General features: G+C 68.9%; 52 protein-coding genes and 1 pseudogene (1 of these 53 cut by a window edge). 31 read left to right on the plus strand and 22 right to left on the minus strand.

From position 1 onward, the window contains the following. The 3 genes from hglS to htpG form a co-directional block, all read left to right on the plus strand. Positions 1–412, plus strand: partial view of a 2-oxoadipate dioxygenase/decarboxylase gene (gene hglS / locus AWB94_RS08015; RefSeq protein ID WP_062659770.1) — the 3' portion only. 797 nt of this gene lie to the left of the window's left edge; the window shows 412 of its 1,209 coding nt (coding positions 798–1,209); its start codon lies off the left edge, out of view; it ends in the stop codon at positions 410–412. Then, positions 409–1,938: an L-piperidine-6-carboxylate dehydrogenase gene (amaB, locus tag AWB94_RS08020; protein WP_062659771.1), complete on the plus strand. Its 1,530-nt coding sequence runs from the start codon at positions 409–411 to the stop codon at positions 1,936–1,938. The genes hglS and amaB overlap by 4 nt, the downstream gene beginning before the upstream one ends. Before the next feature lie 62 nt (positions 1,939–2,000). Next, on the plus strand, positions 2,001–3,941 hold the full coding sequence (gene htpG, locus AWB94_RS08025) for a molecular chaperone HtpG (protein ID WP_062659772.1): 1,941 nt from the start codon (positions 2,001–2,003) through the stop codon (positions 3,939–3,941). A 62-nt stretch (positions 3,942–4,003) separates the two neighbouring features. Here the strand turns inward: htpG and AWB94_RS08030 are convergent, their stop codons facing one another. Next, positions 4,004–5,335: an HNH endonuclease signature motif containing protein gene (locus AWB94_RS08030; protein ID WP_062659773.1), complete on the minus strand. Its 1,332-nt coding sequence runs from the start codon at positions 5,333–5,335 to the stop codon at positions 4,004–4,006. A 269-nt stretch (positions 5,336–5,604) separates the two neighbouring features. Here AWB94_RS08030 and AWB94_RS08035 point away from each other — a divergent pair, with 269 nt between their 5' ends. Genes AWB94_RS08035 through nei2 form a run of 5 tightly spaced genes read left to right on the plus strand, consistent with a single transcriptional unit; the run spans position 5,605 to position 12,962 of the window. Further along, positions 5,605–6,402 (plus strand): SDR family oxidoreductase, encoded by a 798-nt coding sequence (locus tag AWB94_RS08035; protein ID WP_062659774.1) that lies wholly within the window; start codon positions 5,605–5,607, stop codon positions 6,400–6,402. Between the two features lie 55 nt (positions 6,403–6,457). After that, entirely contained in the window at positions 6,458–7,108 is a 651-nt protein-coding gene (locus AWB94_RS08040) for a TetR/AcrR family transcriptional regulator (RefSeq protein WP_062659775.1), read from the plus strand. A 57-nt stretch (positions 7,109–7,165) separates the two neighbouring features. Next, positions 7,166–11,659, plus strand: coding sequence for an ATP-dependent helicase (locus tag AWB94_RS08045; protein WP_062659776.1), 4,494 nt, complete (start codon positions 7,166–7,168; stop codon positions 11,657–11,659). A 57-nt stretch (positions 11,660–11,716) separates the two neighbouring features. Then, positions 11,717–12,199, plus strand: coding sequence for a DUF2834 domain-containing protein (locus tag AWB94_RS08050; RefSeq protein ID WP_062659777.1), 483 nt, complete (start codon positions 11,717–11,719; stop codon positions 12,197–12,199). Between the two features lie 7 nt (positions 12,200–12,206). After that, positions 12,207–12,962 carry an endonuclease VIII Nei2 gene (gene nei2 / locus AWB94_RS08055; protein ID WP_062659778.1) on the plus strand — a complete coding sequence of 252 codons (756 nt, stop codon included), beginning with the start codon at positions 12,207–12,209 and terminating at the stop codon, positions 12,960–12,962. Here the strand turns inward: nei2 and AWB94_RS08060 are convergent, their stop codons facing one another. Both AWB94_RS08060 and AWB94_RS08065 read right to left on the minus strand, forming a co-directional pair. Beyond that, a complete protein-coding gene (locus tag AWB94_RS08060; RefSeq protein WP_062659960.1) occupies positions 12,963–14,015 on the minus strand; it encodes a fatty acid desaturase family protein in 1,053 nt (350 codons plus the stop codon). An 89-nt stretch (positions 14,016–14,104) separates the two neighbouring features. Continuing rightward, positions 14,105–15,172, minus strand: coding sequence for a ferredoxin reductase (locus AWB94_RS08065; protein ID WP_062659779.1), 1,068 nt, complete (start codon positions 15,170–15,172; stop codon positions 14,105–14,107). Between the two features lie 156 nt (positions 15,173–15,328). Here AWB94_RS08065 and AWB94_RS08070 point away from each other — a divergent pair, with 156 nt between their 5' ends. After that, positions 15,329–16,012 (plus strand): TetR family transcriptional regulator, encoded by a 684-nt coding sequence (locus tag AWB94_RS08070; protein WP_084395511.1) that lies wholly within the window; start codon positions 15,329–15,331, stop codon positions 16,010–16,012. Positions 16,013–16,033: 21 nt separating this feature from the next. Here the strand turns inward: AWB94_RS08070 and AWB94_RS08075 are convergent, their stop codons facing one another. Next, positions 16,034–16,804, minus strand: a complete 771-nt coding sequence (locus tag AWB94_RS08075) for an SDR family NAD(P)-dependent oxidoreductase (RefSeq protein ID WP_062659780.1) — start codon at positions 16,802–16,804, stop codon at positions 16,034–16,036. A gap of 273 nt (positions 16,805–17,077) precedes the next feature. Between AWB94_RS08075 and AWB94_RS08080 the strand changes: the two genes are divergently transcribed. After that, the gene (locus AWB94_RS08080) at positions 17,078–17,845 is read left to right on the plus strand and encodes an FkbM family methyltransferase (RefSeq protein ID WP_131805444.1); all 768 of its coding nucleotides are present in this window, start codon (positions 17,078–17,080) and stop codon (positions 17,843–17,845) included. Between the two features lie 48 nt (positions 17,846–17,893). Here AWB94_RS08080 and AWB94_RS08085 read toward each other — a convergent pair whose 3' ends face one another. The 3 genes from AWB94_RS08085 to AWB94_RS08095 form a co-directional block, all read right to left on the minus strand. Further along, positions 17,894–18,748, minus strand: coding sequence for a pseudouridine synthase (locus AWB94_RS08085; protein ID WP_062659782.1), 855 nt, complete (start codon positions 18,746–18,748; stop codon positions 17,894–17,896). Next, positions 18,745–20,496 (minus strand): glycerol-3-phosphate dehydrogenase/oxidase, encoded by a 1,752-nt coding sequence (locus tag AWB94_RS08090; RefSeq protein WP_062659783.1) that lies wholly within the window; start codon positions 20,494–20,496, stop codon positions 18,745–18,747. The genes AWB94_RS08085 and AWB94_RS08090 overlap by 4 nt, the downstream gene beginning before the upstream one ends. 73 nt (positions 20,497–20,569) lie before the next feature. Continuing rightward, the gene (locus AWB94_RS08095) at positions 20,570–21,985 is read right to left on the minus strand and encodes an NAD(P)H-quinone dehydrogenase (RefSeq protein ID WP_062659962.1); all 1,416 of its coding nucleotides are present in this window, start codon (positions 21,983–21,985) and stop codon (positions 20,570–20,572) included. Between the two features lie 130 nt (positions 21,986–22,115). Here AWB94_RS08095 and AWB94_RS08100 point away from each other — a divergent pair, with 130 nt between their 5' ends. Beyond that, positions 22,116–22,589 (plus strand): gamma-glutamylcyclotransferase family protein, encoded by a 474-nt coding sequence (locus AWB94_RS08100; protein WP_062659784.1) that lies wholly within the window; start codon positions 22,116–22,118, stop codon positions 22,587–22,589. A 25-nt stretch (positions 22,590–22,614) separates the two neighbouring features. Here AWB94_RS08100 and AWB94_RS08105 read toward each other — a convergent pair whose 3' ends face one another. Together AWB94_RS08105 and AWB94_RS08110 are read right to left on the minus strand one after the other, a co-directional pair. Further along, a complete protein-coding gene (locus AWB94_RS08105) occupies positions 22,615–23,781 on the minus strand; it encodes an amidohydrolase (protein ID WP_062659785.1) in 1,167 nt (388 codons plus the stop codon). Continuing rightward, entirely contained in the window at positions 23,778–24,971 is a 1,194-nt protein-coding gene (locus AWB94_RS08110) for a M20 family metallopeptidase (RefSeq protein ID WP_062659786.1), read from the minus strand. The genes AWB94_RS08105 and AWB94_RS08110 overlap by 4 nt, the downstream gene beginning before the upstream one ends. Positions 24,972–24,989: 18 nt before the next feature. Here AWB94_RS08110 and AWB94_RS08115 point away from each other — a divergent pair, with 18 nt between their 5' ends. Continuing rightward, a complete protein-coding gene (locus tag AWB94_RS08115) occupies positions 24,990–25,784 on the plus strand; it encodes a purine-nucleoside phosphorylase (protein ID WP_062659787.1) in 795 nt (264 codons plus the stop codon). 19 nt (positions 25,785–25,803) lie between these two features. Here the strand turns inward: AWB94_RS08115 and AWB94_RS08120 are convergent, their stop codons facing one another. After that, a complete protein-coding gene (locus tag AWB94_RS08120; RefSeq protein ID WP_062659788.1) occupies positions 25,804–26,898 on the minus strand; it encodes an AbrB family protein in 1,095 nt (364 codons plus the stop codon). An 80-nt stretch (positions 26,899–26,978) separates the two neighbouring features. Here AWB94_RS08120 and AWB94_RS08125 point away from each other — a divergent pair, with 80 nt between their 5' ends. Beyond that, complete coding sequence (locus AWB94_RS08125) at positions 26,979–27,437, plus strand: MarR family winged helix-turn-helix transcriptional regulator (protein ID WP_062659789.1); 459 nt, start codon at positions 26,979–26,981, stop codon at positions 27,435–27,437. Beyond that, positions 27,434–28,960 carry a phospho-sugar mutase gene (locus AWB94_RS08130; RefSeq protein WP_062659790.1) on the plus strand — a complete coding sequence of 509 codons (1,527 nt, stop codon included), beginning with the start codon at positions 27,434–27,436 and terminating at the stop codon, positions 28,958–28,960. Before AWB94_RS08125 ends, AWB94_RS08130 begins: the two co-directional genes overlap by 4 nt. Positions 28,961–28,964: 4 nt before the next feature. Here AWB94_RS08130 and upp read toward each other — a convergent pair whose 3' ends face one another. Next, positions 28,965–29,588 carry a uracil phosphoribosyltransferase gene (gene upp, locus AWB94_RS08135; RefSeq protein ID WP_062659791.1) on the minus strand — a complete coding sequence of 208 codons (624 nt, stop codon included), beginning with the start codon at positions 29,586–29,588 and terminating at the stop codon, positions 28,965–28,967. Between the two features lie 109 nt (positions 29,589–29,697). Between upp and AWB94_RS08140 the strand changes: the two genes are divergently transcribed. The 5 genes from AWB94_RS08140 to AWB94_RS08160 are packed head-to-tail and all read left to right on the plus strand — an operon-like array spanning position 29,698 to position 34,169. Then, positions 29,698–29,997: a hypothetical protein gene (locus tag AWB94_RS08140; RefSeq protein ID WP_062659792.1), complete on the plus strand. Its 300-nt coding sequence runs from the start codon at positions 29,698–29,700 to the stop codon at positions 29,995–29,997. Between the two features lie 2 nt (positions 29,998–29,999). Further along, positions 30,000–31,082, plus strand: coding sequence for a C40 family peptidase (locus AWB94_RS08145; RefSeq protein ID WP_062659793.1), 1,083 nt, complete (start codon positions 30,000–30,002; stop codon positions 31,080–31,082). Between the two features lie 51 nt (positions 31,083–31,133). Next, positions 31,134–32,408, plus strand: coding sequence for a protein export chaperone SatS (gene satS / locus AWB94_RS08150; RefSeq protein WP_062659794.1), 1,275 nt, complete (start codon positions 31,134–31,136; stop codon positions 32,406–32,408). Between the two features lie 40 nt (positions 32,409–32,448). Further along, on the plus strand, positions 32,449–33,291 hold the full coding sequence (locus AWB94_RS08155) for an alpha/beta fold hydrolase (protein ID WP_062659795.1): 843 nt from the start codon (positions 32,449–32,451) through the stop codon (positions 33,289–33,291). Then, positions 33,288–34,169, plus strand: a complete 882-nt coding sequence (locus tag AWB94_RS08160; protein WP_062659796.1) for an alpha/beta fold hydrolase — start codon at positions 33,288–33,290, stop codon at positions 34,167–34,169. Before AWB94_RS08155 ends, AWB94_RS08160 begins: the two co-directional genes overlap by 4 nt. Here AWB94_RS08160 and AWB94_RS08165 read toward each other — a convergent pair. The 3 genes from AWB94_RS08165 to AWB94_RS08175 form a co-directional block, all read right to left on the minus strand. Continuing rightward, complete coding sequence (locus AWB94_RS08165) at positions 34,138–35,226, minus strand: adenosine deaminase (RefSeq protein WP_062659797.1); 1,089 nt, start codon at positions 35,224–35,226, stop codon at positions 34,138–34,140. The two genes, AWB94_RS08160 and AWB94_RS08165, sit on opposite strands and share 32 nt — an antisense overlap. Before the next feature lie 67 nt (positions 35,227–35,293). Next, positions 35,294–36,595, minus strand: a complete 1,302-nt coding sequence (locus tag AWB94_RS08170) for a thymidine phosphorylase (RefSeq protein ID WP_084395513.1) — start codon at positions 36,593–36,595, stop codon at positions 35,294–35,296. Continuing rightward, a complete protein-coding gene (locus tag AWB94_RS08175) occupies positions 36,592–36,990 on the minus strand; it encodes a cytidine deaminase (RefSeq protein ID WP_062659798.1) in 399 nt (132 codons plus the stop codon). Before AWB94_RS08175 ends, AWB94_RS08170 begins: the two co-directional genes overlap by 4 nt. Positions 36,991–37,208: 218 nt before the next feature. Between AWB94_RS08175 and sdhC the strand changes: the two genes are divergently transcribed. From sdhC to AWB94_RS08195, 4 genes are read left to right on the plus strand one after another with little or no spacing between them, the layout of a single operon-like run. Next, positions 37,209–37,637, plus strand: a complete 429-nt coding sequence (gene sdhC / locus AWB94_RS08180) for a succinate dehydrogenase, cytochrome b556 subunit (RefSeq protein WP_082132523.1) — start codon at positions 37,209–37,211, stop codon at positions 37,635–37,637. Next, positions 37,634–38,110: a succinate dehydrogenase hydrophobic membrane anchor subunit gene (locus tag AWB94_RS08185; protein WP_062659799.1), complete on the plus strand. Its 477-nt coding sequence runs from the start codon at positions 37,634–37,636 to the stop codon at positions 38,108–38,110. Before sdhC ends, AWB94_RS08185 begins: the two co-directional genes overlap by 4 nt. A 16-nt stretch (positions 38,111–38,126) precedes the next feature. Then, positions 38,127–39,881 (plus strand): succinate dehydrogenase flavoprotein subunit, encoded by a 1,755-nt coding sequence (sdhA, locus tag AWB94_RS08190; RefSeq protein ID WP_062659800.1) that lies wholly within the window; start codon positions 38,127–38,129, stop codon positions 39,879–39,881. A gap of 31 nt (positions 39,882–39,912) precedes the next feature. Beyond that, positions 39,913–40,698 (plus strand): succinate dehydrogenase iron-sulfur subunit, encoded by a 786-nt coding sequence (locus tag AWB94_RS08195; protein WP_062659801.1) that lies wholly within the window; start codon positions 39,913–39,915, stop codon positions 40,696–40,698. A gap of 83 nt (positions 40,699–40,781) precedes the next feature. On the opposite strand, the gene AWB94_RS08200 is transcribed toward AWB94_RS08195, so the two are convergent. Together AWB94_RS08200 and AWB94_RS08205 are read right to left on the minus strand one after the other, a co-directional pair. After that, positions 40,782–42,116: an NAD-dependent succinate-semialdehyde dehydrogenase gene (locus tag AWB94_RS08200; protein WP_062659802.1), complete on the minus strand. Its 1,335-nt coding sequence runs from the start codon at positions 42,114–42,116 to the stop codon at positions 40,782–40,784. Positions 42,117–42,229: 113 nt separating this feature from the next. Then, positions 42,230–43,378: a Zn-dependent alcohol dehydrogenase gene (locus AWB94_RS08205; protein WP_109762627.1), complete on the minus strand. Its 1,149-nt coding sequence runs from the start codon at positions 43,376–43,378 to the stop codon at positions 42,230–42,232. Positions 43,379–43,504: 126 nt separating this feature from the next. On the opposite strand from AWB94_RS08205, the gene AWB94_RS08210 reads away from it, so the two are divergent. Together AWB94_RS08210 and AWB94_RS08215 are read left to right on the plus strand one after the other, a co-directional pair. Further along, the gene (locus tag AWB94_RS08210; protein WP_234811660.1) at positions 43,505–44,116 is read left to right on the plus strand and encodes a helix-turn-helix domain-containing protein; all 612 of its coding nucleotides are present in this window, start codon (positions 43,505–43,507) and stop codon (positions 44,114–44,116) included. A 24-nt stretch (positions 44,117–44,140) separates the two neighbouring features. After that, a pseudogene (locus tag AWB94_RS08215) lies at positions 44,141–44,755 on the plus strand (carboxymuconolactone decarboxylase family protein); the annotation flags it as partial. Here the strand turns inward: AWB94_RS08215 and sigJ are convergent. After that, positions 44,721–45,665: an RNA polymerase sigma factor SigJ gene (gene sigJ, locus AWB94_RS08220; protein ID WP_062659804.1), complete on the minus strand. Its 945-nt coding sequence runs from the start codon at positions 45,663–45,665 to the stop codon at positions 44,721–44,723. The pseudogene AWB94_RS08215 and the gene sigJ overlap by 35 nt on opposite strands. Before the next feature lie 130 nt (positions 45,666–45,795). Here sigJ and AWB94_RS08225 point away from each other — a divergent pair, with 130 nt between their 5' ends. Beyond that, complete coding sequence (locus AWB94_RS08225; protein WP_062659805.1) at positions 45,796–47,523, plus strand: APC family permease; 1,728 nt, start codon at positions 45,796–45,798, stop codon at positions 47,521–47,523. Between the two features lie 109 nt (positions 47,524–47,632). Then, entirely contained in the window at positions 47,633–49,039 is a 1,407-nt protein-coding gene (locus AWB94_RS08230) for an Ig-like domain-containing protein (protein WP_131805445.1), read from the plus strand. Here AWB94_RS08230 and AWB94_RS08235 read toward each other — a convergent pair. Then, complete coding sequence (locus AWB94_RS08235; protein ID WP_234811661.1) at positions 49,026–50,519, minus strand: gamma-aminobutyraldehyde dehydrogenase; 1,494 nt, start codon at positions 50,517–50,519, stop codon at positions 49,026–49,028. The genes AWB94_RS08230 and AWB94_RS08235 overlap by 14 nt on opposite strands. A 115-nt stretch (positions 50,520–50,634) precedes the next feature. On the opposite strand from AWB94_RS08235, the gene AWB94_RS08240 reads away from it, so the two are divergent. Both AWB94_RS08240 and AWB94_RS08245 read left to right on the plus strand, forming a co-directional pair. Beyond that, on the plus strand, positions 50,635–51,156 hold the full coding sequence (locus AWB94_RS08240) for an Lrp/AsnC family transcriptional regulator (protein ID WP_062659808.1): 522 nt from the start codon (positions 50,635–50,637) through the stop codon (positions 51,154–51,156). After that, a complete protein-coding gene (locus tag AWB94_RS08245) occupies positions 51,153–52,538 on the plus strand; it encodes an aspartate aminotransferase family protein (protein WP_062659809.1) in 1,386 nt (461 codons plus the stop codon). The genes AWB94_RS08240 and AWB94_RS08245 overlap by 4 nt, the downstream gene beginning before the upstream one ends. A gap of 158 nt (positions 52,539–52,696) precedes the next feature. Here the strand turns inward: AWB94_RS08245 and AWB94_RS08250 are convergent, their stop codons facing one another. Both AWB94_RS08250 and AWB94_RS08255 read right to left on the minus strand, forming a co-directional pair. Further along, entirely contained in the window at positions 52,697–53,350 is a 654-nt protein-coding gene (locus tag AWB94_RS08250; RefSeq protein WP_234811662.1) for a response regulator, read from the minus strand. Beyond that, on the minus strand, positions 53,320–54,522 hold the full coding sequence (locus AWB94_RS08255) for a sensor histidine kinase (protein WP_062659811.1): 1,203 nt from the start codon (positions 54,520–54,522) through the stop codon (positions 53,320–53,322). The genes AWB94_RS08250 and AWB94_RS08255 overlap by 31 nt, the downstream gene beginning before the upstream one ends. Here AWB94_RS08255 and AWB94_RS08260 point away from each other — a divergent pair. Both AWB94_RS08260 and AWB94_RS08265 read left to right on the plus strand, forming a co-directional pair. Beyond that, on the plus strand, positions 54,517–55,143 hold the full coding sequence (locus AWB94_RS08260; RefSeq protein ID WP_062659812.1) for a VC0807 family protein: 627 nt from the start codon (positions 54,517–54,519) through the stop codon (positions 55,141–55,143). The two genes, AWB94_RS08255 and AWB94_RS08260, sit on opposite strands and share 6 nt — an antisense overlap. Further along, the gene (locus tag AWB94_RS08265) at positions 55,143–55,598 is read left to right on the plus strand and encodes a hypothetical protein (protein ID WP_062659813.1); all 456 of its coding nucleotides are present in this window, start codon (positions 55,143–55,145) and stop codon (positions 55,596–55,598) included. The genes AWB94_RS08260 and AWB94_RS08265 overlap by 1 nt, the downstream gene beginning before the upstream one ends. Before the next feature lie 5 nt (positions 55,599–55,603). Here AWB94_RS08265 and AWB94_RS08270 read toward each other — a convergent pair whose 3' ends face one another. Together AWB94_RS08270 and AWB94_RS08275 are read right to left on the minus strand one after the other, a co-directional pair. Then, on the minus strand, positions 55,604–56,281 hold the full coding sequence (locus AWB94_RS08270; protein WP_062659814.1) for a TetR/AcrR family transcriptional regulator: 678 nt from the start codon (positions 56,279–56,281) through the stop codon (positions 55,604–55,606). Beyond that, entirely contained in the window at positions 56,278–57,189 is a 912-nt protein-coding gene (locus tag AWB94_RS08275; protein ID WP_062659815.1) for a fumarylacetoacetate hydrolase family protein, read from the minus strand. Before AWB94_RS08275 ends, AWB94_RS08270 begins: the two co-directional genes overlap by 4 nt. Positions 57,190–57,218: the final 29 nt, after the last annotated feature.

Below are 57,218 nucleotides of genomic sequence, written 5' to 3' on the forward strand. Positions count from 1 at the left end.
GGCCGAGCCGCGCCGGTTCCGCGGTGCCGACGGTGCCGAATTCGACGGCGCGCTGCGGGTGCGCTTCGGCGAGGTCGAGGCGCGCGGAGTGGCGCTCACCCCGCTCGGGCGGCAGCGATACGACGCGGCCATGGCCGACCCGGCGCGCTGGAGCGACTACTTCCCCGGCACCGACGCCGAGATGGCCGCCGCCGGTCTCGCCTACTACGTCGGCGGAGACCCGGCCAAACCCGTTGTCTACGAGGACTTCCTGCCCGCATCGGCGGCGGGCATCTTCCGGTCCAACCTGGATCGCGACGCCAGTGTCGTCGAAACATCCGACACGTCCCACTACAGCCTCGACTGGCTGGCCGGCGCGATCGGCCACCACATCCACGATCCTTACGATCTCTACCAGAAGGCGGCATCATGACCACCATGCAATCCACCCTGCCCACCGCCGGGGAGCTGCGTGACCGGGTACGCCTGGCACTGCAGGCCATCGGCGCCGACCTCACCGAAGCACCGGCCGGCCTGCCTGCCAGCACCCCCATCACCGGCGACGTGTTGTTCACCGTCGCCGAGACCTCGGTCGCCGACGCCGGAGCCGCCATCGCCGAAGCCGCCGAGGCCTTCACCGCCTGGCGCACCACCCCGGCCCCGGTGCGCGGTCAGGTGGTGGCGCGGCTCGGCGAACTGCTCGTCGAGCACAAGGCCGATCTGGCCACCCTGGTCACCGTCGAGGCCGGCAAGATCACCTCCGAGGCCCTCGGCGAGGTGCAGGAGATGATCGACATCTGCCAGTTCGCGGTCGGGTTGTCCCGGCAGCTGTACGGCAAGACCATCGCCTCCGAACGCCCCGGGCACCGGCTGATGGAGACCTGGCATCCGCTCGGGGTGGTCGGCGTGATCACCGCCTTCAACTTTCCGGTGGCGGTGTGGGCGTGGAACACCGCCGTCGCGCTGGTGTGCGGTGACACGGTGGTGTGGAAACCGTCCGAACTCACCCCGCTGACGGCGCTGGCATGTCAGGCGCTGGTCGAGCGCGCCGCGGTCGAGGTCGGCGCACCGCGGCAGATCTGCCGATTGATCCAGGGCGGCAGGGAGATCGGTGAGCTGCTGGTCGACGATCCGCGGGTCGCGCTGGTGAGCGCCACCGGTTCGGTGCGGATGGGTCGCGAGGTCGGCCCCCGGGTCGCGCAGCGGTTCGGCAAGGTGCTGCTGGAGCTCGGTGGCAACAACGCCGCGATCGTCACCCCGTCGGCCGATCTCGATCTGGCGTTGCGCGGCATCGTGTTCTCCGCTGCGGGCACCGCCGGGCAGCGCTGCACCACCCTGCGCCGGGTCATCGCGCACCGGTCGATCGCCGACGAGTTGATCGACCGGATCACCGCGGCCTACCGCAGCCTTCCGGTGGGTAACCCGGCCGCCGACGGCACCCTGGTCGGCCCGCTGGTGCACGAGCGCGCCTACCGCGACATGGTGGGTGCGCTGGAACAGGCCCGCGCCGACGGTGGCGAGGTGATCGGCGGAGAGCGCGTCGATCTCGGGGAGAGCTCGTACTACGCGCGACCGGCGGTGGTGCGGATGCCCGCCCAGACCGCGGTGGTGCACGACGAGACCTTCGCCCCCATCCTCTACGTGTTGACCTACGACACCCTCGACGAGGCGATCGAACTCAACAACGCGGTGCCGCAGGGCCTTTCCTCGGCGATCTTCACCACCGACATCCGCGAGGCGGAACGGTTCATGGCGGCCGACGGCTCGGACTGCGGGATCGCCAACGTCAACATCGGCACCTCGGGCGCCGAGATCGGCGGCGCGTTCGGCGGCGAGAAGCAGACCGGGGGCGGTCGCGAGTCGGGTTCGGATTCGTGGAAGGCCTATATGCGCCGGGCCACCAACACCGTCAACTACTCATCCGAGCTGCCGCTCGCCCAGGGGGTCCAGTTCGGCTGAGCTCCGCTGGGCCGAACCCCCGGGTCATTGCGCCCCGGACCACCAGACATAAAATCCGCGGTGTGAGCGAGCAGGTCGAACACAGGGAATTCCAGGCCGAGGCACGTCAGCTTCTGCAACTGATGGTGCACTCCATCTACTCCAACAAGGACTCGTTCCTGCGGGAGTTGATCTCCAACGCCTCCGACGCGCTGGACAAGCTGCGACTGGCGGCCTACCAGGACAAGGATCTGGACGTCGACACGTCGGATCTGCACATCGACATCGAGGTCGGGACGAGCGAAGCGACCGCAGAGGGCGCGGATCGCAGCGCGCGGACGCTGACCATCCGCGACAACGGTATCGGCATGTCCCGCGACGAGGTGGTCGACCTGATCGGCACGCTGGCCAAGTCCGGCACCGGTGAGCTGCGCCGCAAGCTGAGCGAGGCCCAGCAGGCCGGTGACGCGACCGACCTCATCGGTCAGTTCGGCATCGGGTTCTACTCGACGTTCATGGTGGCCGACTCCGTCGTCCTGCTGACCAGAAAAGCCGGCGAAACCACCGCCACCCGTTGGGAGTCCAGCGGCGACGGCACATACACCATCGCCGCCGTCGACGACGCCCCGCAGGGCACGTCGGTTACCTTGCATCTCAAGCCCGAGGACGCCGACGACGAGCTGCACGATTACACGGCGCCGTGGAAGATCCGACAGCTGGTCAAGAAGTACTCCGACTTCATCTCCTGGCCGATCCGGATGGAGGTCGAGAAGACGGTCCCCGCCACCGAGGACGGCGCCGAGCCGACCGTCACGGTCGAGACCGAGACGATCAACTCCCGCACCGCGTTGTGGGCCAAGCCCAAGAGCGAGGTCTCCGACGAGGAGTACCAAGAGTTCTACCGGCACATCGCACACGCCTGGGATGAGCCGCTCGAGGTCATCACGATGAAGGCCGAGGGCACCTTCGAATACCAAGCGCTACTGTTCATCCCCTCGCAGGCGCCGTTCGATCTGTTCAACCGCGACGGGCGCACCGGTGTGCAGCTCTATGTCAAACGCGTCTTCATCATGGGTGACTGCGACGAGCTGATGCCCGAATACCTGAGGTTCGTCAAGGGTGTCGTCGACGCGCAGGACATGTCGCTCAACGTATCCCGCGAGATCCTGCAGCAGGACCGCCAGATCAAGGTGATCCGGCGCAGCCTCACCAAGAAGGTGCTGGCGGCGATCAAGGACCTGCAGACCAACCGTCCCGACGATTACGCGACCTTCTGGACGCAGTTCGGCCGGGCCTTCAAGGAGGGTCTGCTCTCCGATACCGACAACCGCGACACTGTGCTGGCGTTGTCGTCGTTCGCCTCGACGTTCTCCGAGGATGTTCCGACCACCCTGGCCGACTACGTCGGGCGGATGAAGGAAGACCAGGAGCAGATCTTCTACGCGACCGGCGAATCGCGCCAACTGCTGGAGCACTCACCGCATCTGGAGGCGTTCAAGGCCAAGGGCTACGAGGTGCTGCTGCTCACCGACCCGGTCGACGAGGTATGGGTCGAAACGGTCCCCGAATTCGAGGGCAAGAAGCTGCAGTCGGTGGCCAAGGGCGAAGTCGATCTGGGCGCCAAGGACGGCTCGGATGCGGACTCGGAGCACCCGGACTTCGCGGATCTGCTGACGTGGCTGCAACAGACGCTCGACGAGCACGTCAAGGAGGTGCGACTGTCGACGCGGCTGACATCGTCGCCCGCCTGCCTGATCACCGACACCTTCGGCATCACGCCGCAGTTGGTGCGCATGTACCGTGCGTCCGGACAGGACGTGCCCGTCGGCAAGCGCATCTTGGAGCTCAACCCCGATCATCCACTGGTCACCGGAATGCGCCAGGCTCTCGCAGACTCCGCCGAGGGGCTCGGCGATGCCGCCGAGTTGCTCTACGGCACAGCGCTTCTCGCCGAGGGTGGCTCGCTCGACGATCCGGCCCGCTTCGCGAGTATCCTCGCCGACCGGCTGGCCAAGACCTTCTAGCCGTCCGCCGCGGGCGACCGCCGCGGGATCACTGTGGAGTTGTCAAGGTGCGTCCGACGCGGTTATGCGGCGGCCGGCAAGTGGGTCATGGTTCGCCGGGCGTGCGAGCGCAGATGCGGCGGTTCGGGACCCGCCGGATCACGGGGCGGGATGAACCAAGGGTGACGGTCCGCGCCCAGGTACACCTGCCAGTCGCTGTGGTGGATCACGGTGTGGTGCCGACGACAGAACAGCACGCCGTTGTCGAGGCTGGTGATCCCGCCGAGCACCCACGGCGTGATGTGGTGGGCGTCGCACCACGACACCGGCCTTCCGCAGCCGGGGAACGCGCAACCACCATCGCGAACGGCCAGCCCTTTGCGAAGCGCGGGAGTGAACAGCCGTTCACTGCGCCCCACGTCCAGCGGCACACCGGCGCCGTCGATGGTCACCGAGGTCCGGGTGCAGTCGCAGGAAATCAGCTCGGCGGTCACGGGGCTGACCGGGCCACCGAATCCGAGGTCGTCCACCCGATCACCCCGCGACGCCGCCGGTTGCGAGGGGGCGGAACGGATCAGGGTGACGTGCGGCAGTACGCCACCGGACATCGGGCGCGCCGAGTGCGACAGGTAGGTGCGCAGCAGCTGCCCGAATGCGTCGGCGCGCCGCCGATCCGCCGGGCGGGGATCCGGGGATCCGTCCGGCAGCGGCACCGGCCGGCACAGCGGATCCAGCGCGGCGCACAGTTCCTCGCCCGTGAGGATGTCGAGGTCGAGTGTGGCGCTCAATCGGCCGTCGTCGTTGTGCGCCAACGTCATCTCGTTGAGGTCGGCGTTCTCAGCGACCGGTACCGTGCCCTGCTCGGCGGGAAGCGCCGCGGCGCGATCGATGGCGATGGCACGGGCCTTCTTCGCCACGTCTGCGGGGGTGGCCTGAACCATCAGCTTCCGCACAACCCCCGCACGATCCTCCTCCGACAGCGGGGTCCGCTTGTCGATGTGGACGATCCCGCGCCCCACGGCGTCGGCGAACTCGATACCGATCCCGCCGAGGCGCTGGGCCGCGGTGAGGGCGGGCAGGGCGTGCGCTGCGCGGCCGACCCGTCCGGCGCGTTGTGCTGCTGCAGGGGCCATGCCGAGGGCGGTCAGCAGATCAGTCGCCGAACGCAGGTGCCGTCGCGCCGGGATTCCGAGCCGCTCGGCCGCTGCGGTAGCGGACGAGATGACATGGTCGAGCAGGTTCCGGGCGGCGACCGCTGCCGCCAACACCGTCAGTAGCGGTTCGTCATCAACCACCCGCCGGGGACGGTGCAATAGATGGAACAACGTGCGCTGAGCCTCGTCGTCCGGGGTGGGGGTCATCGCGAGATCGTTGATCAACGCATCCACAAAAGTGTCGACATCGGCAGCGTCCATGCCGGGAGCCTTTCGAATACCTATAGACAGGAATACATTTCAGGCATCAGCTAGGCACATTGGTTCGAACAGTCCTCGAGAAGGACCGTCGCACCCTCGGCGACCGTCAGTCGCGGCAAAGCCCGTGAGTGTCGACCACGGGCGACCATTTTTCGAACGTATGTTCCACCATACTCCTGTCGGGGATCGGGCGCAAGGGCGCTGCCGCACGCCTGTCCGGCTCAGAACCGGGTGCACCTGAACACCCGTTCGTACGGTAGACAGATCCCATGCGGATCGAGGGCAGCGTTGCCGTCATCACCGGAGCGGGCTCGGGTATCGGACGGGCGCTGGCCCAGGCGTTCGCCGGGGCCGGGGCATCGGTGGTGGCCGGCGATCTCGACGGTGAGGCCGCCACCGCGACCGCCGACGGGATCGGTGACCGGGCCGTCGGCCTGCATGCCGACGCCGCGTCGGTCGAGGGCATCGCCGCGCTGATCGACAGCGCGCGGGCGTCCTTCGGGCCCGTCGACATCTACGTCGCCAACGCCGGTGTGATCGGCGCGCCCGGACTGGGCGGCGAAACCGACTGGGACCGCATCCTGGCGGTGAACCTGCGCGCACACATCCGCGCTGCCGATGCTCTGGTCCCCGGGTGGTTACGGCGCGGCCGTGGGCATTTCGTCAGCATCGCCTCGGCCGCCGGGCTACTCACCCAGGTCGGTGCGGCCGGGTACGCCGTCACCAAACACGCCGCCGTCGGGTTCGCCGAATGGTTGGCCATCACCTACGGCGACAACGGGATCGGTGTCACCTGCGTATGCCCGATGGGCGTCGCCACGCCCCTGCTCGACGACATCACGGACTCGGCCGATGCGGCCACCCGGGTTGCCGGTGCCGCGGTCACCACCGCCGGTGAGGTGCTCACCGCCGAGCAGGTGGCCGCCGCGACGCTGTCCGGGGTGCGCGACGACCGGTTCCTGGTGCTGCCGCACCCGGCGGTGCTGGACATGTACCGGGGCAAGGGCACCGACTATGAGCGCTGGATCGCCGGAATGCGCCGGTATCAGCGCTCGCTGGGCGGGTGAGGCGCGGGCGCGCGTCACCCTGCGCTGTTGGACACGTGCCCATTACCATTCCCGCATGGGTGCCTCACGGCGACGCCTGTCCCCCGACGACCGGCGGACCGAGCTGCTGACTCTCGGCGCCGAGGTGTTCGGACAGCGGCCCTACGACGAGGTCCGCGTCGACGAGATCGCCGAACGGGCCGGGATCTCCCGCGCGCTGATGTACCACTACTTCCCGGACAAACGCGCCTTCTTCGCCGCGGTGGTCCGCAATGAAAGCGAGCGCCTGTTCGAGGCCACCAACAACGCGCCCGAACCCGGACAGAGCCTGTTCGACCAGCTGCGCGCCGGAGTGCTGGCCTACCTGCGTTACGACGAGGAGCATCCGCACGGCGCCTGGGCGGCGTACATGGGCATGGGCCGGTCCGACCCGGTGCTGCGCGGCATCGACGAACTGGACAACGACCGGCAGGCCGACCGCATCATCACCGCGATCACCGGCGCGGCCGGCGACGCACCCACCCCCGAACTGGCCCGCGATCTGCGCGTCACGGTCTACGGCTGGCTGGCGTTCACCTTCGAGTTCTGCCGCCAGCGCGTGCTCGACCCGACGCTGGGCGGCGAGTTCGTCGCCGACACGTGCGCGCACGCCCTGCTCGACGCCATCGGCCGGGTGCCCGGCATCCCCGCCGCGCTGGCCGCCGCCGTGGCACCGGCAGCCCGCTGACAAGCGAGTTCGCTGCGGAATCGCCGACTTGTCGGACCCACCCGGCACTATGAACGCATGGCCACACCCGATCCACTCGGCCGGTTCAGCGAGCTGACCCGGCAGTGGTTCACGGGCACCTTCCCCGCGCCCACCGCCGCGCAGGCGCAGGCCTGGGCGGCCATCGCCGACGGTCGGCACACGCTGGTCATCGCGCCCACCGGGTCGGGTAAGACGCTGGCGGCGTTCCTGTGGGCCATCGACGGCCTGGCCCGCGGTGTGCCCGGTCCCGGCACCAAGGTGCTCTACGTGTCTCCACTGAAGGCCCTGGCCGTCGACGTCGAGCGCAACCTGCGCACCCCGCTCACCGGGATCGCCCGGGTGGCCGAACGTCTCGGTGCGCCGGCCCCGGACATCACCGTCGGCGTGCGGTCCGGGGACACCACACCGCAGCAGCGTCGCGCGCTGATCACCACACCGCCCGACGTGCTGATCACCACCCCCGAGTCGCTGTTCTTGATGTTGACGTCGTCGGCCCGCGACACGTTGGCCACCGTGCACACCGTGATCGTCGACGAGGTGCACGCCGTTGCGGGCACCAAACGTGGTGCGCACCTGGCGCTTTCGCTGGAGCGGCTGGACGCGCTGCTGGATGCGCCCGCGCAGCGGATCGGATTGTCGGCGACGGTGCGCCCGGCCGAGGAGGTGGCGCGGTTCTTGGCCGGCGCCGGTCCGACCACCATCGTCGCCCCGCCCGCCGAGAAGACCTTCGACCTCAAGGTTCAGGTGCCCGTGCCGGACATGGCGAACCTGGCCGACAACTCGATCTGGCCGGATGTCGAGGAACGCATCGTCGACCTGATCGAAGCGCATCGATCGTCGATCGTGTTCGCGAACTCCCGGCGGCTGGCCGAACGGCTCACCTCACGGCTCAACGAGATTCATGCCGAGCGCACCGGCATCGAGCTGCCCGCGGCCCACAATCCGAAGGTGGGTGGCGGGGCACCCGCCCAACTGATGGCCAGCGGCCAGAGCCACGGCGCGCCCACCCTGCTGGCGCGCGCCCACCACGGCTCGGTGAGCAAGGAACAGCGTGCCGCGGTGGAGGACGACCTCAAGAGCGGACGCCTGCGGGCCGTCGTCGCCACCTCCAGCCTGGAGCTGGGTATCGACATGGGCGCGGTCGATCTGGTGATCCAGGTGTCGGCGCCGCCGTCGGTGGCCAGCGGGCTGCAGCGCATCGGCCGGGCCGGCCACCAGGTCGGCGAGATCTCGCAGGGCGTGCTGTTCCCCAACCATCGCACCGATCTGATCGACTGCGCGGTCACGGTGCGCCGCATGCAGGCCGGCGAGATCGAAACCATGGCGGTACCGGCCAATCCGCTCGACATCCTGGCCCAACACACGGTGGCCGCGGCCGCGCTGGAGCCGCTGGATGCCGACGCCTGGTTCGACACTGTCCGGCGCAGCGCGCCGTTCGCGACGCTGCCGCGCAGCGCGTTCGAGGCCACGCTGGACCTGCTGTCCGGGAAGTATCCGTCCACCGAATTCGCCGAGCTGCGTCCCCGCCTGGTGTACGACCGGGATCACGGCAGCCTCACCGCACGGCCAGGTGCGCAGCGGTTGGCCGTCACCTCCGGCGGGTCGATACCCGACCGCGGCATGTTCACCGTCTACCTGGCCACCGAAAAGCCTTCGCGGGTAGGCGAACTCGATGAGGAGATGGTCTACGAGTCGCGTCCCGGTGATGTGATCTCACTGGGCGCGACCAGTTGGCGGATCACCGAGATCACCCATGACCGGGTGATGGTGCTGCCCGCCCCCGGGCAGCCCGCCCGGCTGCCGTTCTGGCGCGGGGACAGCGTGGGCCGCCCCGCCGAACTGGGTGCCGCGGTGGGCAGGTTCACCGGCGAGCTGGCGGCCCTGGGACGCGAGGACTTCGAGGCGCGCTGCCGGGAAACGGGTTTCGACGATTTCGCCACCGACAACCTGTGGCAGCTGCTCGACGAGCAGCGCCAGGCCACCGGGGTGGTGCCCACCGACGCCACCCTGGTGGTGGAGCGCTTCCACGATGAGTTGGGCGACTGGCGGATCATCCTGCATTCCCCCTACGGGTTGCGGGTGCACGGCCCCCTGGCGCTGGCGGTGTCGCGGCGGCTGCACGAGCGGTACGGGATCGACGAGAAACCGACCGCCTCCGACGACGGCATCATCGTGCGACTCCCCGACACCGACGAAAAGCCGCCCGGGCCCGATATTTTCGTGTTCGACGCCGACGAGATCGAGCCCATCGTCACCGCCGAGGTGGGCGGGTCGGCATTGTTCGCCTCCCGTTTCCGCGAGTGCGCGGCGCGGGCGCTGCTGCTGCCGCGGCGCCACCCCGGCAAGCGGTCACCGCTGTGGCATCAACGCCAGCGCGCCGCGCAGCTGCTCGATATCGCGCGCAAGTACCCGGACTTCCCCATCGTGCTGGAGACGGTGCGGGAATGCCTGCAGGACGTCTATGACGTGCCGGCGTTGACCGATCTGATGAGCCGGATCGCCCAGCGCCGGGTGCGGCTGGTGGACGTGGAGACCACCACGCCGTCCCCGTTCGCCGCGTCGGTGCTGTTCGGCTACGTGGGTGCCTTCATGTACGAGGGCGACAGCCCGCTGGCCGAGCGCCGGGCCGCGGCCCTGTCCCTGGACAGTGTGCTGCTGGCCGAACTGCTGGGCCGGGTGGAGCTGCGCGATCTGCTGGACCCCGAGGTCACCGCGGCCACCACCCGGCAGTTGCAGCACCTCGACCCCGAACGGCACGCCCGCGATGCCGAGGGCGTCGCCGACCTGTTGCGACTGCTCGGCCCGCTGACCGAGGACGAACTGAAAGCCCGGTGCGCGGCCGAGGACATCGGTGGCTGGCTGGAGGGGCTGCGCACCGCACGGCGGGCGCTGACAGTGTCGTTCGCCGGGGCAACCTGGTGGGCGTCGATCGAGGACATCGGCCTGTTGCGCGACGGTGTCGGGGTGGCGGTGCCGGTCGGGGTGCCGTTGACATTCCTGGAGAGCGCGGACGACCCGCTGGGTGAGCTGCTCGGCCGCTACGCCCGCACCCGAGGGCCATTCAGCACCGACGAGGCGGCCGCCCGGTTCGGTCTGGGGTTGCGGGTCACCGCCGACGTGCTGGGCCGGCTGGCCGCCGACGGCAAGCTGGTGCGTGGCGAGTTCAGCGACGCCCCGTCGGCGGCGGTCTCCACGACGCGCGAACAGTGGTGTGACGCAACGGTTCTGAAGATCCTGCGACGCCGCTCGCTGGCCGCGCTGCGGGCCGCGGTGGAACCGGTCAGCCCCGCGGCCTACGGCCGGTTCCTGCCCGCCTGGCAGCACATCGGGAGCCAGCACAACCGCGGCATCGACGGGTTGGCCGCGGTCATCGACCAGCTGGCCGGGGTGGCACTGCCCGCCTCGGCGGTCGAATCGCTTGTTCTGCCCCAACGGGTGGCCGACTACCAACCCGCCATGCTCGACGAGTTGCTGGCCTCCGGTGAGGTCACCTGGTCCGGCGCCGGGCAGATCGGCGCCGCGGACGGGTGGGTGGTGTTTCACCTCGCCGAGTCGGCGCCGCTGACACTGGCCGCTGCGGCCGAGATCGAGTTCACCGACGTGCATCGCGGCATCCTGGACACCCTGTCGGCCGGTGGCGCCTACTTCTTCCGGCAATTGGCCGAGCCCGGCAAGGACGGCACCTTCGCCGACGCACTGTGGGAGTTGATCTGGGCCGGCTGGGTCACCGGCGACACCTTCGCCCCGGTGCGCGCGGTGCTGCACGGGTCTCGTCGGGCTCCCGCGCACCGGCAACGCAAGAGCCCGCCCCGGCTGAGCCGCTATCGCGTGGCGCACCCCACGCCGCGCGCCGATCCGAAGGTGTCCGGCCGCTGGTCGGCACTACCGGCACCGGAGCTGGATTCCACCGTGCGCAGCCACTTCCAGGCCGAGTTGCTGCTCAACCGGCACGGTGTGCTGACCCGCGGGGCCACCGAGGGCTTCCCCGGCGGATTCGCGATGCTGTACAAGGTGCTCACCGCCTTCGAGGACGCGGGGCGTTGTCAGCGCGGCTATTTCATCGAGTCGCTGGGTGGCGCCCAGTTCGCCGCCGCCTCGACCGTGGACCGGTTGCGCAGCTATCTGGACGGGGTGGACCCGGAGCGACCGGAGTGGCACGCCGTCGTCCTGGCGGCGACGGACCCGGCCAATCCGTACGGCGCCGCGCTGCCCTGGCCGGCGGGCGGGGACTTTCGCCCGGGCCGCAAGGCCGGTGCGCTGGTGGTGCTGGTGGACGGCCGCTTGGCCTGGTTCCTGGAGCGGGGCGGGCGCTCGCTGCTGAGCTTCGGCGCCGAGCCGGGCGCGCACCAGGCGGCGGCCGATGCGCTGGCCGCGCTGGTGCACGAGCACCGCGTGCCGTCGTTGTTGGTGGAGCGGATCAACGGGGTGTCGGTGCTCGATCCGGTGGTCGACGAGGCACGCGAGGCTGCGCAACAGGCGCTGACCGAGGCCGGTTTCGCCAGGACACCGCGGGGACTGCGGCTGCGCTGAGTACCCAGTAATGTCAAATTTGACAAAACATGCGGCCGCCGGGTTCATACTGGCGGCATGGTCTCGCTCGTCGTCCACCTGATCCTCGGATTCGCCGTCATCGCCTGGATCGTCAGCTCCAACCGCGCCATCTTCACCCGGCCGGCCACCGGACCCCAGCTATCAGCCCTGGAGGCGACGTTCTACGTCGTCGGCATCGCCGCGACCGTCCTGGGTTACTACTTCAACGCCCGCTTCGTCGCCGAGTACGCCACCCCGTCGAGCAACCCGATCTGGGGTCCGGGCAGCTGGCAGCAGTTCATCGCGCTGGGCTACACCAACCCCGCGGCGAGCTCGGCCAGCCAGGACTACACCATCATCAACGTCATCTTGCTGCCGCTGTTCACCGTCGTCGACGGGTACCGGCGCGGGATCAGGCGGCCGTGGCTGTTCTTCGTCTCCAGCCTGTTCACCAGTTGCGCGTTCGCCTACGCCTTCTACTTCGCGGCCCTGGACCGTCAACACCGCCATCACAAGGCCCGCACCGAGGTTGCGGTGTAATGGGGGTATGCCCGAAGGTGACACCGTCTTCCACACCGCCGCCCAGCTGAGGCAGGCACTCGCCGGAAAGACGTTGACGCGCTGCGATATCCGGGTGCCGCGCTATGCCACGGTGGACCTGTCCGGCCGAGTGGTCGACGAGGTGCTCAGCCGGGGCAAGCACCTGTTCATCCGGGTCGGTGACGCCAGTATCCACTCGCACCTGAAGATGGAGGGCAGCTGGCGGATCGGTCCCGCCGGGGTGGCGCCGCATCGCATCCGCGCCGTCCTGGGCACCGCCGACACCCAGGCCAGCGGTATCGACCTGGGCATCCTGGAGGTCCTGGAGCGGACCCACGATCAGGAGGTGGTGGCCCATCTGGGCCCGGACCTGCTCGGCCCGGACTGGGATCCGCGGCTGGCCGCGGCCAATTTGGCCGCCGATCCCGGCAGGCCGCTGGCACAGGCCCTGCTGGACCAACGGGTGATGGCCGGGGTGGGCAACGTGTACGCCAACGAGCTGTGCTTCGTCTTCGGTCGCAGGCCCACCGCCCGGGTGGACAGCGTCGAGGACCCGCTGCGGTTGGTGCAGCGGGCCCGGGACATGTTGTGGCTCAACCGATCCCGATGGAACCGCTGCACCACCGGCGACACCCGGCGCGGGCGGCAGCTGTGGGTGTACGGCCGGGCGGGCGAACCGTGTCGCCGCTGCGGTACCACCATCGAGGTGGACGGCAGCGGCGACCGGATCAGCTACTGGTGCCCGAATTGCCAGGCGGCGTAATCACTTCCAGGGCAGGGCCAGCCGACAGATCTTCTTGACCACCGAGAAGAACTGGGTGTGCAGCGGTCCACCGTTGTACGGCAGGCCGTAGCGCCCACAGATCTCCTTCACCTCGCCGGAGATCTCGGCGTACCGGTGCGCGGGGATGTCCGGGAACAGGTGGTGTTCGATCTGGAAGGACAGGTTGCCACTGAAGATGTGGAACCACTTGCCACCAGTCAGGTTCGCCGAGCCCAGCAGCTGCCGGTAGTACCACTGGCCACGGGTCTCGTCGCGGGTCTCCTCCACGGTGAACTCGTGGGTGCCCTCGGGGAAGTGCCCGCAGAAGATGATGGTGTAGGACCACACGTTGCGCATCAGGTTGGCGGTCATATTGCCCGCGAACACAAAAGGCGCGAACGGGCCGGCCAACAGCGGGAAGGCGACATAGTCCTTGATGGTCTGCTTCTTGACCTTGGCCCACATCTCGGTGAGCATGTCCTTCTTGTCCCGCAGCTTGATCTCGCCGGCGCGGATCCGCTCGGTCTCCAGTTCGTGCAGCGCCACGCCGTACTGGAAGAACACCATCAGCAGGAACGCGTAGAGCGGATTGCCCAGGTAGTACGGATGCCACCGCTGATCTTCGCTCATCCGCAGCACGCCGTAGCCGATATCGCGGTCCAGGTCCACGATGTTGGTGTAGGTGTGGTGCATGTAGTTGTGCGAGTGCCGCCACTGATTGGACGGGCAGGCCGAATCCCATTCGAAGTTCTGACCGCGCAACGCCGGATCGCCCATCCAGTCGTACTGGCCGTGCATGACGTTGTGGCCGATCTCCATGTTGTCCAGGATCTTCGACAGGCCCAGCAGCGCCGTGCCGATCGGCCAGGCCGGCGGCAGGAACAGCAGGGCGCGCCCGCCGACCTCCAGGCTGCGCTGCCACTTGATGATCTTGCGGATGTAGGTGGCGTCGCGCTCACCGAGATCGGCCAGGGCGCGCTCGCGAATGGCGTCGAGTTCGGCACCGAAGGCCTCGAACTGTTCGGGGGTGAGGGTGTACTTCGCGGAGGTCACAGCGGCGGGCGCCGGGGCCGGCGTGGTCGAGCTGGCGGGTAATTCGAGTGTGGTCATGACATGCCTTTCACGTTGGAAGCCAACAGTTCTCAAAGGTCGATCGCCACGTCACCGACGGGAGCGGTGATGCAGATCCGGATGTCTTCGCAGGCGTCGGTGGACACCGCGCCGTTGAGCAGATTGCGCACCGCGCCTTGGGTTTTGGTCCTGGTGCAGCTGAAGCAGATGCCCATCCGGCAGCCGCTCTCGGGCTGCAGCCCGGCCGCCTCGGCCTGTTCCAGCAGCGTCTTCCCGCTGTCGACCACCTCGACGCCGCTGCCGGTGAAGGTGATCGTGCCGCCGCCGGCGGCGTCCGGGGCGGCGAACACGGGCGGCACGAAGCTCTCCGACCGCGCATCCGGGCGCAGCGTCTGCACCGCGTCGACCAGGGCAGGTGGGCCGCACACGAACACCGCGTCGGGGTCGGACATGGCGGCCGACAGGTGATGCGGGGCGAAGTACCCGTCCAGGTCGGCACCGCGATCGTCGCGGGTGTAGCCATGCAGCACCTTCACCCCGGGCAGGGTGTCGAGTTCGTCGCGGTAGCAGGCCTGGGCGGCCGACCGGGCGTAGTGCACGAAGGCGATCTGCCCGGTGAACCCTTCGGCGAGCAGCGTCCGCAGCATCGACATCACCGGGGTGATCCCGCTGCCGCCGGAGACGAACAGGATGCGCCGGGGCCGCACGGCAGGCATGAAGAAGTCGCCGCCGACGGAGTCCAGGCCGACGATCATCCCCGGCTTGGCGTTCTCGTAGAGATAGGTCGAGACAAGGCCGCCGTCGTGCAGACCGATGGTCAGCTCGACCAGTCGGCTGCCCTCGGCGCTGGCCGGCGAGTAGGGCCGGGTGCGCCGGCGGCCGTCGATCTCGACGGACAGGTTGATGTGCTGGCCGGCACGGAAACCGGCGAAGGCGGCGTTGGGTTCCAGCGTCAAGGTGACGCTGCGGGAGCTCTGGCGGCGGACGGCCACCACCTTGGCGCGCGCGCTGCCCTTGATCCAGACCGGATCGACGATCTCGGTGTAGCGATCGACGCCGTGTGGTCCGGTGAGCAGATCCAGCAGCGGCGACCGGAGCACCCGGTCCCGCAACCTGTGCGTCAATGTTTCGGTGAACATATGTACACTGTGAGTCGGTAAGAAGTGCACGGTCAAGGAAAACTAGCAGGTTGTGACGGGCATAACATAGTGAACAGTCGTACTCCGAATTCACAAACACTTGACACCGGAACACCGGCCGGAGCGCAGCCGTGTCCGGTTGTACGCTCGGTGGTTGTGGATAGTGAGGCTCCGAGGTCCCGCACTGGGCGGCCCGCACGCTCGAGTCGGTCGCGGTCGCGAGACACCCTGTCCCGAGAGGAACGCAAAGAGGTCACTCGTCGGGCGATCGTCTCGGCCGCACTGGAACTGCTCGAGGAGGGCAGTTTCACCGGACTGAGCCTGCGCGAGGTGACCCGCAAGGCGGGCATCGTGCCGGCGGCCTTCTATCGGCATTTCGATTCGATGGAATCACTGGGCCTGGTGCTGATCGACGAATCGTTCCGGTCGCTGCGCGACATGCTCCGCGGCGCGCGCGCCGGAAAACTCGATCCGAACCACGTCATCGATTCCTCCGCCGAGATCCTCATCGCGAGCATCAGCGAGCGCCGCGAGCACTGGCGTTTCATCACCCGCGAACGGGCCAGCGGCGTGGCCGTGCTGCGCTACGCCATTCGCACCGAAATCCGGCTTCTCACTTCCGAACTCGCCATCGACCTGGCCCGGTTCCCCGGCCTGAAGAATTGGAGCAGCGAGGATCTCAACATCCTGGCCAACCTGTTCGTCAACGCCATGATCTCGATCGCCGAGACCACCGAGGATGCCGCCGACGCCGCCGCACTGGAGGAGATCAAGCGCATCGCCGTCAAACAGATGCGGATGATCGCCGTCGGGGTGCGGGGTTGGCGCAGTGCAGACTGACGCCGGTGTGTCCGCGGCGCATCACCGCGGCGTGCCGCCCCCGTCGACGATCACCACCTGACCGGTGATGTAACTACCCGCCCCGGAGCACAACAGCAGTGCGGCCCCGACCATTTCGTCGGGCGACGCCAGGCGCTGCATCAAGGTCTTCGCCGCCATCGCGTCGATCGCCTCCGGCGGATTGTTGCGCATCATGTCAGTGTCGACCGGCCCGGGGGCGATCGCGTTGACCCGGATGCCCAGCGGTGCGAACTCCGCCGCCATCGAGCGGGTCACCGACATCAGGGCGGCCTTGGCCGAGGCATAGATGGACAGGGACGGCGCGAAGGTGAATGCGCCCACCGACACCACGTTCAGCACCGCCGCGGCAGGGCTGCGCTGCAGATGGGGCAGTGCGTGTTGGACCAGGAACACCGGGCCCTGCACATTGACCGCGTACGACTTGTCCCACGCCTGCACCGTCATCGACCCGACGGGCTGCGCCAAGGCATTGGCGGCGTTGTTGACCACCACGTCGATCCCGCCGAACTCGGCGACCGTGCGGTCCACCAGCACCGCCAGATCGTCGACGTTGCCCAGATGCGCCGGCACCCCGATGGCGGCCGCGCCCAGGCTCCGCAGCCCCTGCGCGGCGGCCGCACACGCGTCGGGCTTGCGGCTGGCCACCACCACTCGGGCCCCGGCCAGCGCGAAACCCTCGGCCAGCGCGAGGCCGATCCCCCGGGTGCCGCCGGTGACCACGACGGTGCGTCCGGACATGTCGAACAGCGTGTCGAACCGGGTGCGATCCATGCCGGCCAGTAGACCAGATCACGGCAGGTCATCGCCGTCGGATCGGACCAGATCCGGTGGTGCGGCAAATGTCTAGGTTTAGCGCGAGGCGGGTACTTGCGTGCATACTCAGCAATGAACATCGACAGCCACGATGGAGGCGGTCACACCGCTCGCTCGCGACCAACGACGGCCCGGGCAAGTATTTGACGAGCCCGACAGTTAATCTAGGCGCGCACGAGGGGAAATACGAGCCTTGCTGATTAGCGCGCCCCCGCGACGACGGAGGTGAAGATGCAGGTTGCTGGACGCAAGTTGGGGATAATTGCGAGTTCGTTGTTGCAACGCCGACATTATGTCGCCGCCCGCAACATGGTGCGGCTTTACGACCATCCGCTCCGGATGTTCGCCCGTTACCTCGCCGGGACCGGCGAGTATCCGTACACCGTCCGCGTTCGCACCCCGCAGTCCTGGCTGGCGCTGCGGCTGAATTCGGCGCACGACGTGCTCACGGTCAACGAGATCTTCTGCCGCGACGACTACCACGCCGACAACTCCGACGAGGTGATCGTCGATTTCGGATCGAATATCGGCATCTCCGCCGCGTACTTCCTCACCCGCACCCCGGCGGCCTATGCCTACCTTTTCGAGCCGCTACCGTCCAACGTGGCCAAGCTCAAGGACAATCTGCACCCCTTCGAGGGCCGGTACGAACTCCGTGAGGTCGCGGTCGGCGTGAGCGACGGTGAGGTGGAGTTCGGCTGGGAGGACAGCGGCCGGTACGGCGGGGTGAACGCACACCTGGACCACACCCTCACCGTGACATGCGTCAATTCGCAGACCGTGCTGAAGGAAATCATCGGCAAGCACGGGCACATCGACATTCTGAAGATCGATATCGAGGGACTCGAAGCGCAGGTCATCGACAACATCCCGCCGTCGTTGGCCCGCAATATCAACAAGCTTTATGTCGAGTACATCTTCGACCGTAATCCGCTGGCCGAGACGCACACGCTGCGTCACTACGGCGGCATTGCCCAATTCATTCGCAAGGCGAACTGAATCCCGTCCGATCGGCAATTCCGGTCGGTGCAGCGAACGATTTATCGGTCACGTTAATAATGTCCGGTGACTGACGAATTCGCGGAACACGCCGCTGAGGGGGTCCCGGAACGCCAGCCGCTGCGCCAGCAGCCGCAGTGGCCGGGAGAAGTCCCCCGGTGCGATATCGATCACATCGGGATAGAGCGGATCGTTGTCGATCGGGATGCCGATCGAGGCCAGGTGCACGCGCAATTGGTGCGTGCGGCCGGTCCGCGGGGACAGGCGGTAGCGCTCGTTGCCGAGGGCTTCGACATGGGTCTCGGCGTTGGGCTCCCCCGGCACCTCGAAAGCCTGTAACCGGCCGCGTTCTTTGACGATCCGGCTGCGCAGCACCGTGGGCAGTTCGACGGTCGGCGTGCCGGTGGCCCTGGCCAGATACGTCTTGTGCACCGACCCCGCGGCGAACATCGTCTGATACGCGCCACGAACCGCACGGCGCGCCGTGAACAACAGCACCCCGGCCGTCAGCCGGTCCAGCCGGTGCGCCGGGCTCAGCTCCGGCAGCTCCAACTCGCGGCGCAACCGCACCAAGGCGGTCTGGGCGACATGCCCGCCGCGCGGCATGGTGGCCAGGAAATGCGGCTTGTCGACCACCACGATGTCGTCGTCGCGGTACAGGACGGGCATCGCGAAGGGCACCGGCACCTCGTCGGGCAGCTCGCGGTACAGGAAGACATGGGCGCCGGCAGGCAGCACGGTGGATGCGTCGGCCACGGTGCCGTCGGCGCAGAACACCTCGCCGGCAAGCACCTTGGCGCCGCCACCGAAACGCCGCTGCAGCTCGTCGTGCAGATTGCCGCCCTGCACCCGCAGTCGGGACGGGCCGATACCGTCGTAACCCGGCCGACCCGGCACGCTCAATTCAGCGGTACCGGTTCCAGGATCTCGGCCCTGGCCTCCGGCGCGGCGGCCCGCAGCGCGTCGGCGGACGTGTCGTCGGGCTGGGTCTGGGATTGCACCTCGGCCTCCACCCGGGCCAGGTAGGTCCGCACCTCCCGGTCCACGTCCGCGGCACTCCAACCCAGAACGGGCGCAACGACTTCGGCGACCTCGGCCGCACAGTCCACCCCGCGATGCGGATACTCGATCGAGATGCGCATGCGGCGGGCCAGGATGTCCTCCAGATGCAGGGCACCCTCCGCGGCCGCCGCGTACACCGCCTCCACCTTGAGGTACACCGGGGCTGCGGTGATCGGCTCCAGCAGTTCGGGCTGCACCACCCCGTCTGGGGAGGCCATGGCCAGCACCTCGCCGATCAGCGACCCGTACCGGTCCAGCAGATGCCGCACCCGGTACGGGTGCAGGCCGTAGTGCCTGCCGACATGCTCGGTCTGGTTCACCAGTGCGAAGTAGCCGTCGGCCCCCATCAGCGGCACCTTCTCGGTGATCGACGGCGCCACCCGGGTCGGCACGAACTCGGCTGCGGCGTCGATCGCGTCGGCACCCATCACCCGGTAGGTGGTGTATTTGCCACCCGCGATGGCCACCAGTCCTGGCGAGGGCACCGCCACCGCGTGCTCGCGGGACAGCTTCGAGGTCTCCTCGCTCTCGCCCGCCAGCAGCGGCCGCAACCCGGCGTACACCCCGTCGATATCGTCGTGCGTCAACGGGGTGGCCAGCACCGTGTTGACGTGGCCGAGGATGTAGTCGATATCGGCCTTGGTCGCGGCCGGGTGCGCGAGATCGAGATTCCAGTCGGTGTCGGTGGTGCCGATGATCCAGTGCGTGCCCCACGGGATGACGAACAGCACCGACTTCTCGGTGCGCAGGATGATCGCCACCTCGCTGACGACGCGGTCCCGCGGCACCACGATGTGCACCCCCTTGGAGGCCCGCACCCGGAACCGGCCGCGCTCCTTGGCCAGTGCCTGGATCTCGTCGGTCCACACCCCGGTGGCGTTGACCACCACGTGGCCGCGCACCTCGGTCACCGCACCGTTCTCGGAGTCGCGCACCTTCACCCCGGTGACCCGGTCGCCCTCCCGCAGCAGCGCCACCACCTGCGTCGAGGTCCGCACCACCGCGCCGTAGTGGGCGGCCGTGCGCGCCACCGTCATGGTGTGCCGGGCGTCGTCGACGACGGTGTCGTAGTAGCGGATACCGCCGATGAGCGAACTCCGCTTGAGCCCCGGAGCCAGCCGCAACGCCCCGGCCTTGAGCAGATGCTTTTGTGGCGGAACGGATTTCGCGCCGCCCAGCTGGTCGTAGAGGAAGATGCCGGCGGCGACGTAGGGCCGCTCCCACAGCCGTTTGGTCAGCGGGAACAGGAACGGCAGCGGCTTGACCAGGTGGGGGGCCAGCGTCGTCAGCGACAGCTCGCGCTCGTGCAGCGCCTCGCGAACCAGGCCGAACTCCAGTTGCTCCAGGTAGCGCAGGCCACCGTGGAACATCTTGGAACTGCGGCTCGACGTTCCGGATGCGAAATCGCGGGCTTCGACCAGGGCGACCCGCAGTCCGCGCGTCGCGGCGTCCAGTGCCGCTCCGGAGCCGACCACACCGCCACCGATGACCACGACGTCGAACTGTTCACTGCCCAGCCGCTGCCAGGCCGTCGCACGCTGGTCGGGCCCGAGCTGAGCTTGACCATTGCCTGAGATCGGGTCAGTCACGATTCCGAGCCTACGTTGCCCCACCCGGCGATGCGCCGCGCCGCGGTGCCGAACTCGCCTTTAGTCCAGGTCGCTAGTCGAGATCGTCATGGGCCATCAGCCGGCGCGCCGCTTCCACGATGGACCCGGACAACGACGGGTACACCGACAGCGTCTGGGCCAGGTCACCCACCGAGATCCGGTTCTGCACCGCCAGGGCGATCGGCAGGATCAACTCCGACGCGATGGGCGCGACCACCACACCGCCGATGACCACGCCGGTGGCCGGCCGGCAGAAGATCTTGACGAAACCGAAGCGCAGCAACGACATCTTTGCGCGGGCGTTGGTCGTCAGCGGCAGCATCAGGGTTCTGGCGGGCACGGTGCCGTCGTCGATCTTGGTCTGCGGCACCCCGACCGCGGCGATCTCGGGCCGGGTGAAGGTGGCCGACGCGACGGTGCGCAACCGGATGGGGTTCACCCCCTCGCCGAGCGCGTGATACATCGCGATGCGGCCCTGCATGGCGGCCACCGAGGCCAGCGGCAGCAGACCTGTGCAGTCGCCGGCGGCGTAGATGCCCGGCGCCGTGGTGCGCGACACCCGGTCCACCGCCAGGTAGTTGCCGGGGCCGAGTTCGATACCGGCGTTCTCCAGACCGAGGCCGCCGGTGTTGGGCACCGAACCGACGGTCATCAGGGCGTGGCTGCCCTCGACGGTGCGGCCGTCGGCCAGTGTGACCTTGATCCCAGCATCGGTGCGGACCACCGAGTCGGCGCGGCCGTTCTTGACCAGCGACACCCCGCGCTCGGAGAACGCCTCCTCCAGCACCGCGGCGGCGTCGGAGTCCTCGTGCGGCAGGATCTGGTCGCGGCTGGCCACCACGGTGACCTTCACCCCGAGTTCGGTGTACGCGCTGCAGAATTCCGCGCCGGTGACCCCCGACCCGACGATCACCAGATGCTCGGGCAGCTCGGTCAGGTCGTAGAGCTGGCGCCAGTTCAGGATGCGCTCGCCGTCGGGGACCGCCCCCGGCAGCACCCGCGGGGTGGCGCCGGTGGCGATGAGCACCACATCGGCCTTGAGCACCCCGACCTTGCCGTCGGGCGTGGACACCTTGACGCGGTGATGAGCCATGCCGGGAACGCTGTCGACGAGTTCGCCGCGGCCCTTGACCACGGTCACGCCGGCATTCAGCAGGGTCGCACCGATATCGGCCGACTGCGAGCGGGCCAGGGTCTTGACCCGGTTGTGGATCTGCGCCAGCGAGATCTTGGCGTCCTCGATGGCGATGTCGAAGCCCAGACCGTTGGCGCGGCGCAACTCGGTGCGTACGCCGGTCGAGGCGATGAACGTCTTGGACGGCACGCAGTCGAACAACACGCAGGCGCCGCCGATACCGTCACTGTCGACGACGGTGACTTGAGCGACGTCGGCGCCGCGGGATGCGGCGACCAGGGCTGCTTCGTAGCCGGCGGGTCCGCCGCCGATGATCACGATCCGGGTGGGCACGTCCTTAACGTAGTGGGTGACTGCGGCCGAACCCACACGTGCCGATCCCCCGGGTCGCTTCGCTCTCCCCCACCGTGCCAATCCCCCGGGTCGCTTCGCTCCCGCCCGCCGGACCGCCTAAAGTTGGCCCGTGCCGCTCTACGCCGCTTACGGGTCGAACATGCATCCCGAGCAGATGCTGCAGCGCGCCCCGCATTCGCCGGTGGCCGGCACCGGCTGGCTACACGGGTGGCGCCTGACCTTCGGCGGCGCGGACATCGGCTGGGAGGGCGCGCTGGCGACCCTGGTCGAGGATCCCGACGAGAAGGTCTTCGTGGTGCTCTACGACATGACCAAGGAGGACGAGGCCAACCTCGACCGGTGGGAGGGTTCCGAGCTCGGCTTCCACAAGAAGATCCGCTGCCGGGTGGACCGGCTGTCCTCGGACACCACCACCGACCCTGTGCTGGCCTGGCTCTATGTGGTGGATGCCTGGGAGGGCGGCCTGCCGTCGGCCCGGTATCTCGGGGTGATGGCCGATGCCGCCGAGATCGCCGGCGCACCCCCGGAGTACGTCCACGACCTGCGCACCCGCCCCTCCGCCAACGTCGGCCCCGGCACCTAGCGCTTTCTTTGGCGAGCGGCAGAAGTCAGACGGCGGAGTGTTCGACGAGGTTGGACATCACCTGGACGCCGACGGCCAGGGCGCGCTCGTCCAGGTCGAAGGTGGGCTGGTGCAGATCCAGCTGGGGGCCGCGGCCGGACCACACGCCGAGCCGGGCCATGGCGCCGGGCACCTCCTCCAGATACCAGGAGAAGTCCTCACCGCCGCCGGACTGATGGGTGTCGGCCAGCGCGTCGGGACCCAACGCCTCGATGGCGTGGGTGAGGATGCGGGTGGAGGTCTCCTCGTTCACCACCGGCGGCACACCGCGGCGGTAGTTCACCGCATGCTCCACCGTCAGCGGCGCCAACAACGACGAGACCGTATCCCGGACAAGGGATTCCAGCGTCAGCCAGGTTTCCCTGCTGGCCGTGCGGATGGTGCCGGCCAACGTCCCGGTCTGTGGAATGGCGTTGGCGGCCACCCCGGCGTTGACGGCACCCCAGACCATCACCGTGCTCAGCCGGGGGTCGATCCGGCGCGACAGCACTCCGGGCACCCCGGTGATCAACGTGCCCAGCGCATACACCAGGTCTCCGGTCAGGTGCGGGCGCGAGGTGTGCCCGCCCGGCGAGTGCAGGGTGATCTCGATCGAGTCGGCCGCCGAGGTGATGGGCCCGGGCCGGGTGGCCACCTTGCCCACCTCCAGGCGCGGGTCACAGTGCAGTGCGAAGATCCGCGACACCCCGGACACCGCCCCGGCTGCCACCGCGTCGATCGCCCCGCCGGGCATCAATTCCTCGGCGGGCTGGAAGATCAACCGGACCCCGACCGGCAATTCCGGGGCCGACGCCAGCGCGAGCGCCGCGCCGAGCAGCACCGCGGTGTGCGCGTCGTGCCCGCAGGCGTGCGCCACGCCCGGCACCGTCGACGCGAACGGCAGCCCGGTGCGCTCGGCCATCGGCAGGGCGTCCATGTCGGCGCGCAGTGCCACCCGCGGCCCGTCGTCGGGACCGAAATCACACGTCAGCCCCGTGCCGCCGGGCAACACCTTCGGATTCAGCCCGGCGTCGGCCAGCAGGTTGGCGACGAACTCGGTGGTGGCGAATTCTTGCCTGCCCAGTTCGGGGTGGGTGTGGATATGCCGACGCCAGGCCACCAGATCGTCGTGATGGGCGGTCACCCAGGCCTCGGTGTGCGCGCGCAGGCTCATGAACGCGAATCCCTCCGTCGCCGGTCGTGCGCGGTTAGCACGCGGTCGCGCTCGGTTGCGTTCTGCGCCAACGCAACCACCGTGCGGGCCAACATGATTGCTCCTTCGACGACGGCCTTGTCGGCGGACGGGCCCGCCGCAGCGGTGGTGAACTCCGGCTGGTGAATCGATGCGCCCCCGGCGTCCACCCCGACCACCGGATGGATCCCGGGCATCACCTGGGTGACGTTGCCCATGTCGGTGCTGCCCAGGGGGAGTGCCGTCTCCAGCTCCTTGGCCACCGGCGTCCGCCCGAACCGCAGCATCTCGGCGCGGAACACCTCGGACAGGAACCCGTCGGGCGCCAGCGCGTCGTAGCTCGGGGCGGTTTCGGCGACGGTGTGCGTGCAGCCGGTCGCCACGGCCCCGGCCGTGAAACAGCCCGCCATCCGCTGCTCCAGTTCGCGCAGCGACTCCATGGTGGTGGCGCGCATGGTGTAGCGCAGTTCGGTGTGCGCCGGGATGATGTTGCTGGCTTGGCCGCCCTCGGTGACCAGGCCGTGCACCATCTGCCCGGGCGCCAGCTGCTGGCGCAGCAACCCGATGGCCACCTGCGTGACGGTCAGTGCGTCGGCGGCGTTGATGCCCAGGTGCGGTGCGACCGCGGCGTGCGATTCCCGCCCGGTGTACCCGACGGCGACCTCGGACAGGGCCAGCGAGCGCGCCGCGGCGATATCGACCGGACCGGGATGCAGCATCACCGTCGCGGCGATGTCGTCGAAGGTTCCGGCCTTGAGCAACAAGGCTTTTCCGCCGCCGGTCTCCTCGGCGGGGGTGCCCAGCAGCACCACGGTCAAGCCCAGCTCGTCGGCCACCTCGGCCAGCGCCAGCGCGGTGCCCACGGCGGAGGCGGCGATGATGTTGTGCCCGCAGGCATGGCCGATGCCCGGCAGCGCGTCGTACTCGGCGCAGATCCCGACCACCAGTGGGCCGCTGCCGTACTCGGCCCGGAACGCGGTCGGCAATCCGCCGGCCGCGGGAGTCACCGCGAACCCGCGCTCGGCCGCCAGCGCCTGCGACTTGGCGCAGCTGCGGTGTTCCTCGAACGCCAGCTCGGGCTCGGCGTGAATCGCGTGGGACAGCTCGATCAGATCCCCGCGATGCCGATTGACGGCATCCTCGACGCTCGACAACGCGGTGATCGTGGGCATCCTGGCAGTATCTCATTCGTGACTGATCCACAGCTGACGGCCGATACCGCCGCGCAGGCGATCCGGGACCGCACCGGTGTCGACGCCCACGATGTGGCCGTGGTGCTGGGCTCCGGCTGGGCGCCCGCCGTCGAGCAGCTCGGGACGCCGAGCGCCACCATCCCGATGGCCGAGCTGCCCGGTTTCACCCCGCCCACCGCGGCCGGACACGGCGGCCGGGTGCTGTCCATCCCGGTCGGTGCCCGCCATGCGCTGGTGCTGGTGGGCCGCATCCACGCCTACGAGGGCCACGATCTGCGTCATGTGGTGCATCCGGTGCGCACCGCGTGCGCGGCGGGCGCGCGCACCGTGGTGCTCACCAATGCCGCGGGCGGGCTGCGCGCCGAGTACCGGGTCGGCGAGCCGGTACTGATCGGCGATCACCTCAACCTGACCGCGCGCTCCCCGCTGGTGGGGGCCCAGTTCGTCGACCTGGTGGACGCGTACGCGCCGCGGCTGCGCGCCTTGGCCCGGGAGATCGACCCGACGCTGACCGAAGGGGTCTACGCCGGGTTACCGGGCCCGCATTACGAGACCCCGGCCGAGATCCGGATGTTGCGCACGCTCGGCGCCGACCTGGTGGGGATGTCGACGGTGCACGAGACCATCGCCGCACGGGCGGCCGGCGCACAGGTGCTGGGCGTGTCGCTGGTGACGAATCTGGCCGCCGGGATGACGGGCCAGCCGCTGTCGCACGCCGAGGTGCTGGAAGCCGGCCGGCAGTCGGCGACGCGGATGGGCGCCCTGCTGGCCGCCGTCATCGAACGGCTCTGAGCACGGGCCCGGGCCGGCGCTAACTCCCGGTGGTCACCACGGCGCGCACCGCGGTCCGTCGCCGGCCGCCCAGCCTGGCCATCCCCCGGGCCAGCAGGGGTGCGGCGAACAGCATCAGCAGGATGCGGACCACTTGGGCGGCGATGATGAAGGTCACGTTGGAGCCGGTCTCGACGGCGGTGGCCAGGACCGCGTACACCCCGCCCGGGCTGGTGGCCAGGTACCCCTCCAGCGGGGTGAGGCCGGCGAGGTGGGCCAGCGCGACGCCGAGACCGGCGGTGGCGACGCCGAGCACCACGATCAGTGCCAGCGCCGTGGGCAGGATGCGGGCGACCGCGCGCAGCGAATCCCGCGTGAAGGCCAGACCGGCCTGCCAGCCGATGACCAGGTAGCCGGCCTGGACCAGCACGGCGGGCACGCTGAGCCCGAACGACAAGCCGGTCAGTTGCAGCACCACCGTCAGCGCCAACGGCCCGAGCAGGCCGGCGCCCGGCAATCGGATCAACCTGCCGGCAGTGGACCCGACGAGCACCAGCCCGACCAGCATGGCCAGGCTCAGATACCAAGGGGCCGTGGCGCTTTCACCCGGGGCGCCGGCGTGTCCGTGGGTTTTGTCGGCGTGGTAGACGAGGGTGACCACCAGCGGCATCGACGCCGTGACCAGCGCGACCCGCAGATACTGCACCACCGAGACCACCCGGTCGTCACCGCCGAGTTCGCGTGCGATGGCCACCAGGCCCGACGCGCCCCCGGCCACCAGGGCCAGCGATCCGGTCAGTGGGCTGACATCACGGTGCAGCCCGAGCAGTGCGCCGGCGAGCACCGACAGCAGCAGGGTGCCCACGGCGACGCCGAGCACCGGCAGCCAGTTCGGGCCGAGGGCGCCGACGGCGTTCTGCGACACCATGGTGCCGATGTACACCCCGAGTACGCCCTGCGCGGCAACCCCGGCGCGACGCGGCACACCCGCCGGGGCCACGGCGGCCAGCGCCAGGGCGATGCCGACCACCAGCGCGGCGAACAGTGCTGCCGACGGCACACCGGCCAGGGTGAGCGGGACCGTGACGGCCACGCTGACCGCCAACAACAACACCCACCTTGCGAACCGTTTCATATCTATATCAAGTATGAACTTGTCTTTATCGACATTCAACCTGAGTGACGGATCTCAAATACCAAGGTTATACTTGTTATATGGTTCACAATGACACCTCGGCCGCCACCGAGCTGCGGGAATCGATGATGGCGGTCACCCGCCAGATGCGCCGGCACCGCCCCGACAACGGGCTCACCCTGAGCCAGCTGGAACTGCTCGGCGAGGTGAGCCGCGCCGGCTCCACCACCCCGGCCGAGTTGGGCGCCCGGCTCCATGTGCGGGTGCAGTCGCTGACCGACGGCATCAACGACCTGGTCGGTCGCGGGCTCGCCGCACGCCGGCCCGATCAGCACGACCGCCGGCGCCAGCTGATCGAGCTCACCCCCGCCGGCCTGGCGCTGCTGGAGGCCGACCGCGCCGAGCGCGACGCCTGGCTGCACGCCACCATGCGCGACACCCTGACCGACCTGGAATTCGACCTGCTCATGCTGGTGGCCCCGGTGCTGCGCAAGCTGGCCGACGCGGACTCGGCGGGAGCGGGCACAATCAGCGCATGACTGGCGAGCGCCCAGCGGCACCGACCCTGACCTTCGGCACCGCCGGCCTGCGCGGCCCGATGCGCGACGGTGCCGATGCCATGAACGTCGGCACGGTGACCCGGGCAACCTGGGCGTTGGCCCAGGTCCTCACCGACCGTTGCCCGCGAGCGGGCAGTACCCCCAGCCTGGGCGGGTCGACGGTGGTGGTCGGCCGCGATGCCCGCCACCACTCCGACGAGTTCGCCATCGCGACCGCCGAAGTGCTTGCCGCCGAGGGCTTCCCCGTCGTCTTGCTGCCGCAGCCCGCGCCGACCCCGGTGCTGGCGTTCGCGGTACGTCAGCTGCGCGCGGCGGCGGGTGTGCAGATCACCGCATCGCACAACCCGCCGAACGACAACGGCTACAAGGTGTATCTCGACGGCGGGCTGCAGATCATCTCGCCGACCGACCGGGAGATCGAGGCCGCGATGGCCCGCGCCCCGCACGACATCGCCCGCCGATCGGTCCAGCCGCACGGCACCGATGTGTTCACCGCGTACCTGGAGCGGGTGGCCACGGTGCGGCGCGGCTCCGGCACGGCCCGGGTGGCACTGACCCCCATGCACGGTGTGGGCGGCGAATTCGCGCTGGACGCATTGGCGTTGGCCGGCTTCGACGATGTGCAGGTGGTCGAGGCACAGTTCGCCCCCGACCCGGACTTCCCCACCGTCGCGTTCCCCAATCCGGAAGAACCCGGTGCCGCGGACCTGCTACTGGCATTGGCCGCCGACATCGGTGCCGACGTCGCGATCGCGCTGGACCCCGACGCCGACAGGTGCGCCGTCGGCGTGCCGGGACCCGACGGCTGGCGCATGCTCACCGGCAACGAAACCGGTTGGCTGCTGGGTGAATATCTGTTGGCGGGAATCGCCGACCCGGCGAGCGCGCTGGTGGCCAGCACGGTGGTGTCCTCACGGATGCTGGCCTCGATCGCCGCCGGCCACGGCGCACGGCATGCCGAGACCCTGACCGGATTCAAGTGGCTGGCACGGGCCACCGCCCCGGGCGCCACGCTGGTCTACGCCTACGAGGAGGCGATCGGGCACTGCGTCGACCCGGAAGCGGTGCGCGACAAGGACGGCATCAGCGCCGCGGTACTGGTGTGCGATCTGGTGGCCACCTTGGGCATCCAGGGCCGCACCCTGCTCGACGCGCTCGACGACCTGGCGCGGCGCCACGGTGTGCACGAGACGGCCGCGGTGACCCGCCGCGTCGACGATGCGGCCGCCGCGATGGCCGCCTTACGGGCGAATCCCCCTGCCGCGCTTGCCGGTATCCCGGTCACCGTGGACGATCTCGGGCAGCGGCGCGGCCAGCAGCACACCGATGCGCTGGTGTTCACCGGCGCCGGGATCCGGGTGGTGATCCGCCCGTCGGGCACCGAACCGAAGTTGAAGTCCTATATCGAGGTGCGGCGACCACCCACCGACGATCTGACCGGGGCACGCGCCGCGGCCGTCGCGCTGTGCACCGAACTGGTGGACGCCGCGCAGGCCTGGTGAAACCTCAGCGCGGCCCGAACTGCCGGTCACCGGCGTCGCCGAGACCGGGCACGATATAGGCGATCTCGTTGAGCCCCTCGTCCACGGTGGCCGTCACCAGCCGGATACCGGGGGCGGCGCGCTCCAGTGCCGCAATCCCTTCCGGGGCACACACCACGCAGATGGCGGTGATGTCGGTGGCGCCGCGCTGCTGCAGCAGGGTCAGCGTGTGCGCCATCGAGCCGCCGGTGGCCAACATCGGGTCCAGCACGAACACCGCACGGGTGCTCAGGTCCTCGGGCAGCGACGCCAGATAGGGCGTCGGCTGATGCGTGCGCTCGTCGCGGGCGACGCCGACGAACCCGACCTGTGCCTCCGGGATCAGGGCGTGGGCCTGGTCCACCATGCCCAGGCCGGCCCGCAGCACGGGCACCAACAGCGGCGGGTTGGCCAACCGGGAACCGGCCGTCTCGGCCATCGGGGTGCGAACCCGCAGCTCTTCGGAAGGGGCGTCCCTGGTCGCCTCGTACACCAGCATCAGGGTGAGGTCGCGTAACGCCGACCGGAACCCCGCGTTGTCGGTGCGTTCGTCGCGCAGTGTGGTGAGCCGCGCAGCGGCCAGGGGGTGATCGACGACCTGGACATCCATGGGGCGAAAGACTAGCCGGACACCGATCGAGCGGCGCGGTAGGCGAGGCACTCGGCCACCCGCCGGATTCGGGTGGAACCGCCGCCGCCCCGCGTGCGTCATAACCCACATGCACGCCGACACCGCCGCCATCGAACGCACCGGCTTCGCCCTGGGCGGCATCGCCGCCGAACTCGGCGCGCTGGCCGCCGCACTGCCCGCCGTCACCGACTCGGCCCCCGTACTGTTCGGCCCGGTCGCCGACGCCCTGGTCGCGGCGCTGCGCGAAGCGGTGGCCGACACCACGCGGGCGGTCACCGAACTCGGTAGCCAACTGGGGCTCGCCGAACAGACCGCCGGACGCATCGCGGTGTCCTACCGGGACACCGAACATCATGTCGGGCAAGCGATCTCGGCCCTCGGCGGCTGACCATGCCCAGCGCGCTGGTCGCCACGCTGGCCGCACCCCTGCACCAGCTGGCCGCACAGGTCGGGCCGGGCTGGTCGGCGCAACATCCGTCTGCGCTGCTCGAGCACGCCAGGGACCGGCTCGACGAGCTGGCCGCCGGCACCTCCCGCGCCTGGCACGACGCCGAGTGGTCCGGGGACGCCGGCGCCGCGGCGGCGCGGTCCACCGACCAGGTCGCCGTGGCCGTGCACATGCTGGCCGAGCGGGTCGGGTCGCTCGCCGAGCGGGTCGGCGCGGCCGCGGACGCGATCGCGGCGGCCCGCGCCCGGCTACAGGACATCATCGCCGACTTCGAAGCCCACGCCGCCGAGTTGGAACCACTGCTGGACGACCCCGGCGTGGCCGAGGAGCTGGCCGCGCAGGCTCGGCATGCCCAGCGGCGCGCCACCGACGTGGTCGACGGTCTGCGCGCCGAGTTGGACGGCCACGCCGCCACCATCGAGGCCGCGCCCCGCGCGGCGGTCCCACCCGCACCGGCCGGCTTGTCCGGCGCGGCCCCGGCCGCCTTCCCGGGGCTGCCGACCGGAGCCGGGGCGCTCGGGGCCGGGCTGGCACCAGCGCTGGCCGGCGGGCTGGGCGGGGCGCTCGAACGGGCCACGCCCGCCGACCGGCGGCGCGGCGCCGTCGTCGGCGACCCGGCCGCCTTCGGTTCCGGGGTGGCCGTCCGGTTGCCCGACGGCAGCACCGCCACCGCACCGAACGCCGTCGCGGCCAGCGCCGTGCGGCACGCACTGACCCAGTTGGGGGTGCCGTACGACTGGGGTGGCACCACCCCCGGCGTCGGGCTGGACTGCAGCGGGCTGACGCAGTGGGCCTACCGCGAGGCGGGCTTGGACATCCCCCGGCTGGCCCAGGAGCAGGACATCGGTGCCGCCGTAGACGCCGGATCGCTGCGCCCCGGCGACCTGGCGGTGTGGGACGGCCACGTCGCCATGATCGTCGGCAACGGCACGATGATCGAGGCGGGCGATCCGGTGCAGCTCTCCCCCATCCGCACCACCAACGCCGGGCAGGACTTTCAGGGCTTCTGGCGCCCGACGGCGTGAACAACGGGTGTGGCACCCGGGCGCTGCGCCTGCATCGTTACGCTGTGCGCCATGGCGGCTGACATCGTGCCGGTCCGGCTCGGACTGACCAATGGCGACCTGTACACCCTCTGGGCACCTCGCTGGCGCGACGCCGGCGACGAATGGGAGGCCTTCCTCGGCAAGGACGAGGACCTGTTCGCCTTCGAATCGGTGGCGGACCTGACCGCATTCGTGCGGACCAACTCCGACAACGACCTCACCGACCACCCGGCCTGGGAGAAGCTCACCCAGGCCAACGCGCACCGGCTGGACCCCGACGACGCCCATCTGTACGACCTCGTGGAGGTGCCGGCCCTGGTGGCCGACAAACCCTCCGAAGAGTCCGTCGAGGCGGTGCGCCGGGCATTGGTGATCGTCTCGGCCATCGGATCGGTGTGCGACCTGCCCGTCATCACCAAGCTGTTCAACGGCAACCCGGTGCTGGGCACCATCGGCGGCGGACTGGACGCCTTCGCCGGCCGCGCCGGCCGTAAGCGCTGGGCCGAGATCGAGACCGTCATCGGACGCTCGTGGGACTCCGTCATCGACGTGATCGACGGACTCGTCAGCACGCCGGAGGTCGACGCCGCCGAATCCGCCAAGGCGCAGCAGGAACTCGACGAGCCGGCACCCGAGCCCGACGAGGACGACCTCGCGGTCGGTGCCGACGACGATGTCGTCATCGAGGGCGAGGTGGACACCGACGAGGAGAGCGACGCGCTGGAGGCCGAGGCGGCCCGCCAGGTGCTCGGCGGCGACGAGGACTTCTGGACGCAGGTCGGTATCGACCCGGTGCGCATCATGACCAGCGGCGGCACCCTGTACACGCTGCGCTGCTACGTCGGCGACGACCCGAAGTTCCTCGGCCGCAACGGACGCATCAGCGTGTTCAGCTCCGAACGGGCGCTGGCCCGCTACCTGGCCGACGAGCACGAGAGCGACCTGTCCGGCTACAGCGCCTACGAGATCATCCGGACCGCGGCCACCGACGGGTCGCTGCGGGTGGACGTCACCGATGACAACATCTACGTGCTGTCCGGGCTGGCCGACGACATCGCCGACGGCCCCGATGCCGTGGACCGCGACCAGCTGGAGCTGGCCGTCGAATTCCTCAGGGACGTCGGCGATTACGCCGAGGACACCATCGTCGCCAAGACGCTGGAGAGCACGCAGCCACTCGGCGCGCTGGTGTCCTACCTGATCGAGCCGGGCAGTGTCGCCAAACCGGCCGCACCGTATGCCAAGGCCGTGGAGCAGTGGGAAGAGCTGGAGAGCTTCGTCGAATCTCGGTTGCGCCACGAGTGATCACCGATGAGTTTCGCGGTGGCGCCCGGTCCATACCGGCATGACCATCACCGACGGACTCATCTGCCGCTCACTCGACGTCCCCGGCGCCCGCCTGCACTACGAGGTGCGCGGGTCCGGGCCGCTGCTGCTGGCGATCGGTTCGCCGATGACCGCCGCGGAGTTCCTGCCCCTGGCGCACGCCATGGCCGCCGACCACACCGTCGTCACCTATGACCCGCGGGGGCTGGGCCGCAGCTCCATCGACGACCCCGAGCAGGACGCGACACCGGAGCTACGCGCCGACGACGTGGCCGCCATCCTGGACGCGCTGGACGCCGGATCCGCGGACGTGTTCGGGTCCAGTGGCGGTGCGGTGACGGGGCTGGCCCTGGCGGCCCGGCACCCCGGCCGGGTGCGGACCCTGGTGGCCCACGAGCCACCGTTGTTGGAGCTGCTGCCCGATGCCGACCGGCAGCGCGCGGCGACCGAGGAGATCATCGCGACGTTCCACCGGGACGGGGTCGAGGCGGCGTGGCTGGCGTTCATGGCCAACGCCGGCTTCGACCTCGAAGCCCCAGACGCGGGCCCGCCGCCGGGCCCGGAGCCGACGCCCGAGCAGCGGGCCCAGCAGCTCGCCGATTCGGCCCGGTTCTTCGATCGCGAGCTGCGTGACACCACCCGGTACGTGCCCGATATCGCGGCGCTGACCGCGGGGCCCGCGCGGATCGTCGTCGGGCTCGGCGCGCAGTCCGGCCACCTGCTCACCGACACCACCACCCGGGCGCTGGCCGCGCTGCTGCACCGGGAGCCGGTGATCTTCCCCGGCGATCACGGCGGATTCATCGGTGCTCCAGGTGAATTCGCGGACACCTTACGTGCCGTGCTGAGCGGTCCGGCGTGACCGGTCGGCTGTCCCACGGCGAGCGGCTGGTCCCGATCGGCGACGCCGAACTGTGTATCGAGACCTTCGGGGACCCCGCGCATCCGGCGGTCCTGCTCATCGACGGCGCGAGCGCCTCGATGCTGTGGTGGGACGCGCGGTTGTGCGAACGGCTGGCCCACGGCCACCGGTTCGTGATCCGGTACGACAACCGGGACACCGGGCGGTCCACCAGTTACCCGCCGGGTCGGCCGGGTTACGCGTACACCGACCTGGCCGACGACGCGGTCGGCATCCTGGATGCCCTGGGCATCCGGCGCGCGCACGTGGTCTGCCGGTCGATGTCCGGCGGGATCGGGCTCATCCTCGGCGTGGACCACCCCGACCGGGTCGCATCGTTGACCTTCGTCTCCACCTCCACCGGAGCGGACGGGCTGCCCCCGTCGTCGGCGCAGTTCCCGGCCGACCCGGACCCCACCGACCTCGCCGCGGTGGTGGACCACATCGTCGCGTCGGCGAAGGCGTGCGCGGGCGGGTCGCCGTTCTTCGACGAGCCCGCCACGCGCACCCTGGTCGAGCGTGACGTCGCGCGCACCCGCGACAACGCGGCCGCCCTCGGCAATCACTACGCGATGAGCTTCGACGGGGCGTCGCGGGACTTCGCCCGGATCACCGCACCCACACTGGTGGTGCACGGCGACCGCGACCCGCTGTGCCCGCTGCCCCACGGGCTGGCACTGCGCGACGCCATTCCCGGTGCGGCGCTGCTGGTTCTGGAAGGCGCCGGGCACGACCTGCCCGAGCCACTCTGGGACGTCTTCGTTCCGGCGCTGCTGCACCACACGGCGGCCGCCGACCAGCCTCCGATCAGCCGATCAGGACCGCGTACCGCGGTTTGATCACGCCGTCGATGAGGGCCAGCCGCTCGTCGAACGGCAGGAACGAGGACTTCATCGCGTTGATGGTGAAGCGTTCCAGGTCGCTCCAGCCGTAGCCGAAGGCCTCGACCAGCCGCAGCATCTCCTGGCTCATGGTGGTGTCGCTCATCAGCCGGTTGTCGGTGTTGACGGTGACCCGGAACCGGGTGCGGGCCAGCAGGTCGAACGGATGCTCGGCGATGCTGGCCACCGCTCCGGTCTGCACGTTGGAGCTCGGGCACAGTTCCAGCGGAATGCGCTTGTCCCGCAGGATCGCCGCCAGCCGGCCCAGCCGCACCGCTCCGTCGGGGCCGACCGTGATGTCGTCGACGATGCGCACCCCGTGGCCGAGCCGGTCGGCACCGCAGAACGCGATGGCCTCGTGGATGGACGGCAGGCCGAAGGCCTCACCGGCGTGAATGGTGAAGCGCGCGTTGTTGCTTCGCATGTACTCGAACGCGTCCAGGTGCCGGCTGGGCGGGTAGCCGGCCTCGGCGCCGGCGATGTCGAAGCCGACGACGCCCTGATCGCGGAACCGGATGGCCAGCTCGGCGATCTCCCGAGACCGTGCGGCATGGCGCATGGCGGTGACCAGGCAGCGCACCACGATGGTGCGGCCGGCCGCGGCGGCGGCCTTCTCGCCGTCGGCGAATCCGCCGAGCACCGCGTCGACGACGGCATCCAGCGACAGACCGCGGTCGATGTGCAGTTCGGGGGCGAACCGGACCTCGGCGTACACGACGTTGTCCTCGGCGAGGTCCTCGACGGCCTCGTAGGCCACCCGGTGCAGGGCCTCCGGGGTCTGCATCACGCCGACGGTGTGCGCGAACGGTTCGAGGTAGCGCACCAGCGACCCGCTGTGCGCGGCGGTGCGGAAGAACGTCGCGAGCTCGTCGACCTCGGTGGCCGGCAGCTCGTCGTACCCGAATTGATCCGCCAGCTCGAGCACCGTGGCCGGGCGTAGCCCGCCGTCCAGGTGGTCGTGCAGCAGCGCTTTGGGGGCTTGTTCGATCAGGTCGAGGGTCAGCGGCGTACTCATCCGTCCATCTTGCTCGCCCGTGGCGGCGCAGGCGCGCAGATCGCCCGCGCCGACATCAGGTGTTCGCCTACCCGATGCGGTCGATCACCAAGGGGCCGAGCTCCGGCACGCTGTCACCGACGCTCCACCCGCCGTCGAGTTCGGCCAGCGCCGCGGGCAGCCGCTCGGGTGTTTCGGTGTAGAGGGTGAACACCGTCTCGCCCGCGGCGACGGGTTCACCGGGCCGGCGATGGATGCGCACCCCGGCACCGAGCTGGACCGGCTGCCCGGGTGCGGCGCGCCCCGCCCCGAGCCGCCACGCGGCCATCGCCACCGCCATGGCATCGATATCGCCCATCACCCCGCCGCCGGACGCGGTGACGGTTTCGGTGTGCGCACCGAGGGGCAGCGGCTGGCTCAGGTCCCCGCCCTGGGCGGCGACGAGCCGGCGGAACCGGTCCATCGCCGTCCCGTCGCGCAGGGTCTGGGCGGGGTCCACGCCGTCGACCCCGGCGGCGTCGAGCATGTCGGTCGCGAGTGCCAGGGTCAGCTCGACCACGTCGGGCGGGCCGCCGCCGGCCAGGACCTCCAGCGACTCGGCGACCTCCAACGAGTTGCCGACGGTGCGGCCCAGTGGGCGGTTCATGTCGGTGAGCAGCGCCCGGGTCGGGACGCCGTAGGAGTTGCCCAGCGCCACCATGGTGGCCGCCAGCTCGCGGGACTCGGCTTCGGTCTTGAGGAAGGCGCCGCGGCCGGCCTTGACATCCAGTACCAGAGATTGCGCTCCCTCGGCCAGCTTCTTGCTCATCACCGAACTGGCGATCAGCGGCAGCGATTCGGTGGTGGCGGTGACGTCACGCAGCGCGTAGATCAAGCGGTCGGCCGGGGCGAGATCGCCCGCGGCGAAGATGGCCGCCCCGACGTCGCAAAGCTGTTGCCTGATCTGCTCTTTGGACAGCTCCGGGGTGAAGCCGGCGATGGCCTCGAGTTTGTCGAGGGTGCCGCCGGTGTGCCCGAGGCCGCGGCCCGCGGCTTGCGGAACCGCTGCGCCACAAGCCAGTACCACCGGTACCAGTGGGATGGTGATCTTGTCGCCCACCCCGCCGGTGGAGTGTTTGTCCACCAGCGGCAGGCCCAGATCGGTGAAGTCGAACCGGTCACCGGAGGCCACCATGGCGGCGGTCCAGCGGGTGATCTCGCCGGGTGTCATGCCGCGCAGGAAGATCGCCATGAGAAGCGCCGACATCTGTTCGTCGGCGACGCGACCGTGGGTGTAGCCGTCGATCACCCAGTCGATGGCGTCGTCGGACAGGACGCCGCCGTCGCGCTTGACCCGGATGACCGACGGAGCATCGAGATGCGACCCGTGATGAGGAGCATCGAGATTCATGCGCGCTCCAGATCGGCCGGCCCGAAGGCGTCGGGCAGCAGGTCGGCGAGCCGGCGCGGACCGTCGGGGTGGTCGATCAGCAGATCGGGTCCGCCGTGCTCGAAGAGCACCTGACGGCATCGTCCACAGGGCATCAACGGGGCGCCGTCGGCGGCCACGCAACTGAGCGCGACCAGCCGTCCGCCGCCGCCGGAAAACAGGACGCAGACCACAGCGCACTCAGCACAGAGACCTAGGCCATATGAGACATTCTCCACATTGCATCCGCGGATGATTCTGTCGTCGTCGACCAACGCGGCAGCTCCGACCGGAAATCCGGAATACGGCGCATATGCACCCCGTGATGCTTCGATTGCGTTGTCTCGCAACAATTTCCAGTCGATATCGACACTCATGACACACTCCGCGCACGCTGATCTGAATGCATTCCGAAGGCCGGGCATCCGACGGCGACAACCAATGTAGGTAACCCTAACTTTGTGGTAGAACGGCCTCTTTGGGCTCCACGCTAGTTCTAAGTCGGTTCGATTTGGGTTTAGAGTCGCCCCGAGGTTTGGGGACGAATTACAGCCTTGTCCCCGGACGTCCACCGATGGCGTTGGAGGACACCCTTATGAGCACAGCGACGGCTGCGGATTCCGATACACCGGCACCGCGATCAAAACCGGGACGTCGCCGCACCCTGTACCGCGGCGACCCAGGCATGTGGTCCTGGGTATTGCACCGCATCACGGGTGCCACCATTTTCTTCTTCCTGTTCGTCCACGTGCTCGACACCGCGCTGGTGCGCGTGAGCCCGCAGGCCTACAACGAAGTCATCGAGACGTACAAGACGCCGATCGTCGGCCTCATGGAGGTCGGTCTGGTCGCGGCGGTGCTGTACCACGCACTCAACGGCATCCGGGTGATCCTCATCGACTTCTGGCAGCACGGCCCGCGCTACCAGCGGCTGATGCTGTGGGTAATTGCCGGAATCTGGTTGGCCGTGATGATCCCCTCCCTGGGTGTCCTCGGCATGCACATGGCGGAGCGTTTCCTATGAGTGGCGAAAATCCCTACGACCACCTGAGCGAGCGTGGCGGGCCGGCACCGGTCATGCAGCGCAGCTACGACCGGCCCGCCGGTCTGGACAATCCGCGCGCCCCGCGCCGACCCGGCGGCATGCCCAACTTCGAGAAGTACGCCTGGCTGTTCATGCGCTTCTCGGGCATCGTCCTGGTGTTCCTGGCGCTGGGCCACCTGTTCATCATGCTGATGTGGCAGAACGGCGTGTACCGGATCGATTTCAACTACGTCGCGCAGCGCTGGGCCTCACCGTTCTGGCAGACCTGGGATCTGCTGCTGCTGTGGCTGGCCCAACTGCACGGCGGCAACGGCATGCGCACCATCATCGCCGACTACGCCCGCAAGGATTCGACCAAGTTCTGGCTGAACACCCTGCTGGCCCTGTCGATGCTGTTCACCCTGGTGCTGGGCACCTACGTGCTGCTGACGTTCGACGCGAACATCTCTTGAGCTGGAGTTGTAGGAAATGATTGTTGAACACCGCTACGACGTCGTGATCGTCGGCGCCGGCGGCGCCGGAATGCGCGCCGCGGTGGAAGCCGGCCCCCGTGCCCGCACCGCCGTACTGACCAAGCTGTACCCGACCCGCAGCCACACCGGCGCCGCCCAGGGCGGCATGTGCGCCGCGCTGGCCAACGTCGAAGAGGACAACTGGGAGTGGCACACCTTCGACACCGTCAAGGGCGGCGACTACCTCGCCGACCAGGACGCCGTCGAGATCATGTGCAAAGAGGCCATCGACGCCGTCTATGACCTCGAGAAGATGGGGATGCCGTTCAACCGGACCCCCGAAGGCCGCATCGACCAGCGCCGGTTCGGCGGGCACACCCGAGACCATGGCAAGGCACCAGTACGCCGCGCCTGCTACGCCGCCGACCGCACCGGGCACATGATCCTGCAGACGCTGTACCAAAACTGCGTCAAGCACGATGTCGAATTCTTCAACGAGTTCTACGCACTGGACATCTCGCTCACCGAGACCCCCGGCGGCCCGGTCGCCACCGGAGTCATCGCCTACGAACTGGCCACCGGCGACATCCACGTCTTCCATGCCAAGGCGATCGTCTTCGCCACCGGCGGTTCGGGCCGGATGTACAAGACCACCTCCAACGCGCACACACTGACCGGCGACGGCCTGGGCATCATCTTCCGCAAGGGACTTCCCTTGGAGGACATGGAGTTCCACCAGTTCCACCCGACGGGTCTGGCCGGCCTGGGCATCCTGATCTCCGAGGCCGTCCGCGGCGAGGGCGGGCGACTGCTCAACGGTGAGGGCGAACGCTTCATGGAGCGCTACGCACCGACCATCGTCGACCTCGCCCCGCGCGATATCGTCGCCCGCTCGATGGTGCTCGAGGTGCTCGAAGGCCGCGGCGCCGGACCGAACAAGGACTACGTCTACATCGACGTGCGCCACCTCGGCGAGGACGTGCTGGAGGCCAAGCTCCCCGACATCACCGAATTCGCCCGCACCTACCTCGGCGTGGACCCGGTGACCGAACTGGTACCGGTGTACCCGACCTGCCACTACGTCATGGGCGGTATCCCGACCAACGTGCACGGCCAGGTGCTGCGCGACAACAACACGATCGTGCCGGGTCTGTACGCCGCCGGTGAGTGTGCGTGCGTGTCGGTGCACGGCTCCAACCGGCTGGGCACCAACTCGCTGCTGGACATCAACGTGTTCGGCCGCCGCGCCGGTATCGCCGCCGCGGAATACGCCAACAACCACAACCACGTCGACCTGCCGGAGAATCCGGCCGACATGGTGGTCGGCTGGGTCGGCGACATCCTCTCCGAGCACGGCAACGAGCGCGTCGCCGACATCCGTACCGCGCTACAGCAGTCGATGGACAACAACGCCGCGGTGTTCCGCACCGAGGAGACGCTGAAGCAGGCGCTCACCGACATCCACGCCCTCAAGGAGCGCTACGCGCGAATCACGGTGCAGGACAAGGGCAAGCGCTACAACAGCGATCTGCTGGAAGCCATCGAGCTGGGCTTCCTGCTGGAGCTGGCCGAGGTCACCGTGGTCGGCGCGCTCAACCGCAAGGAGTCCCGCGGCGGCCACGCGCGCGAGGACTACCCCAACCGCGACGACACCAACTACATGCGGCACACCATGGCCTACAAAGAGGGCACCGAGCTGCTGTCCGACATCCGGCTGGACTACAAGCCCGTGGTCCAGACCCGGTACGAGCCGATGGAGCGGAAGTACTGATGAGCCGCTTGCGCGAAGAGGAGACAGACCAGTGAGCGCACCCACACTCGACAAGCCCGAAACCGGCGGCCCCGACCTGCCTCCCGTGCCCGAGGGCGCGGTGATGGTGACCCTGAAGATCGCCCGGTTCAACCCGGAGAACCCGGACGCCGCCGGCTTCCAGAGCTTCCGCGTGCCCTGCCTGCCGTCGGACCGGCTGCTCAACCTGCTGCACTACGTCAAGTGGTACCTGGACGGGACGCTGACCTTCCGGCGCTCCTGCGCACACGGGGTGTGCGGTTCGGACGCCATGCGGATCAACGGCGTGAACCGGCTGGCGTGCAAGGTGCTGATGCGTGATCTGCTGCCAAAGAAGCCGGGCAAGCAGCTCACCATCACCATCGAGCCGATCCGCGGCCTGCCGGTGGAGAAGGATCTCGTCGTCGACATGGAGCCGTTCTTCGACGCGTTCCGGGCCGTCAAACCGTTCCTGATCACCAGCGGCAACCCGCCCACCAGGGAACGGATCCAGAGCCAGACCGACCGCGCCCGCTACGACGACACCACCAAGTGCATCCTGTGCGCGTGCTGCACCACCAGTTGCCCGGTGTTCTGGAACGAGGGCTCGTACTTCGGCCCGGCCGCGATCGTCAACGCGCACCGGTTCATCTTCGACAGCCGTGACGAGGGCGCCGCCGAGCGCCTGGACATCCTCAACGACGTCGACGGGGTGTGGCGCTGCCGGACCACCTTCAACTGCACCGACGCCTGCCCGCGTGGCATCCAGGTGACCCAGGCGATCCAAGAGGTCAAGCGCGCCTTGATGTTCGCTCGCTAGTTTCGTCTCTCTGCAGCCCAATGTGAGCTTGGGTGCGAGATCCGAACCGGATCTCGCACCCAAGCTCACGTTCGTCTCGGGGACTACCCCTTGCGGATCAGCTTCTTGTTGACGAATTCGTCGATGCCGTAGCGGCCGAGTTCGCGCCCGAAACCGGATCGTTTGACCCCACCGAAGGGCAGCTCGACACCGTCGGCGCCGACGACGTTGACGAACACCATGCCGGCGTCGATCTTGTCGGCGACCCTGGCCGCCTGCTCGTCGTCGGTGGTGAACACGTACGAGCCCAGCCCGAACGGGGTGTCGTTGGCCAGCTCGACGGCCTCGTCCTCGGATGCCGCTTTGTAGACGATGGCCACCGGCCCGAACAGCTCCTCACGGAAATCCGTTGGCACACCGGTCAACACGCCGGGCGGGAAGTGCGCACCCCGGCGTTCACCCTCGGTGGTCAGCGTCGCCCCGCCGGCCACCGCACGCTCGACCTGCTCGGCGAGCCGCTGCGCGGCGGCCTCCGACGACAACGGGGCCAGCCCGTCGCGCTGCTCGAGCACCTTGGCGGTGAACTTGTCCAGGAACTCGTCGTACACCTGCTCGGCGACGATGAACCGCTTGGCCGCGTTACAGGCCTGCCCGGTGTTCTCGAACCGGCCCGCCACGGCCGCCTCGACGGTGGCGTCCATATCGTCGGAGGACAGCACGATGAACGGATCGGACCCGCCGAGCTCGAGCACCACCTTCTTCAGGTTGCGGCCGGCGATCTCGGCGACCGCCGCCCCCGCCCGCTCCGAACCGGTGAGCGAAACCCCTTGTACGCGTGGGTCGGCGATGATTCCGGCGACCTGCTCGTTGGTCGCATAGATGTTGACGTAGGCACCTTCGGGGTAGCCGGCGTCGTCGAAGATCTGCTGGATGGCCGCCGCCGACTCCGGGCACTGCGGCGCGTGCTTGAGCACGATGGTGTTGCCGAGTGTCAGGTTGGGGCCGGCGAACCGCGCCACCTGGTAGTACGGGTAGTTCCACGGCATGATGCCCAGCAGCACACCCACCGGGCCGCGCCGGATCAGCGCGGACCCCTCGCCGTCGAGCAGCTCGATGGGTTCGTCGGCGAGGAACGTGGCGGCGTTGTCGGCGTAGAACTCGTAGATGGCGGCACTGAATTCGACCTCGCCGGTGGCCTGGTCCAGGGGCTTGCCCATCTCGCGCACGATGATGGCGGCGAGTTCGTCGCGGCGCTCGTTGTGCAGCGCGGCCACCTTGCGGATCAGTGCGACGCGGTCTTCCAGCGTCGAGTTCTTGGACCAGTCCCGGTAGGCGCCGGCCGCCGCGGACAGCGCCTGCTCGATCTGAGCGTCGGTCGCCGTGGGGTACTCGCGGAGCACCTCACCGGATGCGGGATCGACCACTGCGTACTGCGCCATGAAAAATCACTCCTGGTTGTGTTCGTCGGATGAGCTGTCTTCTGCATACGTGCCCGCGCGCCCCGCCGCCACCGGATCGCGGAATTTCAGCGGCGCGGTGGACAGCGGTTCGGTCATTGCGGGGCCGCCAGCGAGGGCACCAGCAGGGTGCGCAGCGCGCCGCCGGCGGCCAGATCGTCCAGCGCGTCCTGCGCCGCCTCCAGGGGGCGACGGCCGGAGACCAACGAATCCAGGTCGAGCTCACCGTCCATGTACAGGTCGACCAGGGCCGGGATATCGCGCTGCGGGTCGACCGAGCCGTAGTTGGACCCGAGGATGCGCTGGTTGGCTTCGGCGAGCACGAGCGGGTCGAACCGTGCCGTGGACCCGGTCGGCGGCAGGCCGACGATGACGGCGGCCCCGCCGAGTCCGAGCGCGGCGATGGCCTGTTCGGTGGTGACGATCTTGCCGATGGCATCGAAGATGTAGTCGAGACCCTCCGGCACAAGGGCTTTCAGCGCTTGGACGGCGTCGGTGGCCGAGGAGTCCACGGTGTCGGTGGCACCGAGCCGGCGGGCGTGCTCCAGCTTGGCCGCGTCGATGTCGACGGCGACGATGCGGCCGGCCTTGGCCAGCCGCGCGCCCTGGATACAGGACAGCCCGACGCCGCCGCAGCCGATGACGGCCACCGTGGCACCTTCCTCGACGCCGGCGGTGTTGCGCACCGCGCCGACGCCGGTGGCCACCGCGCAGCCGACCAGGGCGACCACGTCCAGCGGCGCATCCCGACGGATCCGTACCGCCCCGGAGGCCGGCACCACCACCCGCTCGGCGAACGACGACACGCCGAGGTAGTGGTGCAGCGGTGCGCCGTCGCGGCTCCATCGGCTGGTGCCGTCGAACAACACGCCGCCGGCGGCGACGACGTTCGCGGCCACCTCGCACTGCCACGGCCGGCCGAGTTCGCACTGCCGGCAGCCGCCGCAACCCGGCACCCAGGACAGCACGACATGATCGCCGATCTCCAGCCCCGTCACGCCCGCGCCGAGCGCGGTCACCACCCCGGATCCCTCGTGGCCCAACACAACCGGGGCGGGCACGTCCCACTCCCCCTTGACGACGTGCAGGTCGGAATGGCACACGCCGGCACCGGCGATGGCGACCTCCACCTCGCCGGGTCCGGGCGGGGCCAGCTGCACGTCGACGATGGCCACCGGTGTGCCCGGTTCGGTGAACACCGATGCGCGCACGGTGCGCCCGTCCCGGTGGCCGGTCTGACTCATGGGCCGTCCTCACCTGTTTAATGACACAAAACTTTGGTCGAAGTTATATCCCGCTAAACTGCGCGCTGCAAGGCTTGTCACACCACCACCGCGCCTGAGACGGCCGGCGGCCGCCGGGAGGGGCCCATGCCACGAAGCCAGACCGCCGGCGCGGCGCGGACTTCCGACGTCGACTCGAAGATGACCCGGCTGGGTCCGAAGTTGCGCGCGATACGGCAGGAGCGCGGCCTGACCCTGGATGCGGTCGCCTCCGCAGCCGAACTGACCAAGGGCTTCCTCAGCCTGGTCGAACGCGGTCAGACGGCGGTGTCCGTGCCGAACCTACTGCGCGTATGCGACATCCTCGGGGTCTCGGTGGGCGCGCTGTTCGACTTCCCCGATTCGGCGATGGTGCGCAGCGGTCACGGCGCACCGCTGGAGATGGGTGGCAGTGGCATCCGCGAGTACCTGCTGACCCCGGCCACCGAGCGGCACGTGCAGGTGATGCGCACCGTGCTGCAACCGGGCGGCGGATCCGGTGGCGCGTACACCCTGGATTCCAAGACCATCGTCGCCGTCGTGGTCCGCGGCCGGCTGCGGCTGGCGGTCGACGGCCAGGACATGGTGCTCGGCGCCGGCGACTGCTATACCTTCTCGGCCCGGTCGCCGCACGCCTGGGAGAACGCCGATCCCGGCGAGAGCGAGGTGATCTGGTCGATCGCGCCGCCGATACCGACCGGATCGCCCGGGCGCGGCTAGGGACTGTCACATGTGGCCGGGCTACGTCGTCTGACAGATATGACGACGAGAATTGCTCCACTACCCCCGAAGAAGACCGGCCCGCTGACCCGGATCATGTACCGCTACGCCAAGCGGCGGTTCGGCGAGGTGCCCGAACCGTTCACCGTTGCCGCCCACCACCCGCGCCTGCTGGTCGCCAACGCCGTGCACGAAACGTTGTTACAGCGCGGGTCCACGACGCTGCCGGCCAGTGTTCGCGAACTCGCGGTGTTCTGGACCGCGCGGACCGTCGGCTGCTCGTGGTGTGTGGATTTCGGCTCCATGTTGATGCGGCTGGAGAACCTCGACGTGGACCGGCTCACGGCCATCGACGACTACGCCACGTCGCCGGCGTTCGACGACGACGAACGAGCGGCCATCGCCTACGCGGACGCCATGACCACCGACCCGCATCGTGTCACCGATGAGCAGGTGGCCGATCTGCGGGCACGCTTCGGTGATGCCGGCGTGATCGAGTTGACCTACCAGATTGGGGTGGAGAACATGCGGGCACGGATGTACTCGGCCCTCGGCATCACCGAGCAGGGCTTCGGCTCCGGCGACGCGTGCCGGGTGCCGTGGCTCAACCCCGAGACGCCGTCCGAGGCCCCGCAGTGACCCGTGGTCGCAACGGCGATGCGGTGAACTTGTCGGGATTGGCGATATCCCATACCGCACAGACCAGTCCGTCGCGCACGGTCATCACCGTGACCCGCGGCGCCAGCTCGGGGTACCCGTCGGCCGCCGGCAGGCCGGGCGTGTAGCTGCCCAGGTCACCGTTGACCAGTGCCAGCTGATTAGCCGAAAGCCAGTTCGGCCCATAGCGTTTGGCCAGCCCGAAGAGAAAGCGTGCCACCTTGTCGGAGCCGGCGATGACCCGCGCGGCGGTGGGGGCACGCCGGTTGGCGTCGCCGGTGAAGGTGACCTCGGGATGTAGCAGCGCGACGACGGCGGCCATGTCACCGTCGGCCATGGCCGCCATGAGCCTGCCGACGATCTCGGGGTGCGCCGGGTCCGGCGGCGGTGCCGATGCGGCGGCGCGCCGCGCCCGGGACGCCAGCTGCCTGGCGCCGGCGGCGCTGACGCCGAGGATGTCGGCGATCTCGTCGAACGGCACCGCGAATCCGTCGTGCAGCACGAACGCCACCCGCTGATCGGGGGTCAACCGCTCCAACACCACCATCGCCGCGAACCGCGCGTCGTCGGCCGCCACCACGGCGGCCAGCGGGTCGACGGGATCGGCCGAACCCGTCTGAAAACCGGTCACCACCGGTTCGGGCAACCACTCACCGACGTAGGCCTCCCGCCGGTGCGCGGCCGAGCGCAACCGGTCCAGCGCGAGCCGGCTCACCACCGTGGTCAGCCACGCCCGCAGATCGGCGATGTGGGTGTCGGTCCGGTGCCAGCGCAGCCAGGAATCCTGGACGATGTCCTCGGCGTCCGCATAGGTCCCGGTGAGCCGGTAGGCGACGGCCAGCAGGTGCGGACGCAGCGCCTCGAATTCGTCGGCGCGCGCCGCGGTGGTCACGGGACAACACTAGTCCGCAGCCGGCCACCGTCGGACACCCGCGAAAACTAATTTCGTTGTTGACATGCATCCAAACGACTGAAACCGTATTCTTCGTTTGAATTTTGTAGGCAATCAGCAGGGAGAAGCGATGAGCAAGGGCGAACTCACCCTGGAACCGGGCGGCGCCGCCGTCGAGAGCAAGGGCCTCAAGGGCGGTGCGCTTGGCCTGTTGTCCAGCATCGTCGTCGGGATGGCCTCGACCGCCCCGGCCTACAGCCTGGCGGCCACCCTCGGTCTCATCATCGCCAGCGGCGGCGCATTGCTGTCCGGCGTGAAAGCCCCCGCCATCGTGTTGATCTCGTTCATCCCGATGTACCTCATCGCGGTGGCCTACCAGGAGCTGAACAAGGCCGAGCCGGATTGTGGCACCACCTTCACCTGGGCCTCGCGGGCATTCGGGCCGGTGGTGGGCTGGCTGGGCGGCTGGGGCATCATCGCCGCCGACGTCATCGTGATGGCAAACCTGGCCCAGATCGCCGGCTCGTACTCGTTCACCTTCGCCGGTGATCTCGGCTGGCAGTCGGCCGCCACGCTGGCCGGCAGCACGTTGTGGTCGACGGTCGCGGGCGTCATCTGGATCGCGGTGATGACCTACATCTGCTACCGCGGCATCGAGGTGTCGGCCCGGCTGCAGTACGCCCTGCTGGGCATCGAGGTGGTGGTGCTGATCGCGCTCTCGGTGGTGGCCCTGATCAAGGTGTACACCCACAACGCCGAGGACTACTCGCTGCTGCCGTCGCTGTCCTGGTTCTGGCCCGGCGGGCTGGATTTCGGCACCGTCATCGCCCCCGCGGTGCTGACCACCATCTTCATCTACTGGGGCTGGGACACCGCGGTGGCGTGCAACGAGGAATCCGACGACCCCGGACGCACGCCGGGCCGGGCCGCCGTCATCTCCACCTTCCTGCTGCTGGCCACCTACGCCCTGGTGAGCGTCGCGGCCGTGGCCTTCGCCGGCGTCGGCACAGACGGTATCGGCCTGGGCAACCCGGAGAACTCCGCCGACGTGTTCGCCGCGATCGGCCCGGATCTGTTCGGGGACAGCGTTCTCGGCCATGTCGGCATGCTGCTGCTCTCGGCGTCGATCCTGACCTCGGCGTCGGCGTCCACCCAGACCACCATCCTGCCCACCGCGCGCACCACGCTGTCGATGGGCGTGTACAAGGCGCTGCCGGGTTCGTTCGCGAAGATCCACCGCACCTATCTGACCCCCACCACCTCGACGATCGCGATGGGCATCGTCAGCGCCGTGTTCTACGTGCTGTTCACGGTGATCAGCACCAACCTGCTGACGGCACTCATCGGTTCGGTGGGCCTGATGATCGCGTTCTACTACGGCCTGACCGGCTTCGCCTGTGTGTGGTTCTACCGAAAGACGTTGACCCGCAACGTTCGTGACCTGATGATGCGCGGTGTCGTCCCGCTGCTCGGCGGCACCATCCTGCTGGTGGTGTTCGTCTACGGCCTGATCCAGTACGCCAAGCCGGACTGGCTGACCGACGACGACGGCAACAACGTCACCATCTTCGGGTTCGGTGCCGTGGCTGTGGTCGGCATCGGCGCGCTGGTGCTGGGACTGATCCTGATGCTGGTCTGGCGGGTCATGGCACCCGGCTTCTTCAAGGGCATCACGCTGCCGCGCCGCAGCCACGACCTGGTGCTGGAGACCGTCGGTGACCAGGCCGCGGTCGAACCGCGATTCGGCCTGCCGGATTCCGGCGACATGCCCACCGTCATCGCCCCGGATCTGTCCAATCTGCCGCGCGGCGAGCGGGCCATCAACCCGGAGACGGGCGAAGAGTTCAGCAAATCCTGACCGATTCCGTCTACACGCCGCGTCACACCATTGACGGACAGACAGCACCCGAAATTTGACGTTATCGTCATGCCGAATCCCCGTCTCGCAGCGACTGAATAGGTGGCGCATGTCCCGACCGACCAAATCGTCATGGCTGGTGGACGGTTCGAGACATATGGGTCGGGTGGGGGCGCTGGCCGTGGCCGTGGGTATCGGCAGCGCGCTCACCTTTCCACAGGTCGCGTGGGCCGACGACGGCGCATCCGGCGGCTCGTCGTCGGCCGGCGACGCCGGTGGTGGTGCCGATGCCGGCGGCTCCGGTGACGGGACGGGTCCGAGACCGTCGACGGCCTCCGGTGGGACAACGACGGGGACCGCACCGGCCGGGCCGGCCGGCACGCCCACGGCGCAAGAGCAGACCGGTGACGAACAACCCGAGAGCACCAAGAACCCCGAGGACCAGGCCAACGCGCGCCCGGATCACCGCACCACGCGGCACACCCGCCGCGACACCAAGCGGGCCGCCACCCGGGTCGGCTCGGTCAAGACCGCGGCGGTGCGCGACACGTCGGCGCCGCCCCCTGCCAAGGAGCCGCAGACGTCGGACACCCCGGCCGCCGAACGCTCGCCGGCACCGGTGGCGGCCGCGGGCAACACGGCGGGTCAGGTCACCGTGGCGAGCACGGCCACTGCCCTCACCGCCGCGGTCGCGCCCACGCAGAGCACGCCGGCTCCCGGCGTCCGCACGCTGGTCCTCGGTGTGTTGGGGGTGTTCGGGTTCAGTCCCAACCCGGTGCCCGGTCACACCAACAACCCACTGTTGGAAGCGATCTGGGCAGGATACCGGCGCATCGAAACGCTCTTCGACGCCAAGCGCCCCGCCATCACCGCGGCGGCGGTGCACACCAGCCTGCCCACCGCCGCAAAACCCGATATCGCCGGTGATCCGGTCATCGTCGACACCGACGGACCGGCCCCCACCCCACTGACGGCGTCGGCGACCGAACTTCCGGCGGTGATCGCGACCATCACCAAGGTCAACCCGGCGCCGAGCCGACCGTCCTCACCGCTGCGGACGTTCGTGCTCAACGCACTGGGGGCGTTCGGGTTCAACCCCGAGCCAGGCCACACCAACAACCCGGTGTTACAAGCGATCTGGAACGGCTACCGCAAGCTGGAGGCGATCTTCGACAACACCGCGCCGGATATCGACGCGGTCCGGATCCTGGGTACCCGCTGGACCGACGACGGGTACGTCGCCGTGGATCTCGCCGTCGACGTCAGCGACTACGACGGGGATCCGATCTCCACCAGCACCATCACCGGCGTGGCATTCACCAAGAACCTCGACGGGACGTTCACCTATCTGGCCACCCCCGGGTACAGCGGCACCGACACGGTGTACATCGGTGCCACCGACAGCGGCAACCACTACCACCAGGGCACCACGATCTTCGACTACACCGGCAACCACACCCGGGTGGCGGCCATCGCGATCACGGTAATCGCCGCGCCGGCGCTCAGCGCTTCGTGAAAATCGTTCGGTGCCAGGCCTTGTCGGCCACCCCGGTGATATCGCTCATCACGTGTTTGATGGTCAGGTATTCCTCGAACGAGTAGTCGCTCATATCCTTGCCGAACCCGGACGCCCCGACACCGCCGTGCGGCATCTCCGAGATGATCGGGATGTGATCGTTGATCCACACACAGCCGGCGTTGATCTCGCGGGACGCGCGCTGCGCCCGGTAGACATCACGGGTCCAGGCCGAAGCGGCCAACCCATAGTCGGTGTCGTTGGCCTGCCGTAGGGCGTCATCGTCGTCGGTGAAGGCGCGCACGGTCAGCACCGGACCGAAGACCTCGTCCCGGTAGATCTCGGAATCCTCTGCGACATCGGCGATCAGCGTCGGCCGGTAGAACGACCCGGGCAGATCCGGGATGACGCCGCCGGTGACGATGCGCCCGCCCTGAGCGGGTGCCCGGGAGACCATGCCGGCCACCTTGTCGCGGTGCGCGGTGGTGATCAGCGGGCCCAGATCGGTGTCGGGATCGTGCGGGTCGCCGACCACGATCTTGCTCATCACCTCGCCCACCCCGGCGACGAAGTCGTCGTAGAGATCGCGAGCCACGATCGCGCGGGTGGCCGCCGTGCAGTCCTGGCCGGTGTTGATCAGCGCCCCGGCGACCGCGCCCTGGATGGCCGCGTCCAGGTCGGCGTCGTCGAACACCACGAACGGCGCCTTGCCGCCCAGTTCCAGCTGGGTGCGGTGGCCGTGCACGGCGGCGGCCGCCATCACCTTGCGGCCGACCGCCGTCGACCCGGTGAAGGTCACGACGTCGACGTCGCGGTGCCCGGCCAGCGCGGTGCCGACATCGGCCCCGGCCCCGGTGACGACGTTGAGCACCCCGGCCGGCAGCCCCGCCTCGGCGGCGATCCGCGCCAGCGTGAGCGTGGTCAACGGGGTGATCTCGGCCGGTTTGATGACGACGGCGCAGCCGGCGGCCAGCGCGGGGATGACCTTCCACACCGCCATTTGCAGCGGATAGTTCCACGGGGTGATGGTGGCGACCACGCCGACGGCCTCACGCCGGATGCTGGAGGTGTGATCGGCCGAATACTCGGCGGCCGCCTTGCCTTCCAAATGCCGCGCCGCACCGGCGAAGAAGGCCACGTTGTCGACGCTGCCCGGGATGTCGAACTCGGTGGCCAGCCGCACCGGCTTCCCGCACTGGGCCACTTCCTCGGCGATGAAGGTGGCCGCGTTGGCCTCCATCAGTTCGGCGAGCTTGGCCAGCACGCCGGCCCGCTCCACCGGCGCGGCCTTGGCCCAGCCGGGTTGGGCGGCGCGGGCGGCGGCGACGGCGGCATCCACATCGGCGGGGGTGGCCAGCGTGTAGCTCGCCACCACCTCACCGGTGGCGGGGCTGATCACCGCGAAGGGCTGCCCGCCCGTCTGCACCGCCACGCCGTTGATCCAGCTACCAGCGACAACGGAGGTTTGGGTGGTGGTCACGAGCTCATACGCTACCCGAGGACTGCTGCGCATTCCACCGGTCGGAGACATGAAAAACGCGCGATTTAATGGAAATGGTTGCCCCAAACTACGGATTCCGTGCACAATCGTCACCATGTCGAACCCAGATTCACAGCCCGGCGTATCCGCCGTCTCCCTGCGAATCAATCAGTCCCGTCCGGGGGCGGCGTTCCAGCTCGACGAATTGTCCAAGTCGATCATCGAGAAGCTGCAGCAGGACGGCAGGCGGTCCTACGCCGGGATCGGCAAGGCCGTCGGCCTCTCGGAAGCCGCGGTGCGCCAACGCGTCCAGCGCATGGTCGACGCGGGCGTCATGCAGATCGTCGCGGTCACCGACCCGATGCAACTGGGCTTCGCCCGCCAGGCCATGATCGGCATCCGGTGCACCGGCGACACCACCAAGGTGGCCGACAAGATCGCCGCCATCGAATCGGTGGACTACGTGGTACTGACGGCCGGCACCTTCGACGCCATCATCGAAGTGGTCTGCGAGGACGATGACGACCTCCTCGACCTGCTCAACACCAAGATCCGTGCCGTCCCAGGGGTGATATCAACCGAGACTCTTGTCTATCTCAAACTTGTCAAACAGCAATACAATTGGGGCACGCGATGACGACTACTGATGTAGCGCAATCTATTTCGACAGATCTGGCCGCCAAGGCCAAACGCCACCTGTGGGGCCATTTCGCCCGGCACGGTGCCGATATCAATCCGCCCATCATCACCCGCGGCGAGGGTGTGCGGATTTTCGACGACCAGGGCCGCAGTTACATCGACGGGCTCTCGGGCCTGTTCGTGGTGCAGGTCGGACACGGCCGCGAGGAACTGGCCGCCGCGGCGGCCCGCCAAGCCGAGCAGCTGGCCTTCTTCCCCTTGTGGTCCTACGCCACGCCGACGGCCATCGAGTTGGCCGAGCGGATCGCGAACTACGCACCGGGCGACCTGAACCGCGTCTTCTTCACCACCGGCGGCGGCGAAGCGGTGGAGAGCGCCTGGAAACTGGCCAAGCAGTATTTCAAGCTGACCGGCAAACCCGGTAAGCACAAGGTGGTTTCGCGTTCGATCGCCTACCACGGCACCCCGCAGGGCGCGCTGGCCATCACCGGCATCCCGGCCTTCAAGGCGCCGTTCGAGCCGCTCACCCCGGGCGGTTTCCGGGCACCGAACACCAACTTCTACCGGGCGCCGGAGGTCTACGCGCACGACGAGAAGGCGTTCGGGCAGTACTGCGCCGACCGCATCGCCGAGGCCATCGAGTTCGAGGGCCCGGACACCGTCGCCGCGGTGTTCCTGGAGCCGGTGCAGAACGCCGGGGGTTGCTTCCCGCCGCCGCCGGGATACTTCGAGCGGGTCCGCGAGATCTGCGACGAGTACGACGTGCTGTTGGTTTCCGACGAGGTGATCTGCGCCTACGGCCGCATCGGGTCCATGTTCGCCTGCGACGATTTCGGCTACGTTCCCGACATCATCACCAGCGCAAAGGGTTTGACCTCGGGCTACTCCCCGATCGGTGCGATGATCGCCAGCGACCGACTGTTCGAGCCGTTCAACGACGGCAAGACGGTGTTCGGGCACGGCTACACCTTCGGCGGGCACCCGGTGTCGTCGGCGGTCGCGCTGGCCAACCTGGACATCTTCGAGCGCGAGGGCATCAACGCCCACGTCAAGGAACAGGCACCGGTGTTCAAGGCCACCCTGGAGAAGCTGTACGACCTGCCCATCGTCGGTGACGTCCGCGGCGAGGGCTTCTTCTACGGCATCGAGCTGGTCAAGGACAAGACCACCAAGGAGACCTTCAACGACGAGGAGTCCGAGCGGCTGCTGCGCGGGTTCCTGACCCCCGCCCTGTGGGAGGCCGGTCTATACTGCCGCGCCGATGACCGTGGCGACCCGGTGGTGCAGCTGGCTCCCCCGCTGATCAGCGGGCAGAAGGAGTTCGACGCGATCTACGACATCCTGCACGGGGTGCTCAGCGAGGCCGGACGCCGCCTGTAGACGGACGTCGGTAGCGGACCGTGTGAGAACCTCCGGGTGAGGTGTGTGGCCGGGCGAAGGCCCATCACCACCAACCCGGAGGTTCTCGCGTTCGCCGATCCGGCACAAGTGGCCGACGGATCGGTAAACCCCTCGCCTGTCGCGGCACGCCATGACGGTCAAGGGGCAACGAGACGCACGGCCTCCTCCCGCGAGCTGACGCCCATCTTGGCAAAGAGATTGTTGATGTGAGTCTTGACCGTCGCCATCGAGATCACGAGTTCGTCTGCGATGTCGCGGTTGCGCAAGCCGGCGACAATGAGATGCAGGACGCGGACTTCCTGCTCGGTGAGCCCGTACCGTCGTGCGGCGGTCTGGGCGTTGCGACGCGACCGGATGCCGCGCAGCAGAAACTGGGTGGCCTCGGACCCGAAGGGGCTCTGCCCGGCCGCCGCCGATCGGATGGCAGCCACGATCTGCGCCGCACCGTCGGCTTTGGTGATGTAGCCGTGAGCACCGGCCGCCAACGCCGCGCCGATCGAGTCGTCGTCGCCGTAGGTGGTGAGGACCAGAATCCTTGTCGAGCAGCCATGTTCGCAGAGTGCTCGGATGACGGCGTGGCCGTCCACCGACGGCATCTGCAGATCCAACAGCAACACGTCGGGCCGGTGCTCGCGGACCGCGTCGATGGCCTCGGCCCCATCCGCCGCTCCCGCCACGACGACGATCCCCTCCGTCAGCTCGAGAATGGTGATCAATCCCTCGCGGACCGCGGACTGATCGTCGGCGACGACGACGGAGATCATGTCGTTGCCTCGCAGCGCAATTCCCACACCCCGGCCTCCCAGCCGGCGACCAATTCCGCTCCCACCGCTTGCGCTCGCTCCCGCAGGCCGCGTAATCCCCAACCGCTCATCGCCCCCGGCTCCGCCGCCCGGTTACGCAAGCACAACACAACGCCGGCCGCGGTGTAGTGCACCTCGGCGTACGCCTCGGCGGCAGACGAGTGTCGGCAGATATTGCTGACCCCTTCCACCGCAACGGTTCCCAGTAGATCGGTGATGGCAGGCGGCAGCACGGGTGGCGTCCCGTTGACCGTGACGTGCAAGGTGCCCCACCCCTGCTCGGCCAGCTGATCGGCCAGTCGGGCCACCACGACATCCACCGGTTCGGTGAATCGGCGCAGATCGTGAACCGCCTGCCGCGCCTCGTCGAGCCCCTGGACTGCCATGGCGCGGGCAGCGCGCACTCGCCCCACCACGTCGGTGCCCGAACAACTCCGTTCGGCGACGACACCGAGTGCGTCCAGTTGAATCACCAGGGCACCCAGTGAGTGGGCGAGAACGTCGTGCAGGTCGCGACTCAGCCGGGCACGTTCCTCGGCGGCCGCGGCCCGCAATTCGATGTCGTGGAGTTCGCGTTGCCGCATGCTCGTACGGGCCACCTCCACGCTGCGCAACCCCAGGATGGCGCCGACGGCGACGGGCACCACAATGGCCGAGCTGTCAGATAGTTGTGCAGTCCGGGCGAGACAGGTGAGCGCGCCAGCCGCCGCGATCACCGAACAGCTTGCGGCAAGGGCAAAGCCGTTAACCGGAAACGCGCCGGCGGTCAGCGATACGGCCACCGCCAGCGCCACTGTCGCGGCCGCCGACCCGGACAGCACACCGAACATCGCCACCGCACCGATCGCCGCACCAAGACCATAGCGCCACAACGGATGTGCAACTGCGCGCGGCATCGCCGCGCACCACGTCGCCACACCGAAGACCGCCGACGCCGTCGCCGCCAGGCCCACACCGCGCGCCATATCGGTGACCGCGAAGGCAGCGGTCAGTGCCACCACAACGACACGCACCGACATCCGCAGGGTCACAACCTCAGTGTGCCAGCGGACCATGTGGATACAGAGCTCACCAACCGGTGCGACGACGATCTCCACCCACATCTCCACCCAGCGGTGGTGCCATCGCGCGGCATAACGGATCAAGGTGGTGTCATGCATGCCTCACCCCACCTGCGCGCTGTCGTGACCAACATGTTCTGGGATGCCGCTCCCGGTATGAGCGGATACGTGGCCGCCCGCAGCCTGGGCGCAACCCCGGTGCTGGCCCTGGTCGCGGCATCAGTGGCTACCGGCATTCGCGCAATCGTGATGTCGGTTCGCCTGCGCCGGATCGACGGCGTCGCCCTGTTGGTCCTGGCCACCCTCCTCGGCGGGTGCGCCTTGACACTGGTGACGGGCAGCGTGCGGCTGCTGTTGGTCAAAGACTCGATGATGAGCGCGGTCGGCGGCATCACGTTTCTGGCCAGTGCGGCCTCCCATGCGCCACTGGCCTGGCAGTTCATGCTTCGCTCTGCCGGCGCGGACGCGGCCGGACACCGCCAAAGGTGGAGCATGGACGCCGGGTACCGCCGGACATGGCGGTTAATCACCGCGGTGTGGGGCGGTGGGCTCTGTATGGAGGCCCTGGCGCGGGTCCCGATCGCGTTGTGGCTTCCGCTTGACCGTGCAGCGCTCGTCTCCAGCATCATGAGCGTGCCCACGGTCGGCGGTCTTCTGGCGTGGACGCTGTGGTATCGACGCCACACCGCGCCACCGGAACTCGTCGCCTCGGTGGCCTGATGCGCGGCGAGCTGGCCGATGCGGTGGTCGGCATCCTCGTCCTGGCCTGGCTGCTGCGCCGCCAGCTCACGGTGCGGCCCGTTCGGGAGCGCCTGACGAGTGCCCTCGTCCTCACCGCGATCGGTGCGATCCAGACGATCGGCAGCCTTCCGCAGCACGTCATCGGCTCGGCGACGGTCGCCGTCACGTTGGCGAGTGTGGTTGTCGGCCTGGTGTTATCGGCCGCACGGGCCTACAGCATGCGGCTATCGGTCCTCGACGGCACGCTCACGCGGCAGGGGACGGTCGTCACCGTTGTGCTCTGGCTGCTCAGCGTGGCCTCGCATATCGCTCTCGGGCACGCGAACCCTGCGCACTCCGGCGCACCATCACTTCTGGCCTATATCGGGTTGTCGCTTCTGGCACAACAGCTTGTCGTGCGGATGCGGGCCGGCCAGTACCGCCGGAGGTGGTGAGCGCCCTAGGTCTGCGCCACCAGCGCGATGATCCCGCCTTCGGCGAAGCGTGTGAGCGCGTTGTGGCGTTCGTCGGTGTCGTGGGCGTGCATGCGGCCGGCGGTGAGGCTGTCCAGGCGCAGGTTGTTGGCGTAGGTGTGCAAGGTGGCCGCGACCAGGTGCAGGTAGGCGTCGTGGATCGCCGCGTCGTTGGCGGCTGGGAAGAGTGAGCGCAAGGCCGCGATGAAGTCGGCGGCGATGGCGTTGTAGTCCTCGGCGACCAGACGTTTGATGGGGTGTCCGGAGTTGGCGAGCTGAGCGATGAAACGGAAGTAGTTGTCCCACCCTGGATCACCGGCTCGCGCACGCAGGGGTTCGGTGAACGCGTCGATCAGTGCGCGCAGCCGGCGCGCCACGCTCCCTCGGGCGGGCAGTGCTGCCAGGCGGGCGCGGCGCTCGTCGTTGAGAGGTTGGATGCGGCGCAGCAGGACCGCGCGGAAGAGGCCTTCCTTGCCGCCGAATTGGTCACTGACCGAGGCCAGGCGGGTGCCGGCACGCTCGGTGATGTCGCGGACGCCGACGCCGAAGTAGCCGCGCTCGGCGAAGAGTTCTTCGGCACTGTTGAGCAGCCGGTCCCGTAGCTGCTCGCGGTTGGCTTCGCGCACTGAGCGTGGGGCCTGGCCGACCGACGCGGAGTTGCTCATGAGTCGACGATGGTGTGTTCGATGCTGCCGATACCGTCGATGGACAATTCCAGGGTGTCTCCGGGGCGCAGCCAGTGCCCGGTCTCCATACCGCTGCCACCGGGAAGCGTGCCGGTGCCGAAAAGTTCACCGGGAAGCAGATGTTCGCTTCGGGAGGCGTGTGCGAGGACCTCGCCCAGACCGTGTTGCATGCCGGCGCTGGACACCGTGGACACCGTCGAGCCGTTGATCGACACCGCGCCGCGCAGGGTGTCGATGCGGGGCAGGATTTCGTCGGCGGTGACGGCGACCTCTGACAGCGAATTGGCGAAGTGCTTGGCCTTTTGCGGACCGAACCCGCTGTCCATCTCGGCACGCTGGACGTCGCGGGCGCTGAGATCGTTGAGCACGACGAACGCACCGATCGCATCGAGCGCCTCGGCCGGGGTCGCGTTGAACAGGCCACGCGCCAGCACGAATCCGATCTCCAACTCGTAATCCAGCGCGCGGGTGTAGGACGGCGCGGCGATCGGCGTGCCCGACGGTACGAACGTCATCGCGTTGGACATGTAGTACATGGGCTGGGCATAGAACAGCGGCTTGGGTTTGAGCAGCGGGAACGTGCGCCGGGTGAGGGCTTCGACGGTCGTGACGAGTCGGTACTGCCCCGGATGGAAGCGTCGGACCAGCCCGCGACTGGCGTCCAGCACGTGCTGCTCGTAGAGCATGAAGTCGCGGAACGATACCGGCTGAAACGGCAACAACGTCGAGCCGTGCCGCAGGTGCTCGTCGGCGCGGGCGAGTTCCCAGTCCTTGTCGAAGACCCGCCCGCCGAGCGGGGTGTCGTCGTCGGTCGTCTGCCACGCGCCACCGGTGTCCTGGGTCTGCAACTCCAAGGCACCACCGGCGCGTACACGTCGCAGCTTCACCGAGCATCGATCCTCACGTCGGAGCGGAA

It is taken from the genome of Mycolicibacterium canariasense, from assembly GCF_002101555.1.
Lineage (GTDB): Bacteria > Actinomycetota > Actinomycetes > Mycobacteriales > Mycobacteriaceae > Mycobacterium > Mycobacterium canariasense.

Excerpts from the sequence above, each read along its gene's own strand:
- amaB (WP_062659771.1), top strand. The coding sequence starts at position 409 with ATGACCACCATGCAATCCACCCTGCCCACCGCCGGGGAGCTGCGTGAC.
- AWB94_RS08030 (WP_062659773.1), bottom strand. The coding sequence starts at position 5,335 with ATGGACGCTGCCGATGTCGACACTTTTGTGGATGCGTTGATCAACGAT.
- AWB94_RS08035 (WP_062659774.1), top strand. The coding sequence starts at position 5,605 with ATGCGGATCGAGGGCAGCGTTGCCGTCATCACCGGAGCGGGCTCGGGT.
- AWB94_RS08040 (WP_062659775.1), top strand. The coding sequence starts at position 6,458 with ATGGGTGCCTCACGGCGACGCCTGTCCCCCGACGACCGGCGGACCGAG.
- AWB94_RS08045 (WP_062659776.1), top strand. The coding sequence starts at position 7,166 with ATGGCCACACCCGATCCACTCGGCCGGTTCAGCGAGCTGACCCGGCAG.
- AWB94_RS08050 (WP_062659777.1), top strand. The coding sequence starts at position 11,717 with ATGGTCTCGCTCGTCGTCCACCTGATCCTCGGATTCGCCGTCATCGCC.
- nei2 (WP_062659778.1), top strand. The coding sequence starts at position 12,207 with ATGCCCGAAGGTGACACCGTCTTCCACACCGCCGCCCAGCTGAGGCAG.
- AWB94_RS08065 (WP_062659779.1), bottom strand. The coding sequence starts at position 15,172 with ATGTTCACCGAAACATTGACGCACAGGTTGCGGGACCGGGTGCTCCGG.
- AWB94_RS08075 (WP_062659780.1), bottom strand. The coding sequence starts at position 16,804 with ATGGATCGCACCCGGTTCGACACGCTGTTCGACATGTCCGGACGCACC.
- AWB94_RS08080 (WP_131805444.1), top strand. The coding sequence starts at position 17,078 with ATGCAGGTTGCTGGACGCAAGTTGGGGATAATTGCGAGTTCGTTGTTG.
- AWB94_RS08105 (WP_062659785.1), bottom strand. The coding sequence starts at position 23,781 with ATGAGCCTGCGCGCGCACACCGAGGCCTGGGTGACCGCCCATCACGAC.
- AWB94_RS08110 (WP_062659786.1), bottom strand. The coding sequence starts at position 24,971 with ATGCCCACGATCACCGCGTTGTCGAGCGTCGAGGATGCCGTCAATCGG.
- AWB94_RS08120 (WP_062659788.1), bottom strand. The coding sequence starts at position 26,898 with ATGAAACGGTTCGCAAGGTGGGTGTTGTTGTTGGCGGTCAGCGTGGCC.
- AWB94_RS08125 (WP_062659789.1), top strand. The coding sequence starts at position 26,979 with ATGGTTCACAATGACACCTCGGCCGCCACCGAGCTGCGGGAATCGATG.
- AWB94_RS08130 (WP_062659790.1), top strand. The coding sequence starts at position 27,434 with ATGACTGGCGAGCGCCCAGCGGCACCGACCCTGACCTTCGGCACCGCC.
- upp (WP_062659791.1), bottom strand. The coding sequence starts at position 29,588 with ATGGATGTCCAGGTCGTCGATCACCCCCTGGCCGCTGCGCGGCTCACC.
- AWB94_RS08140 (WP_062659792.1), top strand. The coding sequence starts at position 29,698 with ATGCACGCCGACACCGCCGCCATCGAACGCACCGGCTTCGCCCTGGGC.
- AWB94_RS08145 (WP_062659793.1), top strand. The coding sequence starts at position 30,000 with ATGCCCAGCGCGCTGGTCGCCACGCTGGCCGCACCCCTGCACCAGCTG.
- satS (WP_062659794.1), top strand. The coding sequence starts at position 31,134 with ATGGCGGCTGACATCGTGCCGGTCCGGCTCGGACTGACCAATGGCGAC.
- AWB94_RS08155 (WP_062659795.1), top strand. The coding sequence starts at position 32,449 with ATGACCATCACCGACGGACTCATCTGCCGCTCACTCGACGTCCCCGGC.
- AWB94_RS08165 (WP_062659797.1), bottom strand. The coding sequence starts at position 35,226 with ATGAGTACGCCGCTGACCCTCGACCTGATCGAACAAGCCCCCAAAGCG.
- AWB94_RS08170 (WP_084395513.1), bottom strand. The coding sequence starts at position 36,595 with ATGAATCTCGATGCTCCTCATCACGGGTCGCATCTCGATGCTCCGTCG.
- AWB94_RS08175 (WP_062659798.1), bottom strand. The coding sequence starts at position 36,990 with ATGAGTGTCGATATCGACTGGAAATTGTTGCGAGACAACGCAATCGAA.
- sdhC (WP_082132523.1), top strand. The coding sequence starts at position 37,209 with ATGAGCACAGCGACGGCTGCGGATTCCGATACACCGGCACCGCGATCA.
- AWB94_RS08185 (WP_062659799.1), top strand. The coding sequence starts at position 37,634 with ATGAGTGGCGAAAATCCCTACGACCACCTGAGCGAGCGTGGCGGGCCG.
- sdhA (WP_062659800.1), top strand. The coding sequence starts at position 38,127 with ATGATTGTTGAACACCGCTACGACGTCGTGATCGTCGGCGCCGGCGGC.
- AWB94_RS08200 (WP_062659802.1), bottom strand. The coding sequence starts at position 42,116 with ATGGCGCAGTACGCAGTGGTCGATCCCGCATCCGGTGAGGTGCTCCGC.
- AWB94_RS08205 (WP_109762627.1), bottom strand. The coding sequence starts at position 43,378 with ATGAGTCAGACCGGCCACCGGGACGGGCGCACCGTGCGCGCATCGGTG.
- AWB94_RS08210 (WP_234811660.1), top strand. The coding sequence starts at position 43,505 with ATGCCACGAAGCCAGACCGCCGGCGCGGCGCGGACTTCCGACGTCGAC.
- AWB94_RS08225 (WP_062659805.1), top strand. The coding sequence starts at position 45,796 with ATGAGCAAGGGCGAACTCACCCTGGAACCGGGCGGCGCCGCCGTCGAG.
- AWB94_RS08230 (WP_131805445.1), top strand. The coding sequence starts at position 47,633 with ATGTCCCGACCGACCAAATCGTCATGGCTGGTGGACGGTTCGAGACAT.
- AWB94_RS08240 (WP_062659808.1), top strand. The coding sequence starts at position 50,635 with ATGTCGAACCCAGATTCACAGCCCGGCGTATCCGCCGTCTCCCTGCGA.
- AWB94_RS08245 (WP_062659809.1), top strand. The coding sequence starts at position 51,153 with ATGACGACTACTGATGTAGCGCAATCTATTTCGACAGATCTGGCCGCC.
- AWB94_RS08260 (WP_062659812.1), top strand. The coding sequence starts at position 54,517 with ATGCATGCCTCACCCCACCTGCGCGCTGTCGTGACCAACATGTTCTGG.
- AWB94_RS08255 (WP_062659811.1), bottom strand. The coding sequence starts at position 54,522 with ATGCATGACACCACCTTGATCCGTTATGCCGCGCGATGGCACCACCGC.
- AWB94_RS08265 (WP_062659813.1), top strand. The coding sequence starts at position 55,143 with ATGCGCGGCGAGCTGGCCGATGCGGTGGTCGGCATCCTCGTCCTGGCC.
- AWB94_RS08270 (WP_062659814.1), bottom strand. The coding sequence starts at position 56,281 with ATGAGCAACTCCGCGTCGGTCGGCCAGGCCCCACGCTCAGTGCGCGAA.